The sequence below is a fragment of the Litoribrevibacter euphylliae genome (genome assembly GCF_042646085.1).
Classification (GTDB): domain Bacteria; phylum Pseudomonadota; class Gammaproteobacteria; order Pseudomonadales; family Litoribrevibacteraceae; genus Litoribrevibacter; species Litoribrevibacter euphylliae.
In genome coordinates, this window is record NZ_JBHRSZ010000007.1 from 804,744 (window position 1) to 862,414 (window position 57,671).

General features: G+C 45.1%; 52 protein-coding genes, 2 tRNA genes and 1 pseudogene (2 of these 55 cut by a window edge). 37 read left to right on the forward strand and 18 right to left on the reverse strand.

Going from position 1 to position 57,671, the window contains the following annotated elements; translation table 11 throughout:
• The 9 genes in view from ACFOEK_RS18755 to ACFOEK_RS18795 are tightly spaced (at most 28 nt apart) and all read left to right on the forward strand, a layout consistent with a single transcriptional unit that may run on beyond the window.
• Positions 1-207 carry the 3' portion of a mitochondrial fission ELM1 family protein gene (locus ACFOEK_RS18755; protein WP_386723006.1) on the forward strand. The gene continues 762 nt to the left of window position 1, outside the view, so the window shows 207 of its 969 coding nt (coding positions 763-969); the start codon falls outside the window, past its left edge; it ends in the stop codon at positions 205-207.
• On the forward strand, positions 207-1,121 hold the full coding sequence (locus ACFOEK_RS18760) for a hypothetical protein (protein ID WP_386723007.1): 915 nt from the start codon (positions 207-209) through the stop codon (positions 1,119-1,121). Before ACFOEK_RS18755 ends, ACFOEK_RS18760 begins: the two co-directional genes overlap by 1 nt.
• A complete protein-coding gene (locus ACFOEK_RS18765) occupies positions 1,111-2,241 on the forward strand; it encodes a glycosyltransferase family 4 protein (RefSeq protein ID WP_386723008.1) in 1,131 nt (376 codons plus the stop codon). The genes ACFOEK_RS18760 and ACFOEK_RS18765 overlap by 11 nt, the downstream gene beginning before the upstream one ends.
• Positions 2,242-2,269: 28 nt before the next feature.
• Positions 2,270-3,316 carry a glycosyltransferase family protein gene (locus ACFOEK_RS18770; RefSeq protein WP_386723009.1) on the forward strand — a complete coding sequence of 349 codons (1,047 nt, stop codon included), beginning with the start codon at positions 2,270-2,272 and terminating at the stop codon, positions 3,314-3,316.
• Entirely contained in the window at positions 3,313-4,008 is a 696-nt protein-coding gene (locus ACFOEK_RS18775; protein WP_386723010.1) for a YrbL family protein, read from the forward strand. The genes ACFOEK_RS18770 and ACFOEK_RS18775 overlap by 4 nt, the downstream gene beginning before the upstream one ends.
• Before the next feature lie 19 nt (positions 4,009-4,027).
• Positions 4,028-5,083, forward strand: a complete 1,056-nt coding sequence (locus tag ACFOEK_RS18780; protein WP_386723011.1) for a glycosyltransferase — start codon at positions 4,028-4,030, stop codon at positions 5,081-5,083.
• A gap of 9 nt (positions 5,084-5,092) precedes the next feature.
• Positions 5,093-5,902, forward strand: coding sequence for a glycosyltransferase family 25 protein (locus tag ACFOEK_RS18785; protein ID WP_386723012.1), 810 nt, complete (start codon positions 5,093-5,095; stop codon positions 5,900-5,902).
• Between the two features lie 5 nt (positions 5,903-5,907).
• The gene (locus ACFOEK_RS18790; protein ID WP_386723013.1) at positions 5,908-6,519 is read left to right on the forward strand and encodes a YrbL family protein; all 612 of its coding nucleotides are present in this window, start codon (positions 5,908-5,910) and stop codon (positions 6,517-6,519) included.
• A gap of 7 nt (positions 6,520-6,526) precedes the next feature.
• Positions 6,527-7,573 (forward strand): ELM1/GtrOC1 family putative glycosyltransferase, encoded by a 1,047-nt coding sequence (locus ACFOEK_RS18795; protein WP_386723014.1) that lies wholly within the window; start codon positions 6,527-6,529, stop codon positions 7,571-7,573.
• Between the two features lie 40 nt (positions 7,574-7,613).
• Here the strand turns inward: ACFOEK_RS18795 and ACFOEK_RS18800 are convergent, their stop codons facing one another.
• Positions 7,614-8,465 (reverse strand): hypothetical protein, encoded by an 852-nt coding sequence (locus ACFOEK_RS18800; protein ID WP_386723015.1) that lies wholly within the window; start codon positions 8,463-8,465, stop codon positions 7,614-7,616.
• Entirely contained in the window at positions 8,466-9,311 is an 846-nt protein-coding gene (locus ACFOEK_RS18805) for a polysaccharide pyruvyl transferase family protein (protein ID WP_386723016.1), read from the reverse strand.
• Positions 9,312-9,409: 98 nt separating this feature from the next.
• Between ACFOEK_RS18805 and ACFOEK_RS18810 the strand changes: the two genes are divergently transcribed.
• Complete coding sequence (locus ACFOEK_RS18810; RefSeq protein WP_386723017.1) at positions 9,410-10,735, forward strand: O-antigen ligase family protein; 1,326 nt, start codon at positions 9,410-9,412, stop codon at positions 10,733-10,735.
• 31 nt (positions 10,736-10,766) lie between these two features.
• Here ACFOEK_RS18810 and ACFOEK_RS18815 read toward each other — a convergent pair whose 3' ends face one another.
• Both ACFOEK_RS18815 and galU read right to left on the reverse strand, forming a co-directional pair.
• Positions 10,767-11,933 (reverse strand): nucleotide sugar dehydrogenase, encoded by a 1,167-nt coding sequence (locus ACFOEK_RS18815; RefSeq protein WP_386723018.1) that lies wholly within the window; start codon positions 11,931-11,933, stop codon positions 10,767-10,769.
• A gap of 56 nt (positions 11,934-11,989) precedes the next feature.
• Positions 11,990-12,865, reverse strand: a complete 876-nt coding sequence (gene galU / locus ACFOEK_RS18820) for a UTP--glucose-1-phosphate uridylyltransferase GalU (RefSeq protein WP_386723019.1) — start codon at positions 12,863-12,865, stop codon at positions 11,990-11,992.
• Between the two features lie 170 nt (positions 12,866-13,035).
• Between galU and waaA the strand changes: the two genes are divergently transcribed.
• On the forward strand, positions 13,036-14,322 hold the full coding sequence (gene waaA, locus ACFOEK_RS18825; RefSeq protein WP_386723020.1) for a lipid IV(A) 3-deoxy-D-manno-octulosonic acid transferase: 1,287 nt from the start codon (positions 13,036-13,038) through the stop codon (positions 14,320-14,322).
• A 94-nt stretch (positions 14,323-14,416) separates the two neighbouring features.
• On the opposite strand, the gene ACFOEK_RS18830 is transcribed toward waaA, so the two are convergent.
• Positions 14,417-15,766, reverse strand: a complete 1,350-nt coding sequence (locus ACFOEK_RS18830) for a TolC family outer membrane protein (protein ID WP_386723021.1) — start codon at positions 15,764-15,766, stop codon at positions 14,417-14,419.
• 406 nt (positions 15,767-16,172) lie between these two features.
• Here ACFOEK_RS18830 and thiC point away from each other — a divergent pair, with 406 nt between their 5' ends.
• The 17 genes and pseudogenes from thiC to ACFOEK_RS18915 all read left to right on the forward strand — a co-directional run bounded on the left by thiC (position 16,173) and on the right by ACFOEK_RS18915 (position 34,494).
• Positions 16,173-18,056 carry a phosphomethylpyrimidine synthase ThiC gene (gene thiC / locus ACFOEK_RS18835; RefSeq protein ID WP_386723022.1) on the forward strand — a complete coding sequence of 628 codons (1,884 nt, stop codon included), beginning with the start codon at positions 16,173-16,175 and terminating at the stop codon, positions 18,054-18,056.
• A gap of 119 nt (positions 18,057-18,175) precedes the next feature.
• The gene (locus ACFOEK_RS18840; protein ID WP_386723023.1) at positions 18,176-18,784 is read left to right on the forward strand and encodes an NUDIX domain-containing protein; all 609 of its coding nucleotides are present in this window, start codon (positions 18,176-18,178) and stop codon (positions 18,782-18,784) included.
• 114 nt (positions 18,785-18,898) lie between these two features.
• Positions 18,899-19,357, forward strand: coding sequence for a DUF1249 domain-containing protein (locus tag ACFOEK_RS18845; RefSeq protein WP_386723024.1), 459 nt, complete (start codon positions 18,899-18,901; stop codon positions 19,355-19,357).
• Positions 19,358-19,591: 234 nt separating this feature from the next.
• Entirely contained in the window at positions 19,592-20,383 is a 792-nt protein-coding gene (gene cpdA / locus ACFOEK_RS18850; RefSeq protein WP_386723025.1) for a 3',5'-cyclic-AMP phosphodiesterase, read from the forward strand.
• A 41-nt stretch (positions 20,384-20,424) separates the two neighbouring features.
• Positions 20,425-21,027, forward strand: coding sequence for a YqiA/YcfP family alpha/beta fold hydrolase (locus ACFOEK_RS18855; protein ID WP_386723026.1), 603 nt, complete (start codon positions 20,425-20,427; stop codon positions 21,025-21,027).
• Between the two features lie 15 nt (positions 21,028-21,042).
• Positions 21,043-22,815, forward strand: coding sequence for a response regulator (locus ACFOEK_RS18860; RefSeq protein ID WP_386723027.1), 1,773 nt, complete (start codon positions 21,043-21,045; stop codon positions 22,813-22,815).
• A gap of 230 nt (positions 22,816-23,045) precedes the next feature.
• Positions 23,046-24,935, forward strand: a complete 1,890-nt coding sequence (gene parE / locus ACFOEK_RS18865) for a DNA topoisomerase IV subunit B (RefSeq protein WP_386723028.1) — start codon at positions 23,046-23,048, stop codon at positions 24,933-24,935.
• A gap of 142 nt (positions 24,936-25,077) precedes the next feature.
• Positions 25,078-25,494 carry a hypothetical protein gene (locus tag ACFOEK_RS18870; protein ID WP_386723029.1) on the forward strand — a complete coding sequence of 139 codons (417 nt, stop codon included), beginning with the start codon at positions 25,078-25,080 and terminating at the stop codon, positions 25,492-25,494.
• A 38-nt stretch (positions 25,495-25,532) separates the two neighbouring features.
• A pseudogene (locus tag ACFOEK_RS18875) lies at positions 25,533-25,760 on the forward strand (DUF2959 family protein); the annotation flags it as partial.
• Positions 25,761-25,889: 129 nt separating this feature from the next.
• Positions 25,890-26,804: a LysR family transcriptional regulator gene (locus ACFOEK_RS18880; RefSeq protein WP_386723030.1), complete on the forward strand. Its 915-nt coding sequence runs from the start codon at positions 25,890-25,892 to the stop codon at positions 26,802-26,804.
• 149 nt (positions 26,805-26,953) lie between these two features.
• Positions 26,954-28,891: an extracellular solute-binding protein gene (locus ACFOEK_RS18885; RefSeq protein WP_386723031.1), complete on the forward strand. Its 1,938-nt coding sequence runs from the start codon at positions 26,954-26,956 to the stop codon at positions 28,889-28,891.
• Between the two features lie 88 nt (positions 28,892-28,979).
• On the forward strand, positions 28,980-30,428 hold the full coding sequence (gene pyk / locus ACFOEK_RS18890; protein WP_386723032.1) for a pyruvate kinase: 1,449 nt from the start codon (positions 28,980-28,982) through the stop codon (positions 30,426-30,428).
• Between the two features lie 142 nt (positions 30,429-30,570).
• Positions 30,571-31,635 (forward strand): DUF2860 family protein, encoded by a 1,065-nt coding sequence (locus ACFOEK_RS18895; protein ID WP_386723033.1) that lies wholly within the window; start codon positions 30,571-30,573, stop codon positions 31,633-31,635.
• A 23-nt stretch (positions 31,636-31,658) separates the two neighbouring features.
• Positions 31,659-32,708, forward strand: a complete 1,050-nt coding sequence (locus ACFOEK_RS18900) for an alpha/beta hydrolase family protein (protein WP_386723034.1) — start codon at positions 31,659-31,661, stop codon at positions 32,706-32,708.
• 393 nt (positions 32,709-33,101) lie between these two features.
• On the forward strand, positions 33,102-33,380 hold the full coding sequence (locus ACFOEK_RS18905; RefSeq protein WP_386723035.1) for a hypothetical protein: 279 nt from the start codon (positions 33,102-33,104) through the stop codon (positions 33,378-33,380).
• Positions 33,381-33,472: 92 nt separating this feature from the next.
• Positions 33,473-34,258, forward strand: a complete 786-nt coding sequence (locus ACFOEK_RS18910) for a helix-hairpin-helix domain-containing protein (RefSeq protein WP_386723036.1) — start codon at positions 33,473-33,475, stop codon at positions 34,256-34,258.
• 47 nt (positions 34,259-34,305) lie between these two features.
• Complete coding sequence (locus ACFOEK_RS18915; RefSeq protein WP_386723037.1) at positions 34,306-34,494, forward strand: CPXCG motif-containing cysteine-rich protein; 189 nt, start codon at positions 34,306-34,308, stop codon at positions 34,492-34,494.
• Positions 34,495-34,516: 22 nt separating this feature from the next.
• On the opposite strand, the gene hisA is transcribed toward ACFOEK_RS18915, so the two are convergent.
• Positions 34,517-35,275 (reverse strand): phosphoribosylformimino-5-aminoimidazole carboxamide ribotide isomerase, encoded by a 759-nt coding sequence (gene hisA / locus ACFOEK_RS18920; RefSeq protein WP_386723038.1) that lies wholly within the window; start codon positions 35,273-35,275, stop codon positions 34,517-34,519.
• Between the two features lie 275 nt (positions 35,276-35,550).
• Between hisA and ACFOEK_RS18925 the strand changes: the two genes are divergently transcribed.
• The 4 genes from ACFOEK_RS18925 (at position 35,551) to ACFOEK_RS18940 (ending at position 42,044) form a co-directional block, all read left to right on the forward strand.
• The gene (locus ACFOEK_RS18925) at positions 35,551-36,207 is read left to right on the forward strand and encodes a c-type cytochrome (RefSeq protein WP_386723039.1); all 657 of its coding nucleotides are present in this window, start codon (positions 35,551-35,553) and stop codon (positions 36,205-36,207) included.
• A 205-nt stretch (positions 36,208-36,412) separates the two neighbouring features.
• The gene (locus ACFOEK_RS18930; protein WP_386723040.1) at positions 36,413-38,470 is read left to right on the forward strand and encodes a hypothetical protein; all 2,058 of its coding nucleotides are present in this window, start codon (positions 36,413-36,415) and stop codon (positions 38,468-38,470) included.
• A 155-nt stretch (positions 38,471-38,625) separates the two neighbouring features.
• Positions 38,626-39,165 (forward strand): hypothetical protein, encoded by a 540-nt coding sequence (locus ACFOEK_RS18935; protein WP_386723041.1) that lies wholly within the window; start codon positions 38,626-38,628, stop codon positions 39,163-39,165.
• Complete coding sequence (locus ACFOEK_RS18940) at positions 39,162-42,044, forward strand: multiheme c-type cytochrome (protein ID WP_386723042.1); 2,883 nt, start codon at positions 39,162-39,164, stop codon at positions 42,042-42,044. Before ACFOEK_RS18935 ends, ACFOEK_RS18940 begins: the two co-directional genes overlap by 4 nt.
• On the opposite strand, the gene ACFOEK_RS18945 is transcribed toward ACFOEK_RS18940, so the two are convergent.
• The 11 genes from ACFOEK_RS18945 to ACFOEK_RS18995 all read right to left on the reverse strand — a co-directional run bounded on the left by ACFOEK_RS18945 (position 42,010) and on the right by ACFOEK_RS18995 (position 51,119).
• On the reverse strand, positions 42,010-43,170 hold the full coding sequence (locus ACFOEK_RS18945; protein ID WP_386723043.1) for a GGDEF domain-containing protein: 1,161 nt from the start codon (positions 43,168-43,170) through the stop codon (positions 42,010-42,012). The two genes, ACFOEK_RS18940 and ACFOEK_RS18945, sit on opposite strands and share 35 nt — an antisense overlap.
• A gap of 225 nt (positions 43,171-43,395) precedes the next feature.
• Positions 43,396-43,593, reverse strand: coding sequence for a hypothetical protein (locus ACFOEK_RS18950; protein WP_386723044.1), 198 nt, complete (start codon positions 43,591-43,593; stop codon positions 43,396-43,398).
• Positions 43,594-43,808: 215 nt separating this feature from the next.
• Positions 43,809-43,885, reverse strand: a tRNA-Met gene (locus ACFOEK_RS18955).
• Positions 43,886-43,975: 90 nt separating this feature from the next.
• Positions 43,976-45,067 carry a redox-regulated ATPase YchF gene (gene ychF / locus ACFOEK_RS18960; protein ID WP_386723045.1) on the reverse strand — a complete coding sequence of 364 codons (1,092 nt, stop codon included), beginning with the start codon at positions 45,065-45,067 and terminating at the stop codon, positions 43,976-43,978.
• 161 nt (positions 45,068-45,228) lie between these two features.
• Positions 45,229-45,813: an aminoacyl-tRNA hydrolase gene (gene pth, locus ACFOEK_RS18965; RefSeq protein WP_386723046.1), complete on the reverse strand. Its 585-nt coding sequence runs from the start codon at positions 45,811-45,813 to the stop codon at positions 45,229-45,231.
• 45 nt (positions 45,814-45,858) lie between these two features.
• Positions 45,859-46,479, reverse strand: coding sequence for a 50S ribosomal protein L25/general stress protein Ctc (locus ACFOEK_RS18970; RefSeq protein ID WP_386723047.1), 621 nt, complete (start codon positions 46,477-46,479; stop codon positions 45,859-45,861).
• Positions 46,480-46,642: 163 nt separating this feature from the next.
• Positions 46,643-47,584 (reverse strand): ribose-phosphate pyrophosphokinase, encoded by a 942-nt coding sequence (locus ACFOEK_RS18975; RefSeq protein ID WP_386723048.1) that lies wholly within the window; start codon positions 47,582-47,584, stop codon positions 46,643-46,645.
• A 54-nt stretch (positions 47,585-47,638) separates the two neighbouring features.
• Positions 47,639-47,713 (reverse strand) — tRNA-Gln (locus ACFOEK_RS18980).
• 44 nt (positions 47,714-47,757) lie between these two features.
• A complete protein-coding gene (gene ispE, locus ACFOEK_RS18985) occupies positions 47,758-48,654 on the reverse strand; it encodes a 4-(cytidine 5'-diphospho)-2-C-methyl-D-erythritol kinase (RefSeq protein WP_386723049.1) in 897 nt (298 codons plus the stop codon).
• 33 nt (positions 48,655-48,687) lie between these two features.
• Positions 48,688-49,326: a lipoprotein insertase outer membrane protein LolB gene (lolB, locus tag ACFOEK_RS18990; protein WP_386723050.1), complete on the reverse strand. Its 639-nt coding sequence runs from the start codon at positions 49,324-49,326 to the stop codon at positions 48,688-48,690.
• Positions 49,327-49,346: 20 nt separating this feature from the next.
• On the reverse strand, positions 49,347-51,119 hold the full coding sequence (locus tag ACFOEK_RS18995; RefSeq protein WP_386723051.1) for a tetratricopeptide repeat protein: 1,773 nt from the start codon (positions 51,117-51,119) through the stop codon (positions 49,347-49,349).
• 163 nt (positions 51,120-51,282) lie between these two features.
• On the opposite strand from ACFOEK_RS18995, the gene hemA reads away from it, so the two are divergent.
• The 5 genes from hemA to ACFOEK_RS19020 all read left to right on the forward strand — a co-directional run bounded on the left by hemA (position 51,283) and on the right by ACFOEK_RS19020 (position 56,168).
• Positions 51,283-52,563: a glutamyl-tRNA reductase gene (gene hemA, locus ACFOEK_RS19000; RefSeq protein WP_386723052.1), complete on the forward strand. Its 1,281-nt coding sequence runs from the start codon at positions 51,283-51,285 to the stop codon at positions 52,561-52,563.
• Between the two features lie 65 nt (positions 52,564-52,628).
• On the forward strand, positions 52,629-53,711 hold the full coding sequence (prfA, locus tag ACFOEK_RS19005) for a peptide chain release factor 1 (RefSeq protein WP_386723053.1): 1,083 nt from the start codon (positions 52,629-52,631) through the stop codon (positions 53,709-53,711).
• 30 nt (positions 53,712-53,741) lie between these two features.
• On the forward strand, positions 53,742-54,638 hold the full coding sequence (prmC, locus tag ACFOEK_RS19010) for a peptide chain release factor N(5)-glutamine methyltransferase (RefSeq protein WP_386723054.1): 897 nt from the start codon (positions 53,742-53,744) through the stop codon (positions 54,636-54,638).
• 25 nt (positions 54,639-54,663) lie between these two features.
• Positions 54,664-55,431, forward strand: coding sequence for a HesA/MoeB/ThiF family protein (locus tag ACFOEK_RS19015; protein WP_386723055.1), 768 nt, complete (start codon positions 54,664-54,666; stop codon positions 55,429-55,431).
• Positions 55,432-55,595: 164 nt separating this feature from the next.
• A complete protein-coding gene (locus ACFOEK_RS19020) occupies positions 55,596-56,168 on the forward strand; it encodes an LON peptidase substrate-binding domain-containing protein (RefSeq protein WP_386723056.1) in 573 nt (190 codons plus the stop codon).
• A 58-nt stretch (positions 56,169-56,226) separates the two neighbouring features.
• Here ACFOEK_RS19020 and ACFOEK_RS19025 read toward each other — a convergent pair whose 3' ends face one another.
• Positions 56,227-57,671, reverse strand: the 3' portion of a protein-coding gene (locus ACFOEK_RS19025) for a bifunctional DedA family/phosphatase PAP2 family protein (RefSeq protein ID WP_386723057.1). Its footprint extends 1 nt past the window's final position; 1,445 of the gene's 1,446 nt are visible here — the last part of the coding sequence; the start codon is cut by the window's right edge — 2 of its three bases fall inside, at positions 57,670-57,671; the stop codon is at positions 56,227-56,229.

Consider the following 57,671-nt stretch of genomic DNA (forward strand, 5'->3'; position numbering starts at 1 on the left):
GCTGAGACTGGAGTTCTTGAATTACAAGCTCCTAAGCAAGGCCGAATTCAGGCGGGTTTAGAGAAGTTAATAAATGATGGATTAGTCAGGCAACGACCTGATCAAGAGCTGCCGATTCAGAAATTTCGAGTTTTCTGTGAGGCAGATAAGTCGGCAGAGTGGATAATTGGTAAATATCTTGGCTCGAAGAAGTTAGGGAATGATTAATGCTGAAGAAACTTAGACTTAAGAGGGCAAAGCGCAGGGAAGAAATGCTCTATCGATATCGTGCTGTTGAAATGGGAATGTACTTACAATCTCAAGCGTTAAACAGTAAACGATCCGGTATTGGCAATATTAAAGACCAAGAAATAGTTGTTTCGTTGACCAGTTTTCCGGCTCGTATTAACGATGTATATTTGACGATTGAGAGTCTATTTCAACAATCACTACAAGCCGACCGTGTTATTCTTTGGTTGTCTGAAGAAAACTTTCCGAATGGAGAAAAAGAGCTGCCTGAAATTTTGCTTAAGCAAAAAGAACGTGGATTGGAAATTGAGTTTGTTGCAGGAGATTTGGGGCCTTATAAAAAGATCATCTATTCATTGGAGCGATTCCCTCAAGCGCTGATTATTACTTTCGATGATGATGTTCTGTATCCTGTGGATGCCATAGATCTTTTATATCGAGCGTATATTAGGCAACCCGGCGTGATTCATTGTCATCGTGGACATCGTATGCTTCATTCTACGTCAGGTTCTTTACAGTCCTATCAAAACTGGGAGATGTCCATCCAGACCTCTAGTGCAGCATACGATATTTTTCCTACCGGTATTGGTGGTGTCTTGTATTTCCCAGGTGCGTTAGACGAGTGTGTCTTTGATCGAGAGATCTTTCAGGCATTGGCGCCTAATGGCGACGATATATGGCTTAAAGCTATGTCGTTAAAGAAAGGCGTTCCTTGCAAGCCGGTTGAAGATGAGCGTCCCTGGAAATCTCGTTTGTTGATGATTGAGGGGTCGCAAGAAGTGTCTTTGACGAAAGAGAATAAGTCTAAGTCCAAAGGAAATGACTCAAAAATTGAGGCTGTGTTTGATCATTTTCAGCTTTGGGATCAACTAAAGGCACCTTATGGAAAATAGTTCGTTAAAGGTAGTGCAAGTACTGCCCGAGCTAAACTCGGGGGGCGTTGAACGCGGAACCATAGAGTTTGCGAAGGTTCTTGTTGAGAAAGGGCATGAGTCTATCGTTATCTCTAATGGCGGACGTCAGGTAGAGCGCTTGGAATCGGAAGGTTCTCGTCATATTTCATTGCCAGTACATAAAAAGTCCCCGGCTTCGTTATTACAAGTAAAGAAAATGCGAGCTTTGTTGCAGGAATTAAAGCCAGATATTATCCATGTTCGTTCTCGTGTTCCGGCGTGGATTGTTTGGCTTGCTTGGAGAAAACTTCCCAAAACCACGCGACCTAAGCTGATTTCAACCTTTCATGGCATGTATTCCATCAATGCCTATAGTGCGATTATGGCGAAGGCCGAGCAGATTATCGCTATATCGGATTGTGTTTACGATTATATCGTTGAAAATTACGACGTTAATAAGGATCGGATTACTCGAATTTTTCGAGGCTTGGATCGTTCTGCGTTTTCTGATTTGTCTGGATCAGGCGCATGGCTTCAACAGTTGAACCTTGATTATCCTGAAACTAAGGCTAAGAAACTGATTCTAATGCCGGGGCGTTTAACCCGTTGGAAAGGACAAGAAGCCTTCATTGAAATGATGGCATTGTTAATCAAAAAAGATTCTTCATTCCATGGTTTAATCGTTGGTGAGGCGGATTCGAATAAGGTTCACTATGAAGATGAGCTGCGAAATTTATGTGTGAACCGTGGTGTTGATCAGCATATTAGCTTTTTAGGGCATCGCTCGGATATTCCCTATTTGTATAAAGCTGCAGAAATAACCTGCCATATGTCGAATAAAGCAGAGCCTTTTGGTCGTACTGTGCCAGAAGCACTGGCAACCGGGTGTATGGTGGTTGCCTTTAATCGTGGTGGTGCCAGTGAGTCGTTGAATGCTGCTTTTCCCGAAGGGCTTGTTGATGCAGATGACATTAAAGCGTTTGCTGATCGTATTTATGAATTGGCTCATCAAGTTAAAAAACCGAATATTACGTTACCGGATGAGTTTTATTTAGAAACTCAGGCAGAAGAAACAATTAAGGTTTATCGCAAGGCTATTGCAGGCGAAAACAGACTTTAACATTTTTGAGTAAGTGAGTTACAAGATAATGAGAGTTCTCCATATTGCTTACCAGCAGCTGCGTCGTTACGGAAAGACTCGTGTGAGTTGGGCGCAAAAGCTGACGTTTGGTTTGATTAAAAATGATCACTTTACTCAAGTTTTTAGTGATCGGGATGTGGCTGCTTTTGAAGCACCTTTGGGGATTCGAGACTTAGGCAAAAAGGCAGCAAATAAGCGTCTTTTACAAACGGTAGAAGCGTTTGAACCTGACTTAGTCATTGCAGGCCATTGTGACATGATTCCCAATGAGACCTTGTTGGAAATCAGGAAGTTAATGCCTGCGTGTAAGATAATTCACTGCAATAACGACCCGTTGTTTGTACCAAGTAATGTGGAACGTATTAATTATCGCGCTGATGTCTGTGATGCGGTGTTTGTATCGACAGGGCGTCCCGAGCTTAAGATTTTTGAAGGGCGAAAGGCGCGGGTTTATCACATGCCAAATCCGGTAGATCCATCTATTGAGTGTCTTGATAACTCAGTAAAAGACAGTTCCGAATTACCTATTGATCTGTTGTTCTGCAGTAACAGTACCAACTTCACCAAGCGTCTTGAGATGATTGGGCGAATGAAAGAAGTTTTAGATCCTCATATGGCGTTTAAAACCTATGGTAGTTTTGGTGAAGAACCTGTGTGGGGCCGAGATTACGATAGAGCACTATCTAACACTAAGATGGGATTGAACTTTAATCGTCAGGAAGGCTTTTACTGGTATTCGAGCGCTCGTATGGCACAGTTGGCAGGTAATGGCATTCTACAATTTACCCATGAGTCGCCACGCTTTGATGAGCTATTGCCTGAAGAAAGTGCCGTGTATTTCAAGGATGAAGATGATCTGAATGCGAAGATCTTAGAGTTTCATGCTGATGACGCGAAGCGTAAACATTGGGCGTCCAGAGCTCGAACGTTTTTCCAAGACGAAATGAATTCAACGTTGAATGCTCAATATATTCTTGAAGCTTCTCTAGAGATCCCGTTTTCACATGATTATGTGTGGGCAAGAGATATTAACTTAGATGGTTCAATGAAATGACATTGAAGGTTTCCGAGATACAACCTTTTGCCAGAGGCGGAAACCGTCTTTGTTTTGTGCACCCTGAAGATACAGGGCGTTGCATAAAGGTTCGTAGGCCTGACTTCACCTTGGAAGACTTGAGGCGAAAAAAAGGGTTCCCAAAGAACCTAAAGCCATTATCTAGTTTTGATGATAACGCCGAAGAATATAAGGTGATGACTGCGTTACATAAGCGTCTCGGTGAGCCTTTATATCAATTAGTCAGCCGCTGTTTTGGGTTTGAAGAGACAGACATGGGCAAGGGCTTGGTATCTGAGTTAATTCGGGACGAAGCCGGTTCGGTATCTCATACGCTCAAGCAGGTTATTTGGGATGAGGGCTATACTGAAGAGTGTCAGCGCGCCGTGGGTGAGTTTATTGCTGGCTGGAACGCTTTGGGTGTTCCTTCTCGAGATCTCTTGGTGCACAACATTGTCGTGCAACGGTGTTTGGATGGTTCGATACAGCGATTGGTTGTTATTGACGGATTAGGTAGTTCAAGTATTCTTCCCGATTTTCTTTTTCCTCAGTCCTACTTTATTAAGAAAGCTCACAGAAAAACCGAAAACTTGAGAGAGCGTATTAATATTTTGCTGGCGGCTCGTGCAAAAGGGGAGTTTCCAGGAACCCACGGTTTGTTAATGCATGAAGGCATCCAGACGGGCAAGTAATTAATTATTGAGAGTATGTATGACTCAGAAAACCTTAAAAGTTGCGCAGGTCTTATCGGGTGCAGAAAAAGGCGGGGCTGAAAACTTCTTTGTTCGGTTAGTAAAAGGCTTGGAAGGTCAAGAAGGTTACCAACAAAAGGCTTTTATTCGTGATCATAAAGCTCGTGTTGATGACTTATCCAATGCTGGCGTTGAGGTTGAGGGCTTTAGCTTTGGTGGTAAGCTCGATTTCTTGGGGCGTTATAAATATCGGAAGGCATTGAACGCTTTTCACCCCGATATTGTGTTGACCTATATGAATCGCGCAAGTGGATATACTCCAAGTGGTGATTACATTTTAGTTAATCGGTTAGGTCATTATTATAATCTCAAGTATTACAAACATTCGGATTACTGGATCGGTATATCCAAAGGCATTTGCCAGCACTTGATTGATGGCGGAATGCCGAAAGAGCGAGTCTTTCATATTCCAAACTTTGCTGATGAGACAGAGGTGTCACCGCTTCCACGAGATAGCTTTGATACACCAACGGATAAGCCGCTGATTCTTGCAGCGGGTCGTCTGCATACCAACAAGGGATTTGATACCTTGTTAAAGTCTTTGGTGAATGTACCGGATGCAACCTTATGGCTGGCCGGTGCTGGTCCGGAAGATGAAAGTTTAAAACAGTTAGCAGCCTCTTTAGGCGTTATCAATCGAGTGCGCTTTTTGGGGTGGCGTACTGATGTGACGGCCTTGATGCGTACCACTGATGTGTTTGTCTGCCCTTCTCGCCATGAGGGACTGGGGTCTATTGTGATGGAATCCTGGGCGCATAAATGTCCGATTATTGCGACTAAGTCTCAAGGGCCAGGAGAAGTCATTGATCATGAAGTGACGGGTATTTTGACCGAAATTGATGACGTTGAAGAGCTTACTGGTGCAATCAATCGCGTGTTGGGTTCGGAAGAGTTAAGGCATCAATTAGTGACGCAAGCGTATGAAGGCTATCAAAAAGGTTACAGCCAAGAGTACATTGTCTCTGAATACATCAGGCTTTTTAATCATTTACGAGACATTCATTCAGCGAAATAAGGTACAGATATGAAGTTTGGGTGTTGGGTTATTTCGTTAAATGAGCAAGATCCGCAAGCGCAGGAACTGTTTTCATCTTTGAAAACTCAAGGCATAGATGCTCAGCTTTTCCCTGCCGTGGATGGTCGAAAAACTGTACCAGGCTTGCTGGGCGATGAGTTTCTTGATGAAAGAGAAGCAAAGATTCGTCATAAACGTTCGCTTACCTCATCGGAAGTGGGATGTTACTTATCTCATTATCGATCCATTAAGCAGGCTTATGATGAAGGATATGACCGAGCGTGCATCCTAGAAGATGACGTGCTCTTGGAACCTGACTTTGGTGAGTGTTTAAAGAAACTGCTCGAATTGTCTGATGAATATGAAATGATTCGTCTGATGGCATTGAAAATTCGTAAACGTAAAGTTGTGGCTCCATTGTTTGAAGACAGCGAAAGTGCTCATGAAATTGTTCGTCCAGAACGTGGTTGGTGCGGTGCTCAAGGCTACGTTCTTTCTCGTTCCGGTATGAAGAAAATTCTGGACTTTGCTTCTAATATCTATGAACCCATTGATAAGTTATACGATCATTTCTTTGAATTTGATTTACGACTCTTTGGTGTAGAGCCGCATCTGATCTATGAGCGTGTGTGTGAATCGACCGTTTCAAAAAAGCCAAAAACCTTGCCGAAAATAGGGTTGTACGACAAGTTGGTCTTCCATGTTTATAAAGGTTATCGAAGTTACATCAGGCATTCGTATCTGAAGAGATATCAAGCGGAATTCTACCCAACAACCTTGCCAGTGACACGCACTGGTAATACAAAACGTATGAAGTAAGACGAATGGAATTGAAATTAGAAGGTTTATCCCCAGTTGCTAAAGGTGGAGAGAGGGATGTTTTTGTTCATCCTGAAAATAAAGCTTGGTTAGTTAAGGTATATCATCAACGCTTTTACGATGTGCATCAGAAGAAATACCCAATCATAATGCGCTTTCGTCGCTTAAAACGCTATTGGTCTTTAGTGAATGAGTTGATTGAATTTATTGGTATACGAGAAAAATCATCCGTTGAAACTAAGTACTTACAAACCATTGTTGGTATGGTTGATACTGACCTTGGAATAGGCATGATTGTAAGTGCTGTCTTATCTGAAGAGGGTGATTTAGCGCCTACACTTAAGGATTTGGTAAAAAATAAGCAGTATCAGCCTATGCATGCCGAAGCGCTAGAAGCGTTATTCCAATGGATGATTGATACGCATATCATTATTCGAGACTTTTCACTAAATAACTTGGTTTGGAGCTACCAAGATCAGTGCTTTGTAATTATTGATGGTATTGGTAGTAAAGCGACTTTATCTCTTAGAAGCTTTTCAAAATCATATAATCAAAAAGCGAATAAGAAACGAGTAGAGAAGTTCCGATCTCGTTTAGCTAAGGTTTTGGGGTCATAGATAAGTTATGACCAAAAAAACTGAGCCCAGGGTTGTTGTTTTATTATCTAAGTATCATGGCAGTAACCAACAACTATTGGCCATAGCTAAACATCTGAATCATGGTAAGGTTGTTCCTATCTACTGTGAATTAAGGTCACGTAGTAAGGTGTTTTACTTATTATATCGTTTCATTTTATGGATTCGAGAAGTCTCTGGATTGAGTCCTAAGTTATCAAATTTGTTGATACGCTTAGTTCTTAGAAATTCAATCCAGTGTCATCAGAGCGATATTGTGCTAGCTAAAACGCCACCTTTTGAGTTCCCTTTGCATTTACTTGCTTCAGGCTCAGGAGCCAAAGCTTACTTTGTGGGTAACCCTAAAAGAATTACCAGGGATAAATATGATTGTTTAATTTCAACGCCTTCAACTCAAATTTCTGATGCTGAAATTCAACTAGATATGATGCCTACGTCTTTCACTTATGAGGAGTTTATAAATACTCGAAATTCCTTAGCGGTTGACTCCAACTGTTGGTGTTTATTAATTGGAGGAAATGCAAGAGGTTTTTCTTATAGTGATGTGCACTGGAAAGAGCTGGTGGATTATGTCATTGATAGCTGTGTTTCTGAAAATATCCGCTGGGTAATCTCTACATCGCCTAGAACCGGCTTGGAGGCAGAGGATTACCTTAAACGTAGATTAACTGAAAACTCGGGTTTTAGTGGTGATTTACACTTGTGGAGTGAAGGTGTATCAGAGAATCGAGTATCAGTGATTTCTTTATTGGCCCAGGCGCACCGAGTTTATGTGACCGAGGATAGTGCTTCTATGCTTTCAGAGGCTGTAAATACGAGAATGCCAGTTATTAGCTTAAGACCTAAGAAATCTGAGTTTAATTCATTAACAACACCACTTGTTGAGTATCATGCTTCTAAAAATCGCTCCTATAGAGTAGAGATTGAGGATCTTAAAACACAAGCTACGTCTATTGAGAGTTGGGAAATAACCGCGTTTTCACCTATAGAGAGTTGTTGGTCCAAGAAGTTATTTAGAGAAGATCAGGTGAGTTAATAAAGGCCCTATAAAAAGTTAGCTTATAGGGCTTTTCGATCTATGAGAATATTTTTCCTTCATTTGCGTATTTGTAGTGTAAAAAAGCTAAATTAAGACCTTTTGGTGTAAGAATATCTCTTGCATATGGGACAATAGATAAGTCTCTGCCATCCATCTCTTTAATCTCTTTCTTGCTAAGAGGCTTATATGAAATGTGGCCTCTTTTTACAAATGGATAAGGAAATTTGTTTTTCTTTTTTCCTTTTCTGTAAATCACCGGATAGGGAAGATGCATAAATATAGGAGTAAATGGGAAAATTCTTTTTAATCCTATATTGTGGGCTTTAACTTTATTCTTTCTTTCTGATGCCTCAAACTTCCAGTTCAGGTTATTGAGTTTTTTAATATCAAGAATTCCAACGTCAGCATAAGAACCTCTATCGTCGTCGTCTTCAAAGCTATAGGCGTGTAATTCATTATTTATCTTGATCGAGCCGAGTCTACGTAAAAATCGGGGATCCACCTGAATAATCTTCTCATCGGCATCAAAATACGTTGAATATTCATTTAAGATGGATCTATCAAGTGGGCGGACGAATTGCATATCATCTTGGACTAGAAATAGGTATTGATAGCCCTTTTCAAGGGCATATTCATATGCGCTTTGGATGTTTTGATGAAGTCGGCCTCTGGATGAAGTCTTTTTCTCTTTTGGGAGTAAAAATTGCTCTTTAAAAAGCTCAGAGCTATTTTTGAGAATACTAATAGTATTGGAGTTAGTGCTTCCATCATCGTACACGATACAATCATAACCAGAAGCGAACTCTTTCATTGAGGAAAGGAGCATACTTAGTTCTTTATCCTGATTATAAGAAAAAATGCAGATAAGAAGGTTGTCTTTGGTAATCATTTATTTCGCCAATGCCTTAGCAAGTTCTGCTACTTTGTTGAAGTTCTTCTCAATTTGTATTTTTGCGTTATCCGTAAACTCTTTAATTTTAGGATCAAACGTTAGGGGAGTATTTTTAACTGCTAATTCTCTTGACTTAAAATGGTGCTCTGGAATCCCCATATCTTTTAACATAGCCTCTGTTTTCCAGGTATTGCTGTCCCATGTTGCGAATGGGATTTCTAGCAATGCAGAAATTACCGCAGCATGAAAGCGTCCTGCACAAATTCTATTGTATTGTGTTAATTGATATATGTATTCTGCAGGTGAGTGGCCATGAGCAGAAAAGTCACCTTTGACTTTTTTCTTGAAAGGGCCATATTTGTAATGATATTCCTTTCTGACATTATCTGTGATACCTAGGTCTTTAGTGGAGTTAGGTTTAGGGAAAGAGCGAACAAAGCTTGATGCAAAAATAACGTCTGGGACAACACTGCATTTGATATTTTTCTGTTGTATTTCTAGAGCACTATAACTTTCTCTTGCAGATATGTGGAGAAATTCTTTTAATGCGTCATTCCTAGGATTTTCTTGATATACACAATTTAGAAGAACTGAGGGATATTTTTTCGATACTTCTAATAAGTGAGGATTTCTTCCGTGATGGATAGATCCTTCACCATTGACTACTACCAAATCAACCTCGTCTAGTTTTGATTTATAGTCCTCTATATTAAATATTTTAGGCAGACTGATCGTAAGATCTAAGCCTGTACGCTTGAACTGTTCTCTGTAGACTTGACCTACTAGTTGACAACCGAAATGATTGCTGAAAAGACTGGTATCGTTGATAAGTGCAACTTTCATTGAAGCGTCCGTATTGATTGAATAGTTTGTTTTGCTTTTCAGCGAGCTTAGAATGCTTCTTATTTTATACATTCATTGCATCATAGAATAGGTTTCAAGTGATACTTTTAGATAGAGCAGAAAAAATAAAATGTTATGGGCTGAAATGTACTTATTTCTTAGGTTTTTTTGCTCTTATGCTAATGAGTTTTTTTAGCATGATCACCGATAAGTTTGGCTCTAGAGCCGGAAAAGTGGTCATGGTGCTTGGTGTGCTCTTACTTTTAAGGCAGTGGAGGTACTTCCTTAAATCCCCTATTTTCTACTTTATTTTAGCGGTTATTGGTATTCAGCTCCTTTCATGGGGGCTTAGTCATCTCGATCATCCCCAATGGGCGGAAGACTCGCCAAAAGTAGGAAGAATGCTTGCCTGGTTTATGTTTGTGCCTGTTGCTTTCTTCTTGCAGGGTGATACGAAAAAAATTCTCTTCATTGGGATATTGGCAATGGCCTCTGTTTTTATTTCTCCATGGGTGACAGGTGACGGCATGCAGGAAATAATGCGTGGAATAAATGGTCGAAGAGTGGATTTTGGTGTTCATAACGCGCAACACATTGCAATGTTGTTTGGTGTGAGTCTAATTTTAGGTTTCTACTGTTTATTTATCGGACACCAAAGAAAAAATCATAAGTTAATATGGTTTGTGCTGGGGACTTTGGTTGTGGTTATAAGTGCGCTTGGCGTTGTGGTGACTCAGACTAGAGCGGTGTGGTTGGGGCTGGTAGCTGTATTGCTCTCCATTACTTTGGGCTATCTTATTGTCTCACTGAGGAGTCGAAAGCTTAATCGTGCTGGGTTGGTCGGGTTGTTGGCAATTTTTACTATTTTGATTGGATTATTCAGTTCAAACTTTGGTGATACCCTATCAAATCGTGTTAAATCAGAATTCTCTAATGTTAAAACCGTGCTCTCAGGTTCTTCAGATTATAAGGCCAATTCGAGTACCGGAATTCGATTGACCACCTGGACAGAGTCTCTTGAGTGGATAGCAGAAAGGCCATTTGCAGGCTGGGGGGGCAATGGCAGAGAGCTGGTTGTAAAGCACAGTGATCGATTGACTGAAAGAAATAAAGAAAGATTCCGACATCTCCATAACTCATATTTAGATACCTTAGTGAACTATGGCGTACTTGGTTTGATGTGTTTGTTTGGGCTGTTTGTTTATTGGGGGTATTTAGTAAAACGTACATACACCCGTCAGGCGCTATCAGCGCCGACATTAGTGATGTTGTCTATGTTGTTAATATTCTGGCTGGTGATTAATTGCTTTGAATCTTATATGTATTACTCAAGCGGCAGCTATATTCTCGCTCTTATTGGCGGAACAATCTTATCCGTTTACTGGAAGACTACAGGGTTCTTTGAGGAAACGGATAGAGTTTGATATCAGTATCAGTGGTTATGAAAAGGGCTGATTAGTCAGCCCCAAACAGATCTCTGGTGTAGACTTTACTCTCTACATCGCTGAGTTCATCCGCCATGCGGTTGGTGATGATCACATCAGAAATGGATTTAAATTCTTCAATGTCTTTGATCACTCGAGAGTGGAAAAATTCATCTTCTTCAAGGACTGGCTCATAGACTACAACTTCAATGCCTTTGCCTTTAATTCGTTTCATCACACCTTGCATTGCGGATGCTCGAAAGTTGTCTGAACCGGATTTCATAATAAGGCGATAGATACCGACAACACTTGGATTTCGTTTGATAATTGAATCGGCAATGAAATCTTTACGAGTACGATTAGCTTCTACAATCGCACCAATGATTTCATTTGGCACATCTTCGTAGTTGGCTCTTAGCTGCTTCGTATCTTTTGGTAGGCAGTAACCGCCATAGCCAAATGATGGGTTGTTGTAATGGTTGCCAATACGCGGATCCAACCCAACCCCTTCAATGATTTGTTTGGTGTTTAGGCCATGTGTTTCTGCATAAGTGTCCAGTTCATTAAAGTAGGCGACACGAAGCGCTAGGTAGGTATTTGAAAAGAGCTTAACAGCTTCTGCCTCTGTGCTGTCAGTGAACAGTACAGGAATATCTTTTTTAATGGCGCCTTGCTGAAGTAGGCTTGCAAATGCTCTTGCCCGCTCACTTTGCTCGCCGACAATAATTCGGGATGGATAAAGGTTATCGTAAAGCGCCTTCCCTTCTCGTAAAAATTCAGGAGAGAAAATTAGGTTGTCTAGATTCAAACGGTCTTTTAGGGACTGTGTATAACCCACCGGAATAGTGGATTTAATGATCATTACTGCGTCTGGGTTGATGTCTGTAATATCGTTAATGACGGCTTCAACGGACTTGGTATTGAAGTAATTAGTGTCTGGATCATAGTCAGTAGGCGTGGCAATAATTACGAAGTCGGCATTGCTGTAGGCGGTTTGCTTATCTGTGGTTGCAGTGAGATCAAGTGTCTTATTGGTTAGATAATCAGAAATCTCAGCATCTACAATCGGGGATATTTTGCGATTAAGTTGATCTACTTTCTCTGGCACCAGATCTAATGCAACGACTTCGTTGTGTTGAGCTAATAACACCGCGTTGGATAGACCTACATAACCAATTCCGGCAACGGCAATTTTCATGTGTTTGATACTCTAAAGGTGTGTGAGGGTAGTATAGGTAAATTCAGAAAGAGCCGTTACAGGCTCTTCAAATAATCCGCGAATTCGCCATTCAGTTCCGGGTGACGTAATGCATACTCTACATTGGCTTTCATGTAACCCAGTTTACTACCACAGTCGTGACTCTTGCCTAAAATACGGTAGGCTTCAACCGTTTCAATGTCCATTAGCATAGCAATGGCATCAGTGAGTTGAATTTCATCCCCTGCACCTAAGGGTGTTTTGCGCAGTAGTGGCCATATGAATTTTGATAACACATAGCGGCCAACTACTGCTTGATTGGATGGTGCGTCTTCTTGTTTTGGCTTTTCTACGATGCTGGTCATCGGCTTGCTTTCACCTGGCTGAACAGGCGCGCCTCCGAGATCTACGACTCCGTACTTGTGAACCAATTCTTCCGGGACTTCTTCCACCATAATTTGACTGGAACGGCTTTCTTTAAAGCGTCGTATCATGGCTGCCAAATTATCTTGTTTAGGATCGGCTAGAGAGTCATCAATTAACACATCAGGCAGTAGTACCACGACATCATCGTCGCCTACTACAGGTTGAGCGCACATAATGGCGTGACCCAGGCCTTTGGCTTCGTTCTGTCTTACTGAAATGATAGTGACATGTTCAGGGCAAATAGCTCTAACTTCTTCAAGCAACTGGCGTTTTACGCGACGTTCCAGCTGAGTCTCCAGTTCGAAACTCGTATCGAAATGGTTTTCGATGGAGTTTTTACTGGAATGGGTGACTAACACAATCTCTGTGATCCCGGCAGCAATGGCTTCATTTACCACATATTGGATCAGAGGTTTATCAACCACGGGAAGCATTTCTTTTGGAATGGCTTTGGTGGCAGGCAACATGCGTGTACCTAAGCCAGCTACAGGAATCACGGCTTTCATTATCTACTCATCTTTAAACTTCAAAATTGCTCAGAATGCTACCAAATTCACGGCTAGGCGGCCAGTGAAAAGCTATGAAATAAAATGAGTGAAATTCACAAACCTGGAATCACATATTCTTGTATAATTGCCTCCTTCAGTTTATTTATTTCAGCGAGTTTGAGGTTAGGGTGTCTCTTCAGGCAAAAGTTATTTGGTTTATATACAGTGTTTTGTGGTGCTTGCTACTGCCTCTGGTGATGTTGAGGTTGGTCTATCGAGCATGGAAGGCACCAGAGTACGCAAAACGGGTTTGTGAACGTTTTGGGATATTTGACTACTCATCGCCCAAGGAGTCGATTTGGGTGCATGCAGTATCTGTAGGCGAGACGTTAGCGGCGGCACCTATAATTAAAGCATTAGTGAAGAAATACCCTGATTGCGAAGTGGTGGTAACTACTATGACTCCAACAGGCTCTGAACGAGTTCGAGCCTTGTTTGGTGATACTGTTTTTCATGTCTATGCGCCTTATGATTTTCCTTTAGCCGTAAAGCGCTTTTTAACTAAGGTTCGTCCTAAAGCTGCCATCATTATGGAAACAGAGTTGTGGCCTAACACCTTGAAGATACTTCGAGATCAGGATGTTCCGATTGTGTTAGCAAATGCGCGCTTGTCAGAACGCTCGGCCAATGGTTATCGTAAAGTGGGCTTTATCTCAGAAGAAATGATGAAGTGTTTAACCATAGTTGCGGCTCAGAATCAGCTTGATGCGGATCGCTTTAAATCTCTGGGGGTTGGTGAACAACAAATTTATGTGACGGGCAGCATTAAATTTGATGTTCAGCTTCCCGATGATTTATCCGAGCACGCGTTTCAATTACGTAAACAGTTGGGAAATGACAGAGATGTTTTAATCGCGGCAAGTACCCATGAAGGCGAAGAGAGTCAGCTGTTGGATCTGTATCAGCAGCTTAAGCGTCGTTTGCCTGAATTGTTGTTGGTGATAGTGCCGCGCCATCCTGAACGCTTCCGTACTGTAGAACAGCTTGTGGTGCGTCGAGGTATGACGCTAGCCCGGCGCAGTAAAGGTGAATCTTGTTCTGAGCAAACGGATGTCTATTTGGGCGATACCATGGGGGAGATGATGCTGATGTACCAAGCGTCAGATCTGGTGTTTATGGGCGGAAGTTTAGTTGAGCATGGTGGTCATAATCCGATGGAGCCAGCTGCTCTTGGCAAGCCGGTTTTAACGGGAGTTCATACCTTTAATTTTGAAGAAATTATGAACAAGATGATTGATGCGCAATCGGTGAAACGGATTCAGAACAGTATTGAATTAATGGGGGCTGTAGAGCAGCTTTTTACCGATGGAGATTTATATCAACGGATGTCCAAAGCGAGTATTGACGTTGTGAAGAAGAACCAAGGGGCGCTTAACTATTTGCTTGAACTGATTGATAACGAGTTAAAGAATTAGTTATTGATAGTTTGATTCTTGTATCTTAAAAATGTATATACAAAAAGGGGCGCTTCTCGAAGCGCCCTTTTTTGTTGGAATTGACTGCTTGGGGTTATAGATTTTTGGTAACTTCCACCGTTGTTACCTTGCCACCAGTTAGCCAATTGTTGAGCTCTTCAATATCGACCTGAGCTAATTCACCAGAGACTTGCTTCAACTGGAAGTAGGCGACGATGTAGTCGTAGCGAGCGTCCGCAAGATTTCGTTGTGCTTCGTACAGATTTCGCTGAGCGATCAGCACATCAACAATGTTACGCGTTCCCACTTCGTAGCCTAGTTCTGTTGCTTCTAGTGCACTCTGGCTGGAAACAACTGACTGTTTACGCGCATCGATTCTTAACACACTGGAAGTAACTTGCGAATACAAGGTACGGGTTTGTTGTGTGATGTTTCGGTTTGCGAAGGTTAGGTTATGACGAGCTTCTTCAAGGTCTGAAGTGGCTTTTCTCACAGAAGAGCTGACACCACCGCCCGCATAAAGCGGAAGGTTAAAGTTCAATGCAACGACGGTATTTTCTGGATCTGAATCAGCAAGTTGATTGTCGCCGTCGATGGTCTGTTGACCATAGCTGGCAGTTACATCAATGGTTGGGTAGTGACCAGCTTGAGACGCATCAACATTTTCTTGTGCTGCCGTTACAGCATATTGAGCTGCCGCCAATGATGGGTTCTTTTCGAGAGCCTTGGTTACCCAGTCTTGTGCTGCCGCAGGAACGGGGTTGGCAATAGGGTATTCCTGAGATAATGCATCTAGGTCGGGATACATTTCACCGGTTAACTTAGTCAGATCTTCAAATGCGATATTGAGATCGTTTTGAGCAACAATACGATTAACCCGAGCACCGTCGAATGATGCTTGTGCTTCATGCACATCCGTAATCGGAATCAAGCCCACTTCAAAATGCTGTTTGGTTTGCTCTAATTGACGGCCTACCGCTTTTTCTTCCGCAATGCGAAGGGTTAAGTTCTCGTGCGCTCTCAGTACACCAATATAAGCAACGGCAGTACGAAGAGTCAGACTTTGTTGATCTGCTAGATAGGTATATTGTGCGGCTTGAGTCGAATTCTGAGCAGCTTTCCACGTGTTCCATACTGAACCATCGAACAATACCTGACGACCCTGGATATTCCACTCTGTGGTTTCACTGTCTGAATCATTAAACGGCGACGAATTTTTGGTGTCTGTATTGGAATAGCTTGCACCGAGACCGACTTGTGGGAGTAAGCTTGAAAATGCCTGTTCTTCCACTTCTTTGTTGCTGTCGAAACGTGCTTTCGAGGCAGCGATTTCTGCATCCTTAACAATAGCGTCTTGATAGATATCCACTAAGTTTGCAGACCAGGCAGGTGCGATGCCCAAAGAAAGCAATAAAGCAGAATATTTTAAATGTCCTTTCAACATGTGATAGCGACCTTCGTTTTATGTTTGAAGTCTTGGTTAAAAATCGATCCCCGGCACAGTATATACGACTAATTGGAGTAGGCGCACTATTAACACTAAACAAATTCAAGGCATTGAATAAACAGAGGGACGACAGGGTATGGATGTTTTAGAGTCATCAAGTGAAGATGAGTTCATTTGACGGCGAAAAATTTTGTTACAGATTTTGTGGTTGTTTGCATCGCCCAGCTGTAACAAAATAGCGCCTTTATTGGCGCAAAATTATTAGTACAAAGAAAAGAGCACAAAAAACTCTGTATAGACTACATTGGCTAAGGGGCTAATGCCGTTCATGTTTGTTTAAATAGATTTTGTTTTTGATGAGATATTTGTTTAGCGTTATCGCGATAGTTAGGAGAAGGACAGTATGAGTGCAATTCCAGAAGAGTTTCTTAGTAAGACCGCCAAGGTAGACGAGGCGTCTATCCAGCCTTTTCCTAATTCTCGGAAGATTTATGTCGAAGGTTCACGTGCAGATATTCAGGTGCCAATGCGCGAAATTTCTTTGGCTGATACACCAACCGATTTCGGTGGTGAGAAAAATGATCCTGTTGTTGTTTACGATACATCTGGTCCTTACACCGATCCGAAAGTAACGATTGATGTTCAGAAAGGATTGCCTGAAGTTCGTACCGCATGGGTTGAAGAGCGTAACGATACTGAGCTTCTAGAAAACTTTAGCTCAGAATATTGTCGAGAACGCATGTCAGATGAGTCTTTGGATTCATTACGTTTCGACCTAAAGCGTCAGCCACGTAAAGCAAGACCAGGCAAGAACGTGACGCAATTGCACTATGCCCGTCAAGGGATTGTAACCCCTGAAATGGAATACATTGCGATTCGCGAGAACAGTAAACTGCAAGCATTAAAAGCGTCTGATTTACTTAAACAGCAGCATCCAGGCCAATCGTTTGGAGCGAATATCCCCGAAGAAATTACTCCTGAGTTTGTGCGTGATGAAGTGGCACGCGGTCGTGCCATTATTCCTGCAAACATTAACCACCCTGAAGTTGAACCTATGATTATCGGTCGTAACTTCTTGGTGAAGATCAATGGCAACATTGGTAACTCGGCACTGGGTTCTTCGATTGATGAAGAAGTAGAAAAGCTAACCTGGGGTACTCGCTGGGGTGCCGACACGGTAATGGACTTATCCACAGGTAAGAACATTCATGAAACGCGTGAGTGGATTATCCGTAATTCACATGTGCCAATTGGTACCGTACCGATTTATCAAGCGTTGGAAAAAGTAAATGGGGTTGCCGAAGACCTGACTTGGGAAGTATTCCGAGATACTCTGATTGAGCAGGCAGAACAAGGTGTTGATTACTTCACTATTCACGCTGGTGTATTGCTGCGTTATGTACCTATGACGGCGAAGCGCGTTACCGGTATCGTATCCCGTGGTGGTTCGATCATGGCGAAATGGTGCTTGGCGCATCACAAAGAAAACTTCCTTTATACTCACTTCGAAGAAATCTGCGAGATCTGTAAAGCGTACGATGTTTCATTCTCACTGGGTGACGGTTTGCGTCCGGGTTCTGTTGCCGATGCAAACGACGAAGCGCAATTTGGTGAGTTAGAAACGTTGGGTGAATTAACCAAGATTGCTTGGAAACACGATGTTCAGGTGATGATCGAAGGCCCTGGTCACGTGCCTATGCACCTAATCAAAGAGAACATGGATAAGCAACTTCGCGAGTGTGACGAAGCGCCGTTCTATACCTTAGGGCCTTTGACTACCGATATTGCCCCTGGTTATGACCACATTACCTCTGGTATTGGTGCGGCCATGATCGGTTGGTATGGCTGTGCCATGTTGTGCTACGTCACGCCGAAAGAACATTTGGGTCTTCCAGATAAAGACGATGTGAAGACTGGGATTATTACCTACAAGCTTGCTGCACATGCGGCTGACTTGGCTAAGGGGCATCCTGGCGCTCAGATTCGTGATAATGCTCTGTCCAAGGCTCGTTTCGAATTCCGTTGGGAAGATCAGTTCAACCTAGCGTTGGACCCGGATACAGCACGCTCTTACCACGATGAAACGCTTCCTAAAGAGTCGGCCAAAGTTGCGCACTTCTGTTCAATGTGCGGACCTAAGTTCTGTTCGATGAAGATTTCCCAGGAAGTTCGTGATTACGCAGCAGAAAACCGCATTGATACCGTCGATGTTGCTTTGGAACAAGGCATGGAAGAAAAAGCCAGTGAGTTTAAGGAACAGGGCAGCCAGCTTTACCATAAGGTATAATTAGAGCTAGATGCGTAAAGGTAGGGCCAGCGAATGCTGGCCTTATTTGTTTATCAAGTATTTATATTTTGCAGATCGCTATTGTGATAATGAACGGTGTGCACAGGAGAACAAAGGAAATGTCTCAATTTTCAACCATGACCAGCGATGATGTGGAAATTCTGGAGAAAACACCAGGGTATCAGGGCTTTTTCAATTTAAACGTCTATCGTTTACGCCATAGGTTGTTTGAAGGTGGATGGAGTGAGGTCATCACCAGAGAGCTGTTCGAACGCGGTCATGCAGTGGGCGTGTTATTACATGATCCGAAACAAGATTGTATTTTGATGGTTGAACAGTTCCGCCTCGGCGTTGCGGTTGCGGACAAGGGCGATACTCCTTGGGCTTTGGAAATTGTTGCAGGCATGTTAGATAAGAACAAACCTGCGGAAGAGGTCGCACGAATAGAAGCCATGGAAGAGGCGCATTGTGAGGTAGATGAGTTAGAGCATATCCACGATTATTACTCTTCTACTGGTGGTACCTCTGAACATATCCAGATTTTCTATGGCACCATTGATTCCTCTGGTTTGCATGGCCGAATTGCTGGTCTCGATGAAGAATCGGAAGACATTAAAGTCCACCTGATTCCAACGAGTGAGGTTGCCCCCTTATTGAAGTCAGGACGAGTGAATAACGCCATGGCGTTGATTGCATTGCAGTGGTTTTTACTGAATAAGTACAATTAACCGTAGAGCTGAGGTTGCATGTTTAATGTGTCTCTGGTTCTGCTGCAATGTTAAATACAGGTTAGACTTAGGGGAGTGAGGCTGGTTTTAAGGCCTTGTTAAGAAGAGGTGAGAATGAATAGATCGAAACGTTATATTCCTGATTTGGTAGAGCAATCTTCTCAGTGCGAGCGTAATTATTTAAAGCTGATGAAATTGATGCCCTCTTTTGATGAGCAGGACGTTTATCGCTATGAACTTCATTCGGAACAAGGCGAGTTAGGCGGCCTTCAAATCAAAGTGGCGGAACGTTTCAAATACACCGCAACGGTGGAAGTGACTCAGTTGGTGGATTTAGGCGAATGGTTACCAGCGCCCACTATGTTGGTGCGTATTTATCATGATGCGCGTATGGCCGAAGTCATTGCCTATCAGAATAAACGTCGCTTTAAGGGAACCTATGAATACCCTAACGATGATATGCACCACAAAGATGAGAAGTGTCAGCTTAACCGTTTTTTAGGTCAATGGTTGAACTATTGTATGGATCATGGCTGCCATCTTGATTCTTTCTCTAACTTTTTATCCGCTTAAGCCCCGTCTTTTACGACAAATAACCTTCTCTAAAGTGTTACGCACTGTTATTTTGTGAGTTATCTATCATTTATTAGTGTTTAACAAACGTTATAGTTAGACTGTCTATAATTAAAATAAATTACATTTGTAACTGTTTGTCGTTAATGACTGCTATACATAATATTTTGATCGAATGCTTTTTGAGCAAGCAAATAGTGAACAAACAGTCTGTTGGCCAAGGAGAGAAGGTTAGTGGTAGCTGATCGCGTCCGAATCGTGCAAATTACGGACTCGCATTTATTCAAAAGCACAGATGGCGATTTGCTGGGTATGAAAACCGAGCATAGTCTTGACTGTGTTGTGTCCTTGGTTCGTCAAAAAACTACAGAGTTTGATGTGGTACTTGCTACTGGGGATATTTCCCAGGACGGCTCCATCGAAAGCTACCAGAGAATGCGTAATAAGCTTGAAAGCTTTGGTGTGCCATTTTACTGGCTGTCTGGTAATCACGATCAGAACGACGTTATCTCTCAGGCCAGTGCTGGTACTAATGCCCTTCAGAAGGTAATTGATTATGAGCATTGGCGAATTGTCATGCTCGATTCCTCTGTTACAGAACAAGTGCACGGCTATCTCCAACAGAAAGAATTGGATACTCTCAAAGATGCGTTGGAAACTACCGATAAGCATGTATTGGTATGCTTCCACCACCACCCGATTAATGTAGGCGCGCGCTGGATCGACAACATCGGTGTGAAGAACGCATCGGACTTTATGGAAACCATTAAAGGTTACGATCAGGTAAAAGGCGTCTTGTGGGGGCATGTGCATCAGGAAGTTGATGAACATCAGGATGGTCGACGATTGCTGGCTTCTCCCTCAACCTGCATTCAATTTACTAAACATTCAGATGAATTTTCCGTAGACACCTTATCACCGGGCTATCGATATTTAGAACTGCTGGCTGATGGCTCTATTGAAACGCAGGTTCATCGTGTCACTGGTGTTGAGTTCACTATCGACTATTCTATTAAAGGGTACTAGTAAGTCTTCTTGATGTGATAAGAGGTAGGAGGAAGCCCTGAATGTCGTCATTGATTTATATCCACGGCTTTAACAGTTCGCCGGAATCCACAAAGGCCAAGATTATTGGTAACTCCTTGAGTGTATTGGGGTTTGATTCTGACAGTTACATTGTTCCTAATTTGGCGTATGAGCCTGATCAGGCCATAGCGTCCTTAGTTGATTGCATTGAAACCCTGAAAGCCCGTGGCGAAGAAATCTATCTTATCGGTAGTTCCTTGGGGGGATATTACGCCACCTACCTGGCTGCCAAATATCAGCTAAAAACTGTGCTGATTAACCCTGCGGTTAAACCTTATGAGTTGTTAGTGGATTATCTGGGGTCGAATAAAAATATCTACACCGGCGATGAGTATGAAATTACTCAAGATCACATGGCGCAGTTAAAAGCGCTCGATATTGATGAATTAGCTTCGCCTGAGGATGTTCTGTTATTGGTTCAAACTGACGATGAAACCCTTGATTACCACCAGGCTACGGATAAGTTTTGGCAATCGCCTTCCGTTATTGAATATGGCGGAAATCACAGCTTTGATGATTTTCCGACTAAACTGCTATTAATAAAACAGTTTTTTCAGGCATCACCCCGCGAAGCGTTATCTTAAGGAAGAGTTACCACAGTGATAAGCCAACATTCATTGCCGAATTTTCCGCTTGAGATACAAGGCAATTGCCTTGCTGGTTCTACATTGTTCTCTTCTAATGCAGACGATCAATTAGTATTTGCTGATCATCTTGAAACGACGGAAGACGATGGTGAATTAGTCATCAAAGAACCATGGCAGGTATTGATTGTGGATGATGATAGCGATGTTCATCAGATCACTCGTCTTGCGCTGCGTTCGTTCAGTTTTGAAGGACGCTCACTGGTTCTTGACAGTGTGTACAGTGCGGAAGAAGCGCGCCAAGTCTTATCTAAGCCAAACAAGTACGCGGCTATTTTGCTGGACGTGGTGATGGAAAGTGATGACGCTGGCTTACAGTTGGTGAACTTCATTCGCAACGAGCTTCAGGATCATAATGTCCGGATCATTATTCGTACCGGCCAACCTGGATTGGCGCCGGCGGATCGGGTCTACATCGAATACGACATTAATGATTATGTCGCCAAAACCGAATTAACCGCCAACAAACTGTCCTTAGTGGTGTTGGGCGCGTTACGTTCATTTCGGGATATTAAAGCGGCTCAAGAACTGCAGTCTCAGCTTCATCAAATGGAGCAGGAATCTGAAGCTGCGAAAGCCGCATCCCAGGCAAAATCCCAGTTTCTTGCGCATATGAGTCATGAAATCCGCACGCCGCTCAATGGTGTGATTGGTATGTTGGATTTGTTGAGGCAGACTCAGCTGACCGAAGAGCAGGATTACTTCGCTCGAATCATTGATAAATCCGCTCATTCACTGCTGAGTGTGGTGAATGACATTCTGGATTTCAAAAAGATTGAAGCCGGTAAATTGGAATTGGATGAAGTCACGTTTTCATTGCAAGATATGCTTGATGACGTACAGGCGACCTTTTATGCGCCCTTGCATCATAATAAGCTGTCTCTGACCGTCCGTATCGCCGACAACGTCCCGCCGAAACTGGTCGGCGATGAGATTCGCATCAAACAGATTCTGATTAACCTCATTGGTAATGCTATTAAATTCACGCCTGAACAGGGGCATATTTCTTTGGCGTTGTCAGGTGTGGCGGATTTGGCTGCTAAACGTTTCCAACTGGAAATCTCTGTGGCGGATACCGGGATTGGCATGACGGAAGAGCAGCAGAAAAACTTGTTCAGCCCGTTCTCGCAAGCTGATACTTCCACCACTAGAGAGTTTGGTGGTACGGGTCTTGGTCTCGACATTTCCCGTCAACTGGCTGAAATGATGAAAGGTGGCATCAACCTTGAGAGTACCAAAGATAAGGGCTCGACCTTTATTGTGTCATTGAGTCTCGGTTGTTTGGACTTTGAAATGAGAGAAGTCACAGAGTTATCCTCAGTGGAAGACGGTGTGCAAGAAGGGCCGCTACAGATCTTGGTTGCTGAAGATGACCTGACTAACCAGAAAGTGATTCGGGCAATGTTGGCCAAGTTAGGCCATGACGTCACTATCGTCGAGAACGGTACGGAAGTGGAGCCTGCACTCAAGCAAACCGATTTTGATGTTATTATGATGGATTACCACATGCCTGAAATGGATGGCATTACTGCGACTAAACTGTTGAGAGCGAAACCTGAATTTCTTGATCTTCCTATTGTGGCCTTAACTGCCGCCACTTCCACAGAAGAGCGCGATCGTTGTCTTAAAGCAGGGATGAATGATTTCCTGACCAAACCTTATACCTTGGATGGTCTATCGAAAGTGCTTGGTAAGATCAACCGTGGGAAGCGGATCAGTACACATTGAACCGGATGTTGAGCGCACCAAATACTGATCCGGTCATTGAGGTGTTTCACTGATATACCTCTATTTCTTTTTAAAGCAAGAAATTGCTAGTATCTCCTTTGGAAATTATCTAAGGTAAAGCGCACTTTATCTCTCGGACAGTCGATGACGACTGATCTGCTGATTGTCGACTTGTTCAGCTTTTAAGCGTGCCTTAGAAGATAAATAGAATAGCTAAGCAAAGAGTTCTTATGACCAGTTCCAATTACAACGCCGAATCCATTGAAGTTCTAAGTGGTTTAGATCCCGTTAAAAAACGTCCTGGGATGTACACCGAAACCACCCGGCCCAACCACTTAGCTCAAGAAGTCATCGATAACTCGGTGGATGAGGCATTGGCAGGACACGCCAAAACGGTCAAAGTCACTCTGCATGAAGACAATTCACTGGAAATCGAAGACGATGGTCGCGGTATGCCGGTGGATATTCACCCGGAAGAAGGCGTTTCCGGGGTGGAGCTGATCCTTACCCGTCTTCACGCTGGGGGTAAATTCTCCAATAAAAACTACCAGTTCTCAGGTGGTTTGCATGGGGTGGGGATCTCAGTAGTAAACGCACTATCACAGCGCGTCGATATCAACATTAAGCGCGATGGTCAGCAGTACCACATCGCCTTTGCTGACGGTGACAAAGTTGAAGAGCTGGAAGTCACTGGTACGGTCGGTAAGAAAAATACCGGTACGATTGTTCGCTTCCATCCTGACCCGCAATACTTCGACAGCCCTAAGTTCTCTGTAGCGCGTCTGCGTCATGTGCTTCGCGCCAAAGCAGTTCTGTGTCCTGGTTTGAAAGTTGTTTTTGTTCAAAAAGCGCTGAACGAAAGCGAAGAATGGTTCTATCAAGATGGCCTAAAAGATTATCTGGCGGGTCATACTCAAGTGTATGAAGTGCTACCACAAGAACCTTTTGTCGGTTCATTGGCCGGTGAGCACGAAGCCGTTGATTGGGCGGTGCAATGGCTGCCAGAAGGCGGTGAGCTGATTCAGGAAAGCTACGTTAACTTGATTCCAACGGCTCAAGGCGGTACCCACGTTAATGGTTTGCGTACAGGCTTGTTGGAAGCGATGCGTGAGTTCTGTGAATTCCGAAACTTACTACCAAGAGGTATAAAGTTAACACCTGACGATGTGTGGGAGCGTTGCTGTTATGTGCTGTCTGCAAAGCTCGAAGATCCACAATTCTCAGGTCAGACCAAAGAGCGGTTATCCTCTCGTAACTGTGCCGCCTTTATCTCGGGCGTAGTAAAAGATGCCTTCAGCCTGTGGTTGAACCAACACACCGAAGTGGCCGAACAACTGGCCGAGCTTTGTATTAGCAATGCTCAACGCCGTATGAAAGCCAGTAAGAAGGTTGCGCGTAAGAAGATCACGCAGGGGCCTGCCTTGCCAGGTAAATTAGCCGACTGTTCCGGTCAGGATTCCATGCGCAGTGAATTATTCTTGGTGGAAGGGGATTCTGCGGGTGGTTCTGCCAAGCAAGCGCGTAATCGTGAAAATCAGGCGATCATGCCGCTACGAGGTAAGATTCTGAACACGTGGGAAGTGGATTCGTCTGAAATCCTGGCTTCACAAGAAGTGCATGACATCGCTGTCGCAATCGGTGTTGACCCGGGTGCAGAAAATCTCGAAGCCCTTCGCTACGGTAAAATCTGTATTCTCGCTGATGCCGACTCGGATGGTCTTCACATTGCAACGCTACTCTGCGCGTTGTTTGTTAAGCACTTCCGTCCGTTGGTGGCTAAAGGCCATATTTATGTCGCCATGCCGCCGCTGTACCGTATCGACATTGGTAAAGACGTCTATTACGCCTTGGATGACGATGAAAAAGAAGGCGTGTTAGATCGCATTAAGGCCGAAAAGAAACGTGGTACCGTCAATGTTCAGCGTTTCAAAGGTCTGGGTGAAATGAACCCTCTACAACTGCGCGAAACCACCATGGACCCTGATACCCGCCGTTTGGTTCAGTTGACCTTAGATGAAGAAGACAAAGCAGATCAGCTTTTGGACATGATGCTCGCCAAGAAGCGTTCTGGCGATCGTAAAGATTGGCTACAGAGCAAAGGCAATCTGGCGACGGTTTAATTGTTTGTTGTTCCTCCGCCTGAGTTCTTCAGGCGGAATGTTTCCACCTATCATGCCCCTAATGTAGATTAAGTAATTGTTCTTCAAGTTCTTCTTGATTTAAATAAATCACGTATCGATATTTTTTGTATGGAGAATGAGGATGTTTGGTTTTTCCATATTAATGATCTTCTTGATAACCTCTTTATTTGTATATGGAAAGCTTGGGGCTTGGGGAGACGCATCGAGAATATATGGCAAAAATTATTGGTTTCAGCTACCTACAGGGTGTGTCCATGAAATTCCAATATATAGCTTTAACATGGTTTTGATTGAAGAAGGTGCTGGAGTTTCTAAAACTGGTGTTGTTAAGGTGATTGATGGTAAAGATCATCTTTATCTTCTTGAATATACTTTGGTTCAACCCCTCTTTTCTTCTCTATGTATACCTAAATCAGAAATTAAAGTACGAAGCCATGAACGATGGGATGGGAAATATTGGGCACTGTCAATGGTTGATGTGCCTGAGATATATATTCCTCAGAAGTGGATTAGGGCTATAAAAGGACTTACGGATTAACACATAAGGTTTATTGGCTTTGTACTGCGGATAAACTAGCTAAGACTAAGCGTAAGTACAAGTTGTTGATTAAAGCTATGCGTCGTTCAGAAAAGAAAATGCAGCCGGTGTTGGCCGCATTTCAGGACCAGGTGCTGTTCCAAGCTATTAATTTCTTGAAAGGCGAATTAAAAACGATTCAAAAGGATGTAGCCCGTTTGGTGAAGGAAATGGAGAACTCCATCAAAGAGTCGGAAGCCTTCATTCAATCGCTATCCGAAGGTTAATCACCTTTTCTGATGACGGCTATTTGAAATTGCGATGGTGCTGAATCGGTGTTTCGGCTTCAATAGGTATAGTCATATTTAACGGTTCTTTCATAAGGCACTTCTAATTTGAACAGCGAGGTATAACGGATGGAGTTCAGTCAATTAAAGGCGTTTGTTACTGTGGCTGAAGAAGGCCATTTAACCCGAGCGGCAGATCGTCTGTACACCAGTCAACCAGCCATCAGTGCCAAGCTTAAAGCGCTTGAGGAATCCTTGGGTGTGAACCTGTTCAATCGAACTGCGAAGGGTATGATTCTGACGGCCGCGGGTGAGAAGCTGTTGGTTCAGGCACAGGCAATTCTGGACGTGTCTCAACAGATGGCGGTGCAGGCGAAAGAGATTCAAGGTGCCGTGGGTGGCATGCTCTCCATTGGCTTGAACTCGGATCTGCCGTTTTTACGTTTGCCGGAATTGCTGGCGGATGCGGCCGAACATTACCCGGATCTAAAGCTGTCGCTGATCAATGGCATGTCTTATGAAAATCAGGTTGATGTCCGTAAGGGCATTTTGGATACAGGATTCTTCTTTGGCCCTTGTACGTCACTAGATATTCACACGGTGCATTTGGATGACATAGAAACGGCCATTGTGGCTCCGGCTGTGTGTGCGGAGAAAATGGCCTATGCATCCGTTGAAGAGTTAGCTCAGATGTCCTGGGTGTATACCACCGAACGCTGCCCGTTTTATCGGTTAAAGGAATCGCTGTTTGAGCATTCTAAGCAGAAGCCTACAAAGGCTGTGTTTGTGGATGGCGAAGATGCCATTCGAGACTTGGTCAAGGCGGGCTCAGGTATCGCCATGTTAAGACTCGATGATGCAGAAAAGGCCGAAGCCGAAGGCTGGGGCATTCGTTGGAAAGGTCGAACACCGAAGATAGCTTTGAGTGTCGCGGTGTCGCCACAGCGTCTTCATGAACCTGTGATTCAGGCGTGGTTGAAAGAATTATCCAAGTTTTGGCCGATGACGGAATACCTTGAGCAATCTATTAATTCCGCACAGTAGTTGCTTTGTGCCTTCCTGATTTTTCGAGTATTTAACATAGTAATTGAGCCTCAGAAGGTGTCTTCTGGGGCTCTTTTTTTGATGCCGAGAGTATAAGCGAGAAACACCTACTACACTGAAAATAACCAATCAGTTGAGAGCTAACCTCTATGAAATTGCTCGGCATGCTTATGATGTGTTTCTGTGTCATTGTGTATGCTGAGCCTTGTCAGAAAGTCGTTTATTCCGGTCACTCCAATTACCCACCATTTCAATGGCAACAAGATGGAAAGATTGTTGGTGCGGCAGCGGATGTCACCGAGTTAATCCTAAACGAATTAAAGATCCTGTTTGAGTCTCGGGCGGTTGGCCCGTGGAATCGAGTCTTGATGAGCGCTAAGCAAGGCAGCATTGATCTGGTGTTGGGGCTCAAACAGGTACCTGAACGCAAAACCTACCTTAGTTTCATTGAGGCGCCTTTTTATCAAAACCCCGTCTCTGTCTTTGTGGTGAAAGATCGCGCTTTTACCTTTGAAAGTTGGGAGGATTTAATCGGGCGAAAAGGCACGTTAAATCTTGGGGATCGGCATGGTGCCGCGTTTGATGCCTTTGTGAACGCCAAACTGGATACCGAACGCGTTAATGGCCTCCGGGCCAATTTTAATTTATTGGTGAGTGGTCGCACCGACTATTTTATTACCGGGCTCTACACCGGTCGTTCGTTTCTGGAGAAGTTTCCTGACAGCGATAAGGTCACCTTCTTGCCTCAGCCGGTACTGCACGGAGTCATTCATCATGGCTTTTCTAAAGCCTCGGATTGTCTGGAGTTGCAGGCGTATTTCAATCAACGTTTGCAAGAGCTAAACGACCAAGGGGTGATCAGTGCGCTGGTGGAAGACAACCTGAAAAAGTGGCATGCCTATACACCAACGGAATATCAAAATACTCGTTTGAAAGTGGGCTTGTTGTTAGCCAACTTTACCCAGGGGAAAAGCTATCGAGCTTTGTTCGATCAGTTTGAAGAAACCTATCCGAATATCCAAATTGAGCTGCAAGCCTATGAAGATGAGGAATATAAGAAAAGGCTTCAACAGTGGGTCAGAGAGAAACAAGGGCCGGATGTATTTTACTGGCAAGGCGGCGAACGTTTATTTGAGTTGGTGCGTCAGGGTGTGATTCGCGATGTGGATACCCTATGGAATTCGTTGGAATGGAATCGTAAGTTCTCGCCCCGAATCAAGAAATTGCTCAGCTATCAGCAGCGGGCTTATGCCTTGCCGTTTGCCTATTATCAGTGGGGCTTCTATTACAAAAAGTCGTTATTTAAACGCTTGAATCTACAGCCACCGAGGAGTTGGGCTGAGTTTTTGAGCGTAGCTGAGGCGTTAGCTTCTCAGGAGCTGGATGTTTTTGCCATCGGCACCAAACATCAGTGGCCTGCGGCGGGTTGGTTTGATTTCTTTAACTTACGCTTGAACGGATTACGCTTTTATCAGTCACTGTTGGCAGGGAAAACCAGCTACTACCACCCCAAGGTTCGGCAGGTATTTGAGCATTGGAAACGTTTGATTGATCTTGGTTATTTTAATGCAGATCACGACGAGTTAACGTGGTCGCAGGCGATGGCATTACTGTATCGGGAGCAAGCGGGGTTGACCTTGATTGGTAACTTCGCGGAGCGAAAGTTTCCGGCTAAGTTGGAAGGGGATATAGGGTTCTTTCCTTTTCCGATGATTGACCCGCAGATGAATCGTTTTGAGTTGATGCCGGTAGAAGTGTTTGTACTTTCCAGTTGGAGTAAAAAGCCTTCGGAAACCCGTGCCTTGTTGAAATTTTTGTCGGAACCTTTATCGCAGTTATCGTTATCCGATGATCTGGGCTATATCCCCGCAACCAACGAAGCGCGAGATCATGTAACGGCGCTTTCTTTAGAAGGCGCGAAGTTACTCGATGACTCCAGGGGCATAATGCAGTATTTTGATCGAGATACCGATCAGGCGTTTGCTACGGCAGCGGTGGCAGTGTTGGCCGACTTTCTTAATAAGCCCGATATTGAAGCAACCACTCAGTCGTTAGAAGCTCTAAGGCTTGCGCTGAAGAATGATTGATAGTGTAAGGTAACAGCGTAGGATCGTATCTGATCTGCCAATTGAAATTGATTTCGTATGTATTCCTGAAAGGCGAGGGAGAGTCACTATGTTAAGACGCACCAAGATAGTCGCAACGCTTGGGCCTGCCACCGATTCTGATGAATCACTTGAAGCCATCATCCGAGCGGGTGTGGATGTGGTTCGATTAAATTTCTCACACGGAGAAAGTGAAGATCACATTCAGCGTGCGCAACGGGTTCGTTGCATCGCTGAAAAGCTTGGGCGCTTTGTGGCGGTGTTGGCCGACCTGCAAGGCCCTAAAATTCGTATTGCGAGGTTTAAGCAGGACAAAATCAAACTCGAGGTTGGTGATTCGTTTGCATTGGATACGCGCTTGGGTGTCTCTGACGGTACTCAAGAAGCGGTGGGCATTGATCACGAAGCGGTGATTCGAGATACCAACCCTGGCGATATCTTGTTGCTGGACGATGGCCGAATTGAGCTATTGGTGAAGTCCAACGACGGCGTTCGTATCGAAAGTGAGGTACTGATCGGTGGTGTCTTGTCTAATAACAAAGGCATCAACAAGAAAGGCGGTGGTTTGTCTGCAAAGGCGTTGACTGATAAAGATAAAGCCGATATCAAGATTGCGGCGCAGTTTGATGCCGATTACGTTGCGGTGTCTTTCCCCCGTGATGACAGTGACATGTTGGAAGCCCGGGCCTTGCTTGAGGCGGCAGGGTCAAACGCGGGGCTGATTGCCAAAATCGAACGTGCCGAGTTGGTGGCCGACCACGACATGCTGGACGAAGTGATTCGTGTGTCGAATGGCGTGATGGTCGCTCGTGGTGACTTGGCGGTGGAAGTGGGGGATGCCGAGTTGGTGGCGATTCAGAAACACATCATCGAACGTGCGCGTTGCTTAAACCGCGTGGTGATTACCGCCACCCAGATGATGGAATCCATGATTACCAGCCCGATGCCAACACGTGCAGAAGTGTCGGACGTAGCCAATGCCGTGATTGATGGCACCGATGCGGTGATGTTGTCAGCGGAAACGGCGGTGGGTGAATACCCGGTGGAAGTGGTTGAAGCCATGCATCGTATCTGTGAAGGTGCGGAGCGCAGTCCGACCACTCAGGTGTCTCAGCATCGCATTCATGAAGCCTTTGAAGACATTGACGAAGGTATTGCGTTTTCCGCCATGTATGCGGCCAACCATCTGCAAGGCGTTAAGGCCATTGTCAGTATGACCGAGACTGGAAAAACGCCATTGTTGATGTCGCGTATCCGTACCAAAATTCCTATTTTCTCTTTTTCTGCTCAAGTCAGTACGCAGCGCCGCGTAGTGCTGTTTCAGGGGGTGCATACCATTCCCTTTGTCGCTGCCGATGTGGATAACGAGAAGGTCAATCAGTTTGCTATCGACACCCTGCTAGAGAAAGGCATCGTCGAGCAAGGCGACCTGGTGATTCTCACCAAGGGTAACTACATCAACGCGCAAGGTGGTACCAATACTATGAAGATTCTCCGGGTTGGAGATGATATTCATTAACGGGAACGACCCGGAGGTTCCCTGGGGAACCTCTGAACAAGTCCTGTCTAGCTCAGCGGTTCTCTAGCTTAAGCTAATCTTAATTTCCTCTGCGATACCGTTAACTCTCATTTGACAGCATTCAGCTCAAAGGGAGTTAACTATGGTATGCGTTTCTGGATTCATTCATCCAATCAAAGCCCGACTGCTTACGACTACGTTAGGCTTGATCGGGTATTTCCTCTCATCGATCAGTTATGGTTCGGACGTCTCCAGTACCGCCGGCTCGGAGTTTCAACCGGGTTGGGGTGGTTTCATACAACTGGCGGTGTTGATAAGTGAGAGTCAGTCGCTGTCGGCGGTGAGTGATGGGAATGAGCGACTCAGTTCATTATCTCAGAACGCTAAATCTGATACCGAAGGTACCTTGACGCCTTTGGGGGAAGTGAATTACACGCTGGACAATCGGCAGACCCAGTTTTACGCAGGCACGCCGCAAGACGGCCTGATGGAAGGCAATCCTATATTTGAACTGGGGCTTCGTCATGAGCTGCAGGGTGGCACGCTTCTGACCGCAGCCTTATTACCTAAAGTGCCAGGCTTTGATGAAGTGTGGGAAGACCCCTATCTGACAGGATCTAAACGGGAGCGTGGTGACAGTACTATGGTCGGTGGTTATGTCTCTGCCGAGTATCTCTATGGTGGCCCGATATCGCTGCGCTACGCCTACGCGACTCTGGATGTCGAGGATGAAGCGTCCGGTCAGTCACTATTAAATCAACCGGGTGGGCTAACTTCTGAGGACATTCGCCAGCTACGACGCGATGCAGACTTCCATCAAGCTGAGCTCTCATTAACCTTGCCTTTCTCACACGCCTTGTATGTGATTCCGGCCATCCGTTACACCTTGGCGGATGCCGACGGTGAGGCCTTCAGTTTTGACCGCTATAGCGGTGAGCTCTTCATTGTCGAAACCGTTGACAGTTTGGAACTGAACGCAGGCGTGAGCTATGACGTCTCTGAGTATGAGGAGAGTCATCCAGTCTTCGATAAGACGCGAGAAGACGATCAGTTTTCAGCTGTGGTCGGACTGGGGTGGTTAGAGCCCTTCGATTGGCAGCAGATACGCTTGGACGTATTGCTCTCCTACAGCAAGCGCGATTCCAACATTCACTTCTATGATCAGGAAGACACCATGGGGCTCGTGGGCGTGGCGTATTCGTTTTAAGGTGTGGTTAAGGAGAACAACTCATGTGGATACGTGTCAAACAGGCTCTAAATCCGATACTCAAATTGAGCGTTATGATGTGGCTCTCGGTGATTGCTCATATCAATGTAGCTCATGCCGAGGTGGTTCGTTTCGAATATGGCGTGAATCATTTGGAAGGGCATTACCTATCGCCGACCAACGATCAGCCTGCGAGAGCTGTGCTGTTGTTTGTACATGGTGATGGCGCGGCACCGTATGATGCCAACGGCTTCTATGAACTCATCTGGCAGCCTTTACGTGATCGAGGCTATGCCATATTCAGCTGGGATAAACCTGGCGTTGGAGGCTCCTCCGGCAACTGGTTAGCGATGTCGATGGCTGATCGTCAAGGCATAGTTGCCGCAGCGGCGGAAACCATTCAACAAGAGTATGGCTTCGACGCGAGTCAGACGGGCGTGATTGCATTCAGCCAGGCGGGCTGGGTGGTGCCGGAATTGTTAGCAGACACGTATTCCCGGATTGGTTTTGCTGTTGGTATCGGGTTTGCTACTTCATGGATTGACCAAGGCCGATATTTTACCGCCACGCGTCTGATGCTCGAAGGGGCCACTCCTGAAGAGATCAAAGCCGCGGTGGCAAATCATGAAGATGAGATAGCCTTCTTTGATACATCACCGAGTTATGGCGCGTATCTTAAACGGACTCGGGAAGCACCGATGACGCGAGATCGCTATCATTTCGTGTTGCGAAACTACCAATCCGATGCGTCTCAAGCCAATTGGGCAATACAGCGCCCGACGTTACTCTTATGGGGCGATACGGACTTCAATGTGGATGCGACTTATGAATTCGCGCAGTGGCAAGAACGCCCAACCCCGTGGGTTTCCACAAAGATGATAAACAATGCCACGCATGCGATGTTACGAGCAGACCTGTTCAGTGAGCCCGGTTTTGGCATGGCGGAGTGGTTGAAAATTCTGTGGTTGGAAGAAGAGGCATTGGCCCCGGATTTCTTACCGACCCTGTTCAAATGGCTGGCAATTCAGACGCCGGAACGGAGCTTCCAGCCTGACATGCTGTCTGAACAGTAATCTATGGATAAGGAATGAAAACTGTTCATTCCTTACTCTTAAATATGACAGTTTAATGAAGCTTTTGTTAAAAGCATTGTGCGGGAAAGTTGGATCAACTAGGGTAAATAAGTGACGTCATTACGTCACTCGATGTTGGTGTTAACGAATCAATATCTCACACATCACTGTCTTATTAAAAAGATACAAGGAATGAACCATGGCTAAGAAAGTAAAAGCGAAAGACATCAAAAAAGAAATCAAAGCGCGTAAGGCTAAAATTGCTAAGCAAACTAAAAAAGTTGCGAAGCTTAAGAAAGCGTTGAAAAAAGCGTAATCATTCCTGGGAAAGGGGCTGACGCTCCTTTCCGGGCGCTCTTCTGAATCTGACTTCCCTCCTTGAGCGATTCTTTAATGACAGTCTCTGATTCTTCAAAGAAAAAAACAAAAGAGAATAAGCCCAAGTTGTCATCATCGACGGACGTGAATCTTTCATCAAAAAACTCTTCAAGTTATGTGTCTGAGAAATCTGTGAGCAAAGTCGGGAAAGACAAGTCCAAAAAGAACACCTCACTGAGACTGGACAAGAAAACGCTAAAAGCATTGAAGATGGTTGCCATTGAGCAGGAAACCAGTGTACAAAAGCTTATTGAAGGCTTGATTGAAGACTTTCTGAACAACCGGGCGCAGTAATATTGACTAAGGTCAGTTAAGGAATAACGTTTGCTGGCCTATGCTAAAGTAGACGGTAACTCTCACTTAGACATAAATCACTTGGACGAATTATGACCATGGCAAAAGATTTGAAGAAAAAGCTGGAAAAAGAACTTGAGAAAGCAAAAGGTAAAAGCTCTGATCTGCTGAACGATATTAATGATCGTGTGAGCTCTACTAAGAAGGAACTTCAGAAACAGGTTGATGAACTGTCGGAGGAAGTACGCAAGCTTCGTAAAGACCCAAGCAAGCAAGCTAAGAAAATCATCAAAGAAATTGAAAAGCAGTATGAAAAGCAGCTTAAAAAAATTCAGAAAGAATTTGATGAGCGTTTGGAAGCGCTGCTGGCAGCAAAAGACAAGATCATTGCTCAGTTAGAAGACGAGCTATCGTCACGTTTCCCTTCGGCCTTCCCGAAAAAAGAAACAAAGAAAGACGCTGTAAAGAAAGAAACGGCGAAACCTGCAGCAAAAGCTGCACCGAAAAAAGCACCAACCAAAGCATCCACTTCTAAAGCGGCTGCTCCGAAGAAAGCACCTGCCAAGGCTGCGACACCAAAGAAAGAATCTGCTCAGAAAAAGACACCGGCTAAGAAAACTGCTGCGAAACCAGCCACAGCGAAAGCGGCCAAACCAGCAGCTAAATCAGCAACTAAGCCTCGCAACAACGTTGCGCCTAAAATTGCTGCCATGTCAGGTGTTGGCCCTGTGACGGTTAAGAAGTTGGCAGAAGCTGGCTTTAATTCGCTAGAAGACATTGTCGATCCAAAGCGAGCCAAAGACCTGGAAGCTTTTAGTAAGGTTCGTGGCTTTGATACATGGCAAACCCAAGCCAAAGAGTTATTGGCTGCCAAGTAAGCGTGATTACATCAGCAGTCTTTACGTGATAAGCCGGAGAAAGGTGGATGAATCCAATTGACTACCAAACCATTCAATGCCCCTATTGCGGCGAGTGTTTTGAAGTCTTGCTGGATTCGTCCATGCTCGGTGAAGAATACATTGAAGATTGCCAGGTGTGTTGTCGCCCGATTTATTTCTTTATGACGGAAGAATCGGGCGAACTGGCGGTCTCGGTGCGTACAGAAAACGATTAGTTTACTGTCGCACGATCAATGATCAGTTCGATTGATTCCAATCGATACACTCTTCTAGCGTTACCCCGTTACCACCAAAAATATCCAAGGCACTACCAATCGTTAAATCCACCTTTCCTGTGGATAACTGATGCACCAGTTTCAGATCATCCAGACTGCGTGCGCCGCCTGCATAGGTTACCGGGATCTCACAAATCTGCCCCAGAAATTCGACCAGCTCTGTGTCGATGCCGGCCTGTAGGCCTTCCACATCAGCCGCATGAATCAAAAATTCGGAACAATGGCCAGATAATTCTTTGATGGTGTCTGCGGTGATTTGGGTTTGTGTGATGGTTTGCCAGCGATCGGTAGCGATGTTCCAACTGGAATCGGTTCTGCGACAGCTCAAATCCAAGACAAGGTGCTCTTTACCCGTTTCGCGCTTAATGGCTTCCAAACGATCCGAAGACAGTTCTCCACCTTCAAACAAATAAGATGTCACGATCACATGTGACGCTCCGGCTTCTAAGTAATCGGCAGCGTTTTCGTTGTTGACGCCACCACCGAATTGCAAGCCTTGTGGCCAAGCGCGCAAGGCGTTTAATGCGGCTTCTTGATTACCTGGGCCTAAGGCAATGACGTGACCACCCATCAGCTGATGATCTCGATAAAGCTCGGCATAGTAGGTTGAATCATAAGGGCTGACATAGTTGGTATCGGCGCCTTCATCGTTCAGGCTGCCTCCGACGATTTGCTTTACTTTGCCTTGGTGTAGATCGATGCAGGGACGGAATAAAGTCACGTGGGCCTCGGTTTTTCGACAGTAACAATCAGTTGCGCGCCATTATACCGGATGCGACTCCGTTGCGAAGTGCTGAAGTAGAATTCTTATCACTCCGATGTTCACGGTAAAACACGTATAAGACGTATGGATAAATGCAAGGTTATTGATCTGCCTCAAGTTTTTGTTAGCTGACTCCATATAAAGTGCCTGCCTTGCTATTAGCCCTAGTGATTGTGGTGATATAGCAAATGGATTCTGTGTTGATATTGGATAAGGCTTTCTTGGGAGTGGCTATGTCAAAATTTACCATTAAGTTGTGGGTGTTATGCAGTGCTTTGCTGTTGGCGTTCCAGACTCAGGCGGACCTTAACCAACAGTATAAATTGTTGGAAACGATTCAAACCAACCCTCAGACATTAATTGAGTCGGCAAAGCAGGGTGAAGAGAAAGCCAGTTTGTGCGGATTTTGTCATGGTGTGGATGGCAATACCAAGCGTGACTTTATTCCCAACCTGGCTGGGCAAAACGCCAAGTATTTGATCAATCAGTTTGAGCAGTTTGCTTCCGGTAAACGTAAGAATTACGTGATGAGTCAGTTAGCGGATAAGCTATCGCTGGAAGAGCGCGTTAACTTGGCGATTCATTTTTCACAGCAAGAGGCTAAGCCGTTTGTTCCTAAGAAACCGAATAAAAAATTGGCGGATGCATCTTCTCAGAACGGGCAAACCGAGTTTCAGGCTAAATGTCAGATGTGTCATGGCGTGAAGGCCGAAGGTTGGGATCAGTTGCCAAGGTTAGCCAGTCAGCCGGCTGAATATCTGATGAAGACTTTAAACAAGTTCAAGACCGACCACCGAGATCGTAATCAATCGCCGATGACGTCCATTGCCAAGCAACTCACAGATCAAGAAATTCGTGACATTGCGGTCTTTTTATCTGGCCTACAATAGTTTTATGTAGCTTGCAAGTGGTGTTCAAAATCGCAAGAACAGCATTGGATTTTGCAAGTCTGTGAATGAGACTCATTCTTCTTGATGTGTGTCAATGAAGGATGAGGTTTTAATACTTGAGGCTTTTCATCAAGTATTTCGACTATAGAATGAGAATCATTATTAAATACTGGCTGAGCCAACTTCTGATGATTCGAGGTTTTATATGTTGAAATCACACGCGTTCTTTCATGGCACCCGCACCCGTTTATCCTGTGCACTTTCTGCTGCAATTTTCTCTCTTTCCTTACCGATAGCATTACAAGCACAACCTCAGGTTGAAGTGCTCGATGAAACGCTTGATCCGGCTGCCAATTTCTTAGCCTATACCGAATTTGAATTGTCTGGCGAACCTTTAGTAGAAGCCCTCGGGTTGGATCTTGACGTTTTGGACCCGGACGCCCGCAACCAGCCAACGGTCTTTGATTATGCCGCCGGCATTGAAAGTTACGAGTACTCGGAAGAGGCGATGTACGCGTTGAATTATCAGTCGCAGATGGGGCCGCATATGGTCAACGGGCCGTTAAATCAGCAACGCGGTGGTACGCTGAACGCACTGAATGAGCGTATTCAGGTATTGGGTCAGGCGGTTGGTCGAGACATGTCCGAGGTTCCAAAAAACTTATATTTGATTTCTTTGCCTTACGCGTCGGGGTCTCCTCGTTTTCAAAGTGAAGTGAATGCGACTTCGATTGGTTTGCATCGACTTGAATACAAGGTGAATGGTGATTATTTGTTTGTTCAGGAAAACATCCCGGCTTATATTCGCGACTATAAAACCTTAGCCTGGGATGCGAACAGCTTCGACCGCACGCTGGTGCCCGCGGCGATTGGTGGCATTCTTTTGAAAGAAGTGATGTGGTCGCAGGATTTTCTTGGCGGCATGCATGTAACTGAATCGGACGAAGAGGTTGAGGCTGAGAGTGCAACGATGGACCACTCAGATACCTACAGTTTAGGTGTTTCCGCATTTGATGGCTTCAATGGCATGGTGTTGACCGAGCAGGCCATAGATAAATTACTGATCCTGCGTGATCAATTGCTGTTCGATGGTAAGACCTTAGGGGTTGCGTCAAAAGACGCGAAGCGTGTGTGGTTCCCGCATCGTGTAAGGGTTGATGAGAAGCAGACGTATGGCGTCAATGCCATCGCTAAGCTAACGGTCGAAGATGGACGTTCTCACTTACGTGATCAGTGGCAACTGTTGTGGCCAATGGCTGAGTTCTATGCAATGACGGATCAACGCGAGGCGAATACCAATCAAAACCCGGCCTTTATGGCGGTGTTTGATGGCGCGCCTTTTGAGGCGGCTCCGGTTAACAATACGGATGCTGATACCAGCAACGATGTTGCCAGTAACGACGCCTTTACTGTGGTGTCTGAGGTGTCTGAGGCGGTGTTTCGTAACCTCCAGCAAGGCCACTTCAATAGTACGTTTGGCACCTTTGTGGATGAAGTGTCCGTTCAAGGCAAGGCTGGGCAGAGCGTTACCAGTTTCGATGCGGCTTATTCGCTGGTGGCGTTATCCATCTACCAACGTGCGTTAGATGCCATGCCGGTGGGTTATGCATCCGGGGAACCAGGTGAGTCACGTCTACATACTGAGCAAGGCAAAGCAGCGTTGGCGATGCTTCGTGCACAGGCGGACTTTCTGATCGAACACCTGATGGATGCGCAAGGCTTGGTTTCTGAGTCTGCAAATCTGTCTGGCAAGACAGTGACGGCATCCAAGGTTAAAAATCTGGATGCCCAGTTTGCCGCGGTTCGTGGCTTGACCGCGGCTTTCGGTGCGACCAACGATGCCAAGTATTTCAAGGCAGCTCGTAAAGCTTACATGGCAGCCGAACAACACATGTACAGCCCAAGCTTGAAAACCTGGATGGATCAGGACGGTGTTGCTGAATATACACCTAACACTTTAGCAGCCATTTCAGGGGCCCTTCGCTCGGCCATGTTGAGTTTGAAGAATCAGGAAGGGGAAACGCTTGCTGGTTTGGATTTGCAAACCTTGGTGGCCCGTTATCAAGATTGGTTTGTGGGTGTCGTCAATGGTGGCATGCAGTTATCTGAGTGGTTGGCTGACAGCGGTGAGCACGTTTTGTTGGGGGTTGGTTTAGAAAAAGGTGATGCCGATCAAGACGGTATCAAGCAGGTGAATTATGCGGGTGGCAAGTATGGAATTGCGCCTGTCTTGGCGAACAAGGCTCGTATTCACAGCAAATAACCTGTTAAGTTAATTGTCTGTTCAACAGTGGCCGGAGCCATTAGCTCCGGCCTTCTTGCGTTATATCAACATCGTATCTGATGATTTTGGATAGGATTTCTAGAAACGTACACGATTGAACTTTTACGCTGATATATCAGTGTCTGGTTGTTTTTATGAATGCCCCTTTGTCTTCCTCGACCGTTTCTTCTGAAAATGAACGTCTTTCATGGACGCAATCGCTTAAAGGTTATTGGTTAAAGCAGGCGTATCGCCATAAAAACGCTGAAAAGCTGATGTATGTGATGTTTGTGTCAGGCTTTTTACTGTGGGATCAATTATCGCTGCCATGGACAATAGAGCGTTGGTTGTTGCTGGCGCATATGGTGATCGGCGTTTCTCTGTTTCTATGGACTGTTGGGATGTTCTGGAGTGCGCATCGTCGTTTGTTGATGCGCTCTAAGAAGTCATTTTTAAGAATTACAGGCCGAATGACTGAAGCCCTGTTGGTGCTCTGTGTCAGCAGCGGTGTTTACCTCTTCTTTTACGGTGTCACCGGAAATACGCTGAGCGTATTCATTCAGGACGTCCATTTCTATTCCTCGTTAGTACTTACGCCGCTGGTATTTCGACACGCCTTGCGTTGGAGTGTATTGAACTTGAAGTCGTCCCGGTTGGTGAGTTTCTTTGCGAATCGCAGAGGAGACAACACATGAGCCTTCGCCTTAGTTGTATTTTGCTGCTGTGGATAACTTTATGGCCGTTGGCGTCTTTCGGGATGGCGCACAATAAAAGCAGCTCCTTTGTTTTGGATGACGCTCGAAACCGAATAATCAGCGCCAACTTTGATACCGGCTCCGTCAGTACTCTAGATAAAGCGTCAGGCGAGCGTCTCAGCGAAGTTCGAATCGGGCAAGACATACGTCGAATTGCGTTATCGTCGGATGAGTCGTCTGTGATCTTGGCGACCGATTACTTGGCCGACGAAGTGGTGTTATTGGATGCTGACAGCTTGAAGGAACTCAATCGTATCGAGGTGCCGTCTCGTCCGTTTGGCGTCGTGTTTGATTCCGAAAAGCATCGTTTCTATGTGACCAGTTTTGAGCAGCATAAGCTGCTGGTGGTATCGACTGATGGTGATCTAGTGGCGGAGATTGATACCGCTGAAACGCCACGAGGTCTTGCCTGGCTAGAGGATGGTCGCCTGTTGATCTCGCATGCATTGACCGGTGAAGTGTCTATTTACTTAACGGAGTTTGAGGTGCCTAAGCTGGATAAGGTTATTCAATTGGCAGAGACGCCTTCGCATCCGATAAAAACCACCCCGCAAGGCAGGCCAAGACGCTTGGATAATATCGCAATTTCATCCGACGGTTCACAAGCCTGGCTGCCGCATGTGCTGTGGTCGTTTGGTCATAACTTTCAATTCCAGTCGACAATTTTTCCTGCTGTCTCCGTGCTGGATTTAACTCCAGGAAAAGAACAGGAGAGGGTGGAAGAGCGTAAACAGCTGTTCCAGCAAATTAACATTCTTGAAAAGGGCAATAAGACGCGCATCGTTTCTAATCCGCATGATGCGGTATTTACTGAAGGGGATCAAAAAGTCGTTGTGAGCTTAGCGGGTTCCGAAGACTTAATGGTGTTTGATCTTTCTCGACAGGGAAAAGCCAGCAAGAAGCGTCATCGTCGTAAGAAATTTCAAGGCGGCGCAAAAGTCACACAGATCTACCGTCACGTTCCTGGGGATAACCCGAAAGGCTTGGTTACTCAGGGACAACGGTTGTTTGTGCAAAATGCGATGAGTCTTGATGTATCTACGTTTAATTTGGGCGATGGCGGGCCGTTTTCTAAAATCAAACTGGAAAAGGAGGTGTTTGCTGAGCTGGTATCGGAAGATCCGTTACCTGCGCCGTTACGCCTCGGTAAAAGCTTATTCAATTCGGCCAATAGCGATGATTATTCACCGAGCATTGCGGGTGATTTTTGGATGAGTTGCGATTCCTGCCACATCGACGGGTTTAACTTTACTAACCGTTATTTGTTAAACGACGGTCAGAAAGATAAATATCAGAACGCGCTGACCGGGCATGTGGACGTGCGTAAGATGATCGCCGGTGATCCGGTCGGCGCTTATGTCGACATCATTCAAAAAACGCAGGGTGGTATGCCTGGGATTGATCCAGAACATCCACCGGTAGCGGTCGCAAAGCAGATGACCGCTTTGAATGCTTATGTTCGAGCACAGGAAAATCTCCCGTATTTATCAACCTGGCTACGCCTGGATGACGAGACGCCTTACGCTCATCCTGAAGATTGGATCAATTCGGCCAAGTGCGCCGATTGCCATAGTACCATTTACGATCAGTGGGCCGACTCCAATCATGGCATGAACATGGATCATCCCTTCTACCGTTTCCATGAGGACTTTGCTGCAAAAGAAGAAGGCGAGGAATTTCGGGTACTCTGTCGTGGCTGTCATGCGCCTCAGATGGTCATCAATGGTGAGAGCCAGGCTTTCTCCGAATTTGGTGATATGCGTGAAGCGGGTGGTGCATCGTTAAAAAACAGATTGTCTCACGGCCTGGCTGTCAACGAACGGGGCACTGGTTGTGAGTTCTGTCACCGTATCGTGAAAGCGGAGAATGCCGGTGGTAACGCCGATATGACGGTCAACCTAAAAGATCGAGCCAGTTATATCTTTGAGAATGTGGATAACCCGGTAGCACAATGGCTGGCGGATAAACAAATCAATGCTCAACCGGGCGCGCATAAGGCGTCGTATTCTGACCCCTCTCTGTATCAGGATTCGCTGTATTGCGCGACCTGTCATAATGAATTCACCACGGGCATGGGCGCGAACGTCAATGATAATTACGGTGAATGGCTGGCCTCCAAATTTAATAACCCTGACGAGCCTGAACAACATAAAACCTGCATTGATTGTCATATGACTCCAGATGTCACGCATTTCTCTGCCCAAGCAGGGCGCTCTACCGAGGGTGGCCCAATGAAAGCTCAACTGCGTTCTCATCATTTCACCGGAGGGAATTATTACTTCACCGGCATGCGCAGTGCGGAGCATCAACAGCTGAGTGTGGATATTCTGAAAACCGCCGCCACATTAGCCGTGACGTTGAATAATGGCGAATTACAGGTCGCAGTAACAAATGAGCGTTCGGGTCATCATTTACCGGGTGGATCACGACGTCAGGTGTGGTTAGAGGTGATCGCGACTGATGAGCAAGGGCAAACTCTCTTCGAGAGTGGTGTGATGAGAAATGGTTATATCCCAAAAGACAGTCGTAAGTTCATTAAAATCGGAGTGGATGAAGACGGGCAACCGGTAGGCTTACGGTTCTGGCGCTATGTAAAAATTGGCAAAGACACGCGCATTGCTTCTGGTGAAACGCGCGTAGAACACTTCTCGTTACCTGATTATAGCGGCGAACTGACAGTCAGCGTTCGTCTGCTTTACCAAGTGTTTTCAAAGCAATTGGTAGAGACGGTACAGGCGGCGTTTCCTGACGAAGACATTCCTGAGGTTGACGTCGTTGAAATGACTAAGCAGCTTGTTCGTTTTCCACCGCAATCGTGACTTGATTTCGGCCATTATTCTTAGCTTGGTAAAGGGCTTTATCTGCCGATGCTAAAAAGTGATCGAGATCCGTCAGGCTTTTCGGAATGCTGGTGTTAAGGCCAATGCTGGCGGTAATGGTCAGACGTTGACCGTCAGGAAGCTCAATGGCATTGGCTTGAAGTGCGCGTCGGAAACGATCAGCAACCTGAATGGCGGCGCGACCATCGGTATCGGGCAGAATCACCAAAAACTCTTCGCCACCGTATCGACCCACTAGATCGGTTTCTCTGAGTGTGTCTTTGAGTGTCCAGGCTGCAACTTTCAATGCCTCATCGCCAGATAAGTGGCCAAACGTGTCGTTCACTTGCTTAAAGTGATCCAAATCTACCAGGAAAATAGACAGTGGACTTTGTTGGCGAATCGCTCGCTGATATTCCTGTTGATAGTGTTCCATCAAATGTCGACGGTTCGACAAGTGGGTTAAAGGATCAGTGGTGGATAAAAAAGTGACTTGGGCTTCACGCTCTTTCCATCGCGAGATAGAGGTATGACCAATAAACACCAGCAGTCCTAAGTGGCCACTGACAAAGGTCAGCATTGTCATTAACCAAATTGGATCACGGTAGGGTTCTGCTTGATTCTGAACAATCGGCGCGTACTCCAGATTGTTCGTTAGCATAAAGACATTGAATGCGATGAAGATCAGTAAGCCACTTCCGAGACTGGTAAAGATCAAACGCCGGTCAAATAGAATCAGGCCTATGATCGGAGCGCCGGCTAACGCGATGCCGGTACCCATCGAATAGACACCGATATAGAACAAAATAAAGACGTTCACCATTACATAGCTGAACACGCAAACGTGGGCATACCAGCGGGATTCTCGGTCTTTAATGAAGTTGCCGATCATCGTTAAGATCAGACTATAAAGTGAACACACACTGGAGATTTCGAGTAGCTCAACGTACCCCTGCCGATTGATATTTGAAGCAGCGTCAGTGAGCAACAAGGTGAATGATAACAAGATAGCAAAGCAACCTAGTGTCAGTGCGATTAAGGTAAAGATGCACTGAGATTTTTCTACGTAGCTACCATCAAAAATTGTGTTGCTGAAGTGCGTGATTCTTGTTCTAAATTGGGTCATGCGGACAAGCTAATTCTTATCTTTGTTCTTATTTTGATCAGTTTAGAGCTTTTAGTAGCGCTTGTATTGTTAAAAAATGTTAGGAAAGAACTGGGTGGCGGGTTTTGTAACTTATATGACGTGAAGGATCATTTGGCTTCGATGATCCTGATAAGTGGTTGAACGCTATTGATTTACTGATTAGCACAAAGAAGTGTCAGTGTGAGCAAAAGTAGAGTATTCAGTTTATTCATCGTTGTTTTGTACTTTGAGCTTTTCTTTAAGTCTTTCTAGCTTAAATGTGAGGTAATTTCCTTGAATAATGGTGATTAAGAAGACTGTGTAGAAAGCAATGTTCTTCGTTTCTTCGTCCAGGCTTTGCCATTGCCAGATGGAAAGCGAAAACCCCAGGCCGTAAACTATGATGACTAGAATTCTATTCATGTGAATGTGTAAATACTCATACATTTGAGCGACGCAATATGTTTGCTTATTTGATAATTGAGAAGCACGCGGGCTTTATTTTGAGTGTTGTGTCATGTTATCTCTACTCAAAGGTCGAACTTGATAATGAATAAGAATGAGCTGAGAAGGGCAGTGATAAAATAGAAGGACTAAAACGAAAAAAGCTCGCTTTGAAAGCGAGCTTTTAGAATAAGTGGTAGCAACGGGCAGACTTGAACTGCCGACCCCAGCATTATGAGTGCTGTGCTCTAACCAGCTGAGCTACGTTGCCACTTCAGGCTGCGCATTATGCGGATCGAGAGGGTTTCTGTCAACACATAAGCGCTAATTTTTTAGATATTTTTTTAGGCGATTTATTGCGTTAAACGTTGAAGCGGAAATGAACCACATCACCGTCTTTTACGATGTAATCTTTGCCTTCTAGGCGCCATTTACCAGCTTCTTTTGCACCTGATTCACCGTTGTACTCGATGAAATCGCCATAGCCGATTACTTCGGCACGGATGAAGCCTTTTTCGAAGTCGGTATGGATCACGCCAGCGGCTTGTGGTGCGGTTGCGCCAACTTTAACGGTCCAGGCGCGCACTTCTTTAACGCCGGCAGTGAAATAGGTTTGAAGGCCAAGCAGTTCGTAGCCAGCACGGATTACACGATCAAGGCCAGCTTCTTCCATACCAAGATCTTCTAGGAATTCTTCTTTCTCTTCGTCGTCTAATTCTGCGATTTCTGCTTCCAGCTTATTACAGATTGGCACAACGACAGCGCCTTCTTTTTCAGCAATGGCGCGAACTGTGTCTAGGTGCGGGTTATCTTCGAAGCCGTCTTCGTCCACGTTAGCGATGTACATGGTTGGCTTATTGGTGATGAGGTGGAATTGCTTTACTTCTTTCCATTCGTCATCAGAAAGCTCAAGCGTACGTGCTGGATTACCGTTTTCGAAGTGTTGGATTAAACGCTCTAGCAGTTCTTTCTGCTTAATGGCATCTTTGTTACCGCTCTTAGCAACACGCTGAACTTTTTGAAGTTGCTTTTCAACGCTTTCAAGGTCCGCCAGAATCAATTCCATGTTGATAACTTCAACGTCATCTGCCGGATCGATCTTATTTTCTACGTGAATAACGTTCTCATTCTCAAAGCAACGAACCACATGCGCGATGGCATCGGTTTCTCGGATGTTTGCTAAGAACTGGTTGCCTAGACCTTCACCTTTGGATGCGCCTTTAACCAAACCTGCAATGTCTACGAACTCCATGGTTGTCGGTAGTACACGCTCAGGATTAACAATGGCTTCCAGTTTGTCTAAGCGAGGGTCAGGCATAGGAACAACGCCCGAGTTCGGCTCAATGGTACAGAAAGGGAAATTCTCTGCATCAATTTCTGCTTTGGTTAAGGCATTAAACAGAGTTGATTTTCCTACGTTTGGTAGGCCGACGATGCCGCACTTAAAACCCATGAGTGATTCCCGTATGTGTTAGGAGTTGAAGCCGTTTAGTGGCTGACTCTCTCGATTCGATAAATTTGAAATTTTAAAGGACGCTATTATAGGGTTTTTTACGAACAGGTATAGGGGAGAGACGATTTAATAGACAGTATGTGGTGTCTAGTGAATGTGCCTTAGGCTTTAAAGCTATGTAACTGATTCATTGCTTTTGATGAATCGCCGGAAAGGAAGGTCGGTAAGACTCTGGCTGCTTCATCGATGCTTGCTTCGATGGCTTGCATCTCTGTAACCGGAGCTTTTTTGAGGACGTAATTGGCAACGAGTTTACTGTCACCAGGGTGGCCGATACCTAAACGAAGACGATGGAACTCTTTGCTGTTGGCCAAACAGCGAATGATGTCTTTTAGACCGTTATGCCCGCCATGGCCGCCGCCTTTTTTCAATTTGGCTGTGCCTGGAGGAATATCGAGTTCGTCATGAACGACGAGGATTTCTTCAGGGGAGATCTTGAAGAAATTTGCCAGAGGACCTACGGCCTGGCCGCTGCGATTCATGTACGTCATCGGTTTTAGAAGATGAACTTCTTCGCCATTGATTCGTACTTTGCAGTACTCGCCTGCGTATTTTTTTTCTGGTCTGAAGTTGCCTTGGTATTGTCGGGCAATTTCATCCAAAAAAAGAAAACCGGCATTGTGACGTGTTTGTTCGTATTCAGAGCCTGGGTTTCCCAGACCTACGATTAAACGAATGTCACTCATGCCGGTTCCTTTAGCTTCTTTCTATGAAAGAGTTATTCTTTCGAATTACTCTTCAGAAGCTGCTTCGTCGTCAGCGCTTGCTTTCTTCGCAGCGATAGAGGCAATTGCTTCATCGTGGTCAGCACCAAGAGCTAGCTGAACCAAAGTAACGCCTTTAGGAAGTTTGATGTCTGACAAGTGTAAAATGCTACCAGCTTCAACTTCAGCCATATCTACTTCAATGAACTCTGGCAAAGTTGCTGTAGTACATTTGATTTCAACGTTTGCTGCGTTGTGCGTGATCTTACCGCCTTGCTGCTTAACACCTACACAAGTGTCTTCATTGATGAAGTGAAGAGGAACAGATTTAGTGATTACTGTGCTCTTAGTTACACGTAGGAAGTCAGCGTGGTAGATAACTGGCTTAGCTGGGTGACGCTGAAGATCTTTGATGATCACTTGCTCAGCTTTTTCACCGATGTTTAGCGTTAGAACGTGTGAGAAAAACGCTTCGTTTTGAAGAGCTTTATCTAACTCGTTTGCAGCAATAGTGATTGCTTGTGGTTTACGGTTTTTAGCTCCACCGTAAACGATAGCAGGTACTTTGCCAGCTTCGCGACGTAGGCGGCGGCTCGCACCTTTCCCCTGATCTTCGCGAACTTCTGCGTTTAATACGAAATCAACCATGGTATATACCTCAAAGTTTCCTATCCGCTTGCGACCAGCTAAATAGGAAGTTATTTAAAGCCCGAAAAATTCGGGACGTTATGTCATTGGCAATAAGTTAATTCAGATCTTAATCTAGAGAGCTGTTAAATTAACGAGCTCTCGAGTTAACGGAATTCTTAAATTAACGGAACATTGCACTAATGGATTCTTCATTACTGATTCGGCGTACCGATTCAGCCAGTAGACCTGAAATACTCAATTGACGAATACGTGGGCTGTTAGCCGCTGTTTCACTCAATGGAATAGTATCAGTAACTACTAACTCGTCTACATGAGACGAGTTCAATCTTTCAACCGCTGGGCCAGACAGTACAGGGTGTGTACAGTAGGCGACAACTTTCTCTGCACCTCTGGATTTCAATGCAGCTGCTGCTTGGCAAAGTGTGCCAGCAGTATCAACCATATCGTCAATCAGAATACAGGTGCGTCCTTCTACGTCACCAATGATGTGCATGATTTCAGCTTCATTGGCACGAGGACGACGCTTATCAATAATCGCTAGCTCATCACCCAACAATTTTGCGAGTGCACGAGCACGAACAACACCACCCACATCAGGAGAAACAACGGTTAGTTTCTGATAATCCTGACGCTCAATGTCATCCAGCAATACCGGAGAACCATAAATGTTATCTACCGGAATGCTAAAGAAACCTTGAATCTGATCTGCGTGCAGATCCATCGTTAATACACGATCGATGCCTGATGTTTGCATCATGTCTGCTACAACGCGAGCGCTGATAGGTACACGAGCTGAACGAGGACGGCGATCCTGACGTGCATAGCCAAAATAAGGAACAACAGCAGTAATCCTTGCTGCTGAGGCACGACGCAGAGCATCGGCCATGATGATCAGTTCCATGATATTGTCGTTAGTTGGGACACAGGTGGATTGAACGATGAAAACATCCTTACCACGTACGTTTTCATTCAGTTCTACCTGAATTTCACCATCACTGAACTGACCAACTGTTGCATCACCCATTGTAATGCAAAGCTGATCAACCACCTTTTTAGCGAGTTCCGGGTTGGCATTACCCGTAAAGACCATTAACTTGGACACTTCGCGACACCTTTTGAGGGGAGCTGGTTGAACACTAGGGTTAATCTAACTTTTTGGCTGGGGTAGGAGGATTCGAACCTCCGCATGACGGGATCAAAACCCGTTGCCTTACCGCTTGGCTATACCCCAACAAATACAGGATGATTTCAGAGTGTTAGCTAGGCCAATCTTTTCTAAAAATCTAATTCCTGTAACACTCTGTGGGCAGGATTGTCGTTTAAACCTTTGGCAACAAATATAGCAGTGCTATCTGAATATTGCTGTGCGATCTGAATGGCCTCTTGCTGACTAGAAAATTCAGCAAAGACACAGGCCCCAGTGCCAGTCAGTTTCGATGAGCTAAATTGGCCTAACCAATTCATTGCGTCATCCACTTCAGGGTAGAGCTTTCTTACGACATTTTCGCAGTCATTATGACCACCATGCTCAAGAGCGGCCGATATTTTGAGGGTTGGCGTGTTTCTAGTCAAGTCGGGATGAGAAAAAATTTCCGCAGTCGCAATGTGGGCTTTGGGTTTTATGATGATGTACCAAGGGGTTGCGGGATCATAAGGCGTGAACTTTTCTCCAACACCTTCTGCAAAGACGGATTTACCATTAACAAATACGGGCACATCGGCACCTAGCGTTAACCCAATCTCGCATAACTTTTCTATGCTCAAATTGCATTGCCATAACTGGTTAAGGGCAAGAAGTGTAGTAGCAGCATCAGAACTTCCACCGCCAAGTCCGGCACCTGATGGAATGTTTTTCTTATAATGAATTTCAATGCCCTGAGAGGTTTGATTATGGTTCTCTAATGCCTTTGCTGCTTTATATATTAAGTTGTCTTCTGGGGCGATGATTTCATAGTCGGGTACTGAAGTGTCTTTAAGCGCAATGACTTTGATAGTTGGTGTTTCGGTTAAACGAAAATATAGCTGGTCGTGTAACTCGACGAACTGAAAAAGAGTTTGTAGGTCGTGATAGCCGTTATCTCTTTGTCCTGTAATGTGAAGAAATAAATTAAGTTTCGCTGGGGCGGGAACGGAAAGGTCGTATCGGAATGTGTTGTTAGAGTCAGTGTTCATTATGATTTGCTTGGTGCTTCTGCGCGAAAGGGCTTATTTGGTTGTTGGGTTCAGCGTCCACTCGGATAGGACTAGGCTGACTTTGTGACCGTTATAGCGCGCAATGATTTTGTGGGGAAGGAAAACCGGCGTTTGATCTTTGTCTGCATGACGTTCGTAATTGATTAGGCGAATGTCCCATCCTTGTTGTTGCAGTCGTGCTAGTTGCCCTTGACCATTAAATTGCTGATTACTTACCGGAGCATTGGGGTCAGGAATGCCTTTTACCCAGTACTTGAGTGAGTTTATAGGAAACTCCCAGTTAAGATAGCGTTCCAATGCGATATCGGTAGGTAGGGTGCGTTGATTATTTTCATCCACTTTAATGGTTACGAACTGTTGGTCTCCGAATAAGTCCAACCCGCCAAAACCCAACGTGCCTCGAATGCTGATGGAAAAGGCTTGATGATCTTGTTGCCAATCAATGTAGCCGGTTTGATTCTGTTTGGGGGTGACTACGCCAACCTTGCCGGATAATTCCCAGTTCTCAAGCTGACTGATGCTTTGAAGGTGCTGTTGCCAGTGTTGCGGTTCTTCAGAAAAGGTTGCGGAGGATGTAGTGGGTGCATCATCTATACTGGTGCACCCGGAAATACCAAGAATAAGTAAAAGCGTTAGCCCGAAAATGCGCATTAGGGTCTCCTGCTGAAAAATTATTGCTGGGTGGTTGGCGATTCGTTTTCAGCGGGTTCCTGATCGTCTTTGTGGTTTACATTGATGTTAAAGCGTTTCATGGTTTCTAGTAGTTTAGGTCCGGTTGGGTTGTGACGGAGGCCGTCAATCCAGACTTTAAGTGCTTGGTCTTTTTTATTTTGAACCCATAGTACTTCACCTAAATGAGCAGCCACTTCCTGATCTTTAAACATCTGATAGGCTTTAGCGAGCAGTAATTCAGCCTTTTTGTAGTCACCCAGCTTAAAGTAAATCCAGCCGAGACTGTCGATGATGGCTGGATCATTAGGGTCAAGAATGTAGGCTTTTTCAATATAGTCTTTGGCTTCTTCCAGGCGATCGGTTTTATCGGCAAGCGTGTAACCAAGTGCATTTAATGCAATCGAACTGTTAGGGTTTTTGGCTAGGATTGCTCGCAGATCTTGTTCCATTCCCTGGATATCTCCAGTCATATCACGAACCATAGCGCGGCCATAGAGTAGATTGCCATCGCTTGGCTCTAGAGCAATGGCTTCATTGTAAAGGATGATGGACTCGTTAAAGTCATTAGCTTCTCGAACCAGCTCCGCTTCGATTTGGATGAGTCGCGGAATTTGGTTTGCGTGCTGGGTGTGGAGTTCTCGCAAATATTGACGCGCAGTGTTGATGTCTTGGTTGTCTTTGATCAGTGTTGTGGTGCGAGTGATGGCGGAAATCAGATTCTTACCTTCCTCGACAGACTTGTATGCTTCAATGGCTTGTTCTGGCTGATTGTGTTGTTCGTGCAATTGACCCAAGAAATACCAGGCGCTGTCTCTTTGCTTGGTTTCTGTAGCGGATAAGAAAAGAGCTTCAGCGGCTTTATATTGACCTAGCTCAGCGTTGATTAGTGCAGCGGATATTAGAATCTCATCATCGCTTGGATGGATTTCTGTCAGCACTTCCAGAATGTCGAGTGCATCGTCGACTTCTTGATGATCGGCAAGCGCCTGGGCGTACAGAAGGCCAAGTGTTTTTTCGCCGGTGAAGTTGTTCCAGCCTTCTTCAAGTGTGCGAAGAGAGTCTTTAGCCTGTTCATTTCGAGCGTAAAGTTTGGCAAGCATAATGTAATGTGGTGGAGACATTTCACCCGCTTGGGTTAGTGCTTTCATCGCTTCGAGTGCTTGTTGATCTTGGCCGAAGTCGCTGAGCAAAAGTGCTTTAGTGAAATGCAGGCGAACATGGTTTGGGTGTTCGCTGATGAGGCTGGATAGACCATCAATGATGGATTGATGCAGTTCGGCAGGGAGTTCTTTACCGCTCAGGTAAATTTGTTCCAGGCTGATTGATTCGGAAATGGCCAGGGCATCACGTAGGGCTTGGATGGATTTTTCAATGTCTTGCTGCTTTAGCCAATTGTTTGCTGCAGTGACGTGAGCGTGAATGTTTTCTTTGTCGTTCTCGCGCCAAATGTCGGCGGCTTCGGCAGCGGCTTGTGGTTCATTAAGATATTGAGCGATGCGTGATGCTCGCGCTGCAACATTGGGGTCTCGAGTGTTTTTGGCTTCATCGAGGTAGTAGCTCAGCGCCAAATCGTATTGGCTCCGTTGGCCTGCGATTTCAGCGACAAGCAGGTTGTAGAGGGTGTCAGTTTCAAAAGGACGAGTAGGGTGTTCTTTAGCTGTTTTTGTTTGTGAGACAGTGTTGGTTGTCGGGTCAGTTTGTTCTTGGGTGGTGGTGTTAAAAGTAGCGCAGCCACTTAATAAAATAATCGCTGACCAGAGAATGTGTCTCATGGCGTGTCCTTAAAACTGAATGGTTGTAGATGGCACTTACACTACCAGCTTAATGCTGCGAAAAAAAGCAGAAAAAAAAGTACATTAAAACAGGAAAACCGTGGATAATGTCAGGTTTTTGAAATCTCGGAACTTATAGGTAAAAGAGCTTAAGTCGATTAGCATGGCGCTAGGAATTTTCGGTATCAATCACAAGACAGCAACTGTTGAGGTAAGGGAGAAAGTTTCCTTTAGTCCTGAAGTTGTTGTGGATGCGTTACATCGACTGAGAGATCAAGTAGGTGTTTCTGAAGCCGCTATTTTATCGACCTGTAATCGCACCGAGATTTATTTCTCTGCCAAAGACGATATTCAACCTGCATTGATTGAGTGGATGGCGCATTATCATCAGGTGGATAAAGGTGATCTGGAGTGCGCAGCCTATCTTCATCAGAATGAAGAAGCTTGTCGACATATCATGCGAGTCGCCTGCGGTCTCGATTCGTTAGTACTGGGTGAGCCCCAGATTCTTGGGCAACTTAAGTCGAGTTACAGTGTTGCGCGTGAAGCCGGTAGTGCTAATTCAACCTTGATGAAGTTGTTTGAGTCGTCGTTTTCCATTGCTAAACAAGTGCGAACAGAAACGGCCATTGGTGAGAACCCAGTGTCGGTTGCCTTTGCCGCCGTTAGCTTGTCTAAGCATATCTTCTCTGATCTATCCAAATGTAATGTGTTGTTGATAGGTGCCGGTGAAACCATTGATTTGGTGACCAAACACATTAAAGAGCAAGGCGTTTCTAAGATTGTTGTAGCAAACCGTACCTTGACGCGAGCTCAAGATCTGGCCAAGCGTTTCTCGGCCCAGGCCATTATGTTGTCTGATATTCCTGATTATTTACCAGACGCGGACATCGTCATCTCGTCCACTGCTAGCCAATTGCCGATTCTTGGTAAGGGGATGGTTGAGCGAGCCATGAAAAAGCGTCGTTATCAGCCGGTGTTTATGGCTGATATTGCGGTGCCTCGCGATATTGAGCCTCAAGTGGCTGAGCTTGAGGATGTGTATTTATACACGGTGGATGACTTGCATGAAGTGGTGGAAGAGAACCGCAAAAGTCGCCAGAAGGCGGCGGAGCATGCAGAGCATATCGTTGGGCATGGCGTAGAAAAATTCCAGCAGCAAATGCGAAGCCTTGATGCTGTTTCTACTTTAACGGCCTTTCGTCAAAAGGCGTCAGAAATTTCAGATGCTGAGTTGGAGAAGTCCTTGGCTCAGCTCAAAAAAGGCGTTGACCCTGAGCGTGTACTTACTCAATTGGCACGAGGCTTGACCAATAAGCTAATTCACGAACCGACTGTGAATATTCGCCAGGCCAGTTCAGAAGGTCGCCTGGAACTGATAAACTCCGCGCGCGAGTTGTTCGGTTTGGAAAATGCCTCCCAACATGAATCTCAGGATTCTTAGCTCGATAATTCATTATAATAACAAGCTGAGAATCGCTAACCTGTAAACGAATAAGTTGTAATCCTATGAAAGCGTCAATTCTAGAAAAGTTAGATAACCTGTGTGATCGCTATGAAGAAGTCGGAGCACTGTTGAGTGATCCTGATGTGATTTCGGATCAAAATAAATTCCGTGCGCTGTCGGTTGAGTATTCCGAAATTGAGCCTGTGGTTAAATGCTTTGGCGATTACAAGCAAGCTCAGGATGATCTTGAAGAAGCGAAAATCCTGATGAACGATTCTGACCCAGACATGAAAGCAATGGGGCAGGAAGAATACAGTGCATGTCAGGATAACATTGCGTCGCTAGAATTGGATTTGCAAAAGTTGCTGCTTCCAAAAGATCCAAACGACGGTAAAAACGTTTACTTGGAAATTCGTGCCGGGACCGGTGGGGATGAGGCTGCGATTTTCTCGGGTGATTTGTTCCGTATGTATTCGCGTTATGCTGAAACGCAAGGTTGGCGCATTGAAATCATCAGTGAAAGCGAAGGTGAGCACGGCGGGTATAAAGAAATCATTACCCGCGTGGTTGGCCAGGATGTGTATTCTCGTCTGAAGTTTGAGTCTGGTGCACACCGTGTTCAACGTGTCCCTGAAACAGAATCTCAAGGTCGTGTTCATACTTCTGCGTGTACCGTGGCGATCATGCCGGAAGCGGATGAAATGGAAGAAGTGAATATCGATAAGAACGATTTGCGTATTGATACTTTCCGAGCGTCTGGTGCCGGTGGTCAGCACGTAAACAAGACTGATTCGGCCATTCGTATTACTCACATTCCAACAGGGGTTGTGGTTGAGTGTCAGGATGAGCGTTCTCAGCATAAGAACCGGGCTAAGGCCATGTCGCTGTTAGCCACTCGTCTGAAGTCTGCACAAGAAGAAGCGGCTCAAAAAGAAGTGGCAGATCAACGTAAGAGTCTAGTCGGCAGTGGTGATCGTTCCGAGCGTATTCGCACGTATAACTACCCGCAAGGGCGTGTGACGGATCATCGTATTAACTTGACCTTGTATAAGTTGTCGGAAGTGATGGAAGGCGATCTAAATAGTTTGGTGCAACCTTTGGTGAATGAGCATCAGGCAGAATTGCTGACTGAGCTGGCCAACTAAATCATTACGCAGATTTGATGAGCCGATAACATGGCAAACCCTATATGTCCTAAGCCCTCAGATTCCTTGTCTGAGTGGCTTAATCAGGCCAATCAACTGCTGCCTGATTCTGATTCAGCAAAGCTCGACCTTGAGGTCTTGCTTTGTCACATCCTTGATAGATCTCGTACCTTTCTTTATACCTGGCCAGAAACGCTCTTGAGTGATGATCAATACCAAGCATTAGTGGCTGGTGTTGCTAAGCGTCAGCAAGGTCAGCCTATTGCTCATATTGTGGGTTATAAAGAATTCTGGTCACTGCCTTTGCAGGTGTCAGATACCACATTGATTCCTCGGCCGGACACTGAAACGCTTATTGAATGGGTGTTAGAGAACTTTTCGGGCGAAGAAGATACTGACGTTAAAAAGAAAGCCGTTGATTTAGGCACGGGAACCGGAGCGATTGCTTTGGCTTTGGCTTCAGAATACCCATTGTGGGACGTGTCTGGCTGTGATCGGGTCAAAGAGGCAGTTGAATTGGCTAAGATCAATGCTAATGCGCTTGGCTTGGAGTCGGTGCGATTTTTTGAAAGTAGCTGGTTTGATGGTTTCGATTCGGTTGCTGATGCGGGAAGTTATCACTTAATTATCAGTAACCCGCCCTATATTCGCGTGGCTGATAAACACTTGAGCGAAGGTGATGTGGTATTTGAGCCAAAGAGTGCCTTGGTTTCGGGGGAGGATGGTTTGGACGATATTCGAACCATCATTTCTGGCGCATTGCATTTTCTGACCGGTTCAGGCTGTTTGCTGATTGAACACGGTTATGATCAGGCTGAGCAGGTTGCGCAGTTGTTTGTGGATGCCGGTTATGTCGGTGTAGGTTCCGGTCAGGATTATGGTGGAAATGATCGCTTTACCTTTGGCTGGAACGCAACGAGTCGTTGAAGTAAGCAAATAGTTTAGGTTGAGGGTGAGTACATTGACGGATTTAACCGATGAGCAATTGTTAAGATACAGTCGTCAAATTATGTTGCCGCAGTTGGACATCGAAGGGCAACAGCGAATTCTTGGTGCGTCTGTATTAATTATTGGTGCCGGTGGATTGGGGAATCCTGCTGCAATGTATTTAGCGGCAGCTGGGGTTGGACGCATAGTTTTGGTTGATGATGATCAGGTCGATCAAACTAACTTGCAGCGTCAGGTCGCGTTTACTGAATCGAGTATTAACACTGCCAAAGTCGAGGCCTTGGCAGCTCAGTTGATGGCTAATAATTCTGATATCAAAGTTGACACTGTGGCTCAGCGCCTTGATGAAACTGAGTTGCTTGATTATATCTCGCAAGTGGATGTGGTACTGGATTGTACGGATAACTTTGACAGTCGGTTTATGATTAACCGAATCAGCTGGCAGGTTGGCAAACCATTAGTATCAGCGGCAGCGATTGGTTTTGAAGGGCAGTTGTCTGTGTATCATCCTGGGGTTGAGGCTTCACCGTGTTATCAATGCTTGTATGGCGAAGTGGATGCACAAGAGCTTACCTGTTCTGAAAGTGGTGTGTTGGGCCCGGTCGTTGGTTCTCAGGGTGTGCTGCAGGCGTTGGAAACGTTAAAGCTCATTGCTGGTGTTGGTGAGTCTTTAGTGGGGCGTCTTCAGGTCTTTGATGCGCTGAATCATGAGTGGCGAACGATCAAATTAAGAAAAGACCCTGAGTGCCCGGTGTGTGGCACATGTTCATAGGTTGTCAGGTTCTTATGTGGGCTTGAAGTTTTCCTATCTGGACATATATACCCCAAGATAGTGATGAGTGCAGTTTACAAAGCGCCATCCTCGTACATAATCAATAATAAGTCGTCTCTTTTCGATGGATTTGTTGCTTATTGGTTTCTTTGGAATTTGCAGCTATGAATCACCTTCCTATTTTTCCGTTAGATGTTGTCATGTTTCCCGATATGCGCCTGGACCTTAAGATCTTTGAGCCGAAATATCTTGATATGGTCGCAGAGTGTTTCAAAGAAGATCATGGGTTTGTGGTGTGTCGAATCATTCAAGATAAGTCGGACGTGTTCTGTCAGACCTTTGAATCTGTCGGGACTCTGGTTCGTATTGTTGATTTTGCTCAACTTAAAAACGGCATGTTGGGGATTACAGTCGAAGGCATTGAGCGTGTTCGGGTTGCGTTTCCGTATTGTGATGCAAACCAGTTGGTGCGTGCGGAAAGACAGGCAATGAATGCTGAAATGCAGATGGCCACAGAGGTGGAGCATGAAGAATTAGTGATCATGTTAAAGCATCTGGAGAAGCATCCTGCGATTGAACACCGAGAGATCGCTTATGACGATGCCTCTTCGATTAGCTGGCGTCTTGCCGAGTTATTGCCATTCGAAGGGCCGGAAAAGCAAATGTTGCTAGAAATGAATCATCCATACGATCGCTTGGATGAGATATATCGCCTTCTCGATAAATACCAAAAATAAGGTCTGTGCCCATTAGTCAGAGTATGTGTCTATAAACGCTTTGATGGGTGTACTGTTTTTAGAAAAAATCCAGCCAGATGTATTTCTGATATTGCCTCTCAAATTCATACCAATAATAACCGATATATCCGATTACTAAGGCTATGGGTAGCCAGCAGTCGTAGATTTTGAATGTTAGTGAGTGTTGATTGAACGGGCTGTAAATCAAGCGCGCTAGTGCCACGATCATAGCTCCCAGCAGTAGCCCGCATACCACGTCACTGAACCAATGTACGGCCAGTAACACTCGAGATCCACCTACCAATAATGCTAATAGTAAGGCTCCGAAATAGAAGGGCCAGCGTTTGTGGGTTGCCAATTCTTGAGCCAGAAAGGAAGCGATTAGACCGAAATAGACGGTAGCTCCCACTGTGTGCCCGCTAGGAAATGAGTGACCTGGAAATGCGGTGACCAAAAGATCAGGTCGGGCCAATTCAAAAGCATCTTTCAACGAAGTAACTAACGTGTAACTTAGTGCGGTTACTGCCGCAATTAAAACGATGCCTGCGTACTGTCGTTTAATGATGAGGTAAAGACTGAATAAGCCTGCGCAGAAGTAGAGTAAGTTAGGATCGCCAAGCATGGTTATGGCTACCAGTGCGGTGTGGCCTTGTTCGGTATGAATCTGTTTTGCTAGATCCAATAAAGCTTGATCGGTAAATAAAGGGTGAGAAGCGTAATCCACCCAGAATACCCAGCCGAGGAAGAGTGCCAAACAAGTAATCAGGGTTAATAACGAAGGCAATGGAAAACTGGGGTCGTCTGTTCTTGGTGATGACAGTTTATGCCAAACCGTTTCAAGGGTGTCATGAGAGCTAAATACTTTCTTCATGTAGCGGTAAATAGAGCGTTCGGGGTGAAGGTTTTGATAAACCCAAACGGCTAGAGCAATGAATCCAAACAATAAAATGATGGTGGTGAAGAAAATACTTTTGAAATTCTCGGGAAGACTGATGTTCAGCCGCATCGCTGCACCTATGATGTAACCAGGTAAGACGTAGCAAATTGCCCAACCTACGGCGGATACTACATTTACAAATAAGAAACGGCCACTGGGCATTGCCAGCATACCGGCAATCATTGGAATGATGGGTCTGACGGGGCCAACGAAACGGCCGATGAAAATACTCTTTCCACCGTGCTGATCAAAGAACGAGCGTCCTTGATGTAGCCACTCTGGTTTGCGGTTGAACGGCCAGAGTGATGGAATGCGGTGTTTGAAAATACGGCCAAAATAAAAGCTGACGGCGTCTCCTGTGACGGCGCCGACAAATGACCAAATCAGTACAGCTTGAAGTGAAAAGTCCTGATTTCCGGCCATCACCATCAAGGCAAACATAAGAAAGGCACCGGGCATGATCAGTCCGATAATGGCCAGTGATTCACTGAATGCAGTTAAGAACACGCCAAATAGGAACCATTCGGGGTTTGAATTTAGCCAATCAAGAATAGAGTCAAACGACA

Bases quoted from the DNA above. Each gene is read 5' to 3' on its own strand.
- ACFOEK_RS18910 (WP_386723036.1), top strand. From the start codon at position 33,473: ATGACCATGGCAAAAGATTTGAAGAAAAAGCTGGAAAAAGAACTTGAG.
- ACFOEK_RS18780 (WP_386723011.1), top strand. From the start codon at position 4,028: ATGACTCAGAAAACCTTAAAAGTTGCGCAGGTCTTATCGGGTGCAGAA.
- ACFOEK_RS18805 (WP_386723016.1), bottom strand. From the start codon at position 9,311: ATGAAAGTTGCACTTATCAACGATACCAGTCTTTTCAGCAATCATTTC.
- ACFOEK_RS18970 (WP_386723047.1), bottom strand. From the start codon at position 46,479: ATGGTTGATTTCGTATTAAACGCAGAAGTTCGCGAAGATCAGGGGAAA.
- ACFOEK_RS18950 (WP_386723044.1), bottom strand. From the start codon at position 43,593: ATGAATAGAATTCTAGTCATCATAGTTTACGGCCTGGGGTTTTCGCTT.
- ACFOEK_RS18775 (WP_386723010.1), top strand. From the start codon at position 3,313: ATGACATTGAAGGTTTCCGAGATACAACCTTTTGCCAGAGGCGGAAAC.
- ACFOEK_RS18765 (WP_386723008.1), top strand. From the start codon at position 1,111: ATGGAAAATAGTTCGTTAAAGGTAGTGCAAGTACTGCCCGAGCTAAAC.
- ACFOEK_RS18845 (WP_386723024.1), top strand. From the start codon at position 18,899: ATGAATAGATCGAAACGTTATATTCCTGATTTGGTAGAGCAATCTTCT.
- ACFOEK_RS18785 (WP_386723012.1), top strand. From the start codon at position 5,093: ATGAAGTTTGGGTGTTGGGTTATTTCGTTAAATGAGCAAGATCCGCAA.
- ACFOEK_RS18790 (WP_386723013.1), top strand. From the start codon at position 5,908: ATGGAATTGAAATTAGAAGGTTTATCCCCAGTTGCTAAAGGTGGAGAG.
- ACFOEK_RS18905 (WP_386723035.1), top strand. From the start codon at position 33,102: ATGACAGTCTCTGATTCTTCAAAGAAAAAAACAAAAGAGAATAAGCCC.
- ACFOEK_RS18935 (WP_386723041.1), top strand. From the start codon at position 38,626: ATGAATGCCCCTTTGTCTTCCTCGACCGTTTCTTCTGAAAATGAACGT.
- prfA (WP_386723053.1), top strand. From the start codon at position 52,629: ATGAAAGCGTCAATTCTAGAAAAGTTAGATAACCTGTGTGATCGCTAT.
- ACFOEK_RS18930 (WP_386723040.1), top strand. From the start codon at position 36,413: ATGTTGAAATCACACGCGTTCTTTCATGGCACCCGCACCCGTTTATCC.
- ispE (WP_386723049.1), bottom strand. From the start codon at position 48,654: ATGAACACTGACTCTAACAACACATTCCGATACGACCTTTCCGTTCCC.
- ACFOEK_RS18885 (WP_386723031.1), top strand. From the start codon at position 26,954: ATGAAATTGCTCGGCATGCTTATGATGTGTTTCTGTGTCATTGTGTAT.
- ACFOEK_RS18945 (WP_386723043.1), bottom strand. From the start codon at position 43,170: ATGACCCAATTTAGAACAAGAATCACGCACTTCAGCAACACAATTTTT.
- ACFOEK_RS18880 (WP_386723030.1), top strand. From the start codon at position 25,890: ATGGAGTTCAGTCAATTAAAGGCGTTTGTTACTGTGGCTGAAGAAGGC.
- ACFOEK_RS18995 (WP_386723051.1), bottom strand. From the start codon at position 51,119: ATGAGACACATTCTCTGGTCAGCGATTATTTTATTAAGTGGCTGCGCT.
- ACFOEK_RS18915 (WP_386723037.1), top strand. From the start codon at position 34,306: ATGAATCCAATTGACTACCAAACCATTCAATGCCCCTATTGCGGCGAG.
- ACFOEK_RS18795 (WP_386723014.1), top strand. From the start codon at position 6,527: ATGACCAAAAAAACTGAGCCCAGGGTTGTTGTTTTATTATCTAAGTAT.
- ACFOEK_RS18900 (WP_386723034.1), top strand. From the start codon at position 31,659: ATGTGGATACGTGTCAAACAGGCTCTAAATCCGATACTCAAATTGAGC.
- parE (WP_386723028.1), top strand. From the start codon at position 23,046: ATGACCAGTTCCAATTACAACGCCGAATCCATTGAAGTTCTAAGTGGT.
- ACFOEK_RS18940 (WP_386723042.1), top strand. From the start codon at position 39,162: ATGAGCCTTCGCCTTAGTTGTATTTTGCTGCTGTGGATAACTTTATGG.
- ACFOEK_RS18925 (WP_386723039.1), top strand. From the start codon at position 35,551: ATGTCAAAATTTACCATTAAGTTGTGGGTGTTATGCAGTGCTTTGCTG.
- ACFOEK_RS18870 (WP_386723029.1), top strand. From the start codon at position 25,078: ATGTTTGGTTTTTCCATATTAATGATCTTCTTGATAACCTCTTTATTT.
- ACFOEK_RS18770 (WP_386723009.1), top strand. From the start codon at position 2,270: ATGAGAGTTCTCCATATTGCTTACCAGCAGCTGCGTCGTTACGGAAAG.
- ACFOEK_RS19020 (WP_386723056.1), top strand. From the start codon at position 55,596: ATGAATCACCTTCCTATTTTTCCGTTAGATGTTGTCATGTTTCCCGAT.
- galU (WP_386723019.1), bottom strand. From the start codon at position 12,865: ATGAAAGCCGTGATTCCTGTAGCTGGCTTAGGTACACGCATGTTGCCT.
- ACFOEK_RS18895 (WP_386723033.1), top strand. From the start codon at position 30,571: ATGGTATGCGTTTCTGGATTCATTCATCCAATCAAAGCCCGACTGCTT.
- ACFOEK_RS18855 (WP_386723026.1), top strand. From the start codon at position 20,425: ATGTCGTCATTGATTTATATCCACGGCTTTAACAGTTCGCCGGAATCC.
- ACFOEK_RS18830 (WP_386723021.1), bottom strand. From the start codon at position 15,766: ATGTTGAAAGGACATTTAAAATATTCTGCTTTATTGCTTTCTTTGGGC.
- ACFOEK_RS18800 (WP_386723015.1), bottom strand. From the start codon at position 8,465: ATGATTACCAAAGACAACCTTCTTATCTGCATTTTTTCTTATAATCAG.
- hemA (WP_386723052.1), top strand. From the start codon at position 51,283: ATGGCGCTAGGAATTTTCGGTATCAATCACAAGACAGCAACTGTTGAG.
- ACFOEK_RS18815 (WP_386723018.1), bottom strand. From the start codon at position 11,933: ATGAAAATTGCCGTTGCCGGAATTGGTTATGTAGGTCTATCCAACGCG.
- pth (WP_386723046.1), bottom strand. From the start codon at position 45,813: ATGAGTGACATTCGTTTAATCGTAGGTCTGGGAAACCCAGGCTCTGAA.
- ACFOEK_RS18760 (WP_386723007.1), top strand. From the start codon at position 207: ATGCTGAAGAAACTTAGACTTAAGAGGGCAAAGCGCAGGGAAGAAATG.
- lolB (WP_386723050.1), bottom strand. From the start codon at position 49,326: ATGCGCATTTTCGGGCTAACGCTTTTACTTATTCTTGGTATTTCCGGG.
- thiC (WP_386723022.1), top strand. From the start codon at position 16,173: ATGAGTGCAATTCCAGAAGAGTTTCTTAGTAAGACCGCCAAGGTAGAC.
- prmC (WP_386723054.1), top strand. From the start codon at position 53,742: ATGGCAAACCCTATATGTCCTAAGCCCTCAGATTCCTTGTCTGAGTGG.
- ACFOEK_RS18840 (WP_386723023.1), top strand. From the start codon at position 18,176: ATGTCTCAATTTTCAACCATGACCAGCGATGATGTGGAAATTCTGGAG.
- pyk (WP_386723032.1), top strand. From the start codon at position 28,980: ATGTTAAGACGCACCAAGATAGTCGCAACGCTTGGGCCTGCCACCGAT.
- ychF (WP_386723045.1), bottom strand. From the start codon at position 45,067: ATGGGTTTTAAGTGCGGCATCGTCGGCCTACCAAACGTAGGAAAATCA.